This window comes from Ferrovibrio sp. (assembly GCF_046297595.1).
Lineage (GTDB): Bacteria > Pseudomonadota > Alphaproteobacteria > Ferrovibrionales > Ferrovibrionaceae > Ferrovibrio.
This window is the reverse complement of record NZ_JBKBHT010000004.1, coordinates 1-57,671: the sequence shown is the minus strand read 5'-3', so window position 1 is coordinate 57,671 and position 57,671 is coordinate 1. Positions and strand designations below refer to the sequence as shown.

Here is a 57,671-nt window from a genome sequence, read left to right as displayed (position 1 = left end):
CTCCATTTCGACTATGCCTAGATTTGAACCAGTCAAATAAATGCTCGGCAACGACAACTCCCTGCCGATCGACTACTCGTTGCGCCTCATCAATGAGAATCCCGATAGTGCCGCAGGCTTGGATGTATTTGTCTACCCGGTCCGTGAGGCAGTATTCATCGCCGCGGCGCCACTGTCCGTCACCATATGCCCGCAGTATTTCCCGACAGATCGTCTTAACAGTCGGTCTTTCCGGGAGCTCTATTTGGATCAAAGGCACGTAGTCTGCTTTGACCTCGATACCCGGGCTACTTTCAAACACCCTGCCATCACGCACGAGGGCAAATTCTGATGCGAGTTTCCTTCTCAACGTTGTCTTTCCGACACCTGGCGGTCCGCTTACATGGAGGCAAGCAGCCTCATCGGAATCGATGCCGTTGAGCAGAACTGCCGATACCTCTCGATATACTCGCTCAAAGTGAGGATGATTAATGAATATGCCGGCCACTTCTTGATAGGAATTGAGGTGGTCATCCTCGGAGGAGGGCAACGGCGTTGAATACTGCGGTTCAACCATCATCGCCTCCGCGTCAGCGAAAGATCCGCTGACATTTTCGGAATGTTACGGACCGCCCTTGGCTTATCTATTTTCTCCACATTGCTTGCTGCCTCCGAGGGCTTTACAGAAGCTGTCCACGCAATTTCACCAGGATTAGTGGGCTCGCTGAAGGGATTCAGACTTTTCCCTGCGAACGGCCCGGTTAGAGCGCCCAGGTTCCCGTCAGCATCTAGGTTGTCAAATAAATTCTGGGTACCTATGCCTACCGCGCGTGCAATTAGATTGTTCGACCGTATACTCAATGCCATAGGCAATGATTCAGATATGAGGGCTTGGATATCTGCTTCGGCCCTCAGCAGAGACTCTGCGTTATCTGATCCGTATGTCTCGCGTGCACGTTTGAGATTTATCTTCTGACGATGAAGACTTAGGCCTTGTGCATAGCGACGCATACTTAATATTGCTTCCGCCTTGATCCATGCTTTTTCGCGGGGCTCCCAAATATGAATATGCCGTAGGTCGCTAGGATCTACTTTAACTCGGACGCGAACCCTATCGCCGTGCCTGTATCGAAATATATGGAGATCATCGGAATAGTATCTGATCTTCTGGAAGACCACCCCTCGATGATCGAGCATCCCTTCTCGAACTATGCCGAAAAGCAGATCGAAATCGGTTGATCGTGAAAGCAGTGCCGGTGGATACTCGTGCGTTCCCTGCTGCCAGAGCTCCGCCGTCGTTTTCTTACGGAAGCCATGACGCTCTTGGCAATAAAGGTCGATAAGCCATTTATGAAAAATGTATAGAAAATGCCGCAAGCCAAGGCAGCCATTCTCAGTCGGATTATAATCAGCTGGATCAATCTCCCTTCCCAGTACGAAGCCGGGCATCTTTTGTAGAAGAGCTTGATTCAGCGTCCTGAACATTCTTTCGACAACAGGCTTGAACCAGGGCGTTCGAACTCGCGCGAAACGATAGTATGTACTTAGGTCTCTAGTAATTTCCTGTATCGATCTGCCGTGCTGGCTCAAAGCATTGTCGAACGTGACCATTCTCGGAATGCCCATGCCGAGATACTTGTTCTCAATATTAGGATACTCTTTCCCCACGTAGGACTTCGGGAGGCACGCATGCCTCAGAGCACTGGATATCGTTAGATCACTCGGCGGTTCGAACCCTAAGTAGAAGCCGGTTGGGATGCCGGAATACACATCAAGGTACCAGGTAAGCCATCCGCGTCCCAATGGCACTCCATAGTCCTCGTCAAAAAAGAATATTGGAAGGCGCGTTTCGTCGTATTCTACGGACTCAAGGCAATGCTCTTCAGGGTTTCTGCCACGGGCTGCCCGGTACATCATCCTTGCCCGCGCCTTCCCATATTTGAGTGTATCGCGCTGGAATGCGGGGACTTGTTTCCAATAGTTGTAGATCGTTGCCGTTGAGGGTGGGCGCAGTGGGCCTTCGACTCGATCGCGGGAAGCCTCTGCCACTCGCCGATCCACTCGCTTCTTTAAGGCTGAAATGCTTGGGGAGGGCCTGGCGCCAACCTTATGGCGATCCTCTGCCAGGGAAAGCTCTCGTTCGATCTCTTGTCTAAGTATCTGCGCGACGGCTGGGTTTAATGTGTTCGGCCGGCGGTCAGAATATCTAGTGACAAGCCCATCATTTCCGAAATGATTTAACTGCCTAAGCCAGCGAAGAATTGTTCTATGGGATACAACACGATGATTGGACTTCGCACAGGCTTCTTTAATCGCCTCGCACAACTCGTCTGGGCGGGCGGGAGCTAGATATTGTCCAGAATACGGGGGGAATTTCTGCCGCAACTCCTCAATTATCTGAATTCGGCTGTTTACGCGCGTTTGCTCTCGCTCAGGCAGATCTGAAATCGACAAGTGCGCGATTTTTACTGGACGACTCTTCGTTGCATGCTGGTTACCAAAATCGATTGTTTCGTCCAGTGTCAGATGCCCATCGACATACAGGACATTAAGGTCATCTTCCGAGATTCTCTTTGCCAGGCCTGATAGCGTCTCTATTAGGAACCATTCACCCGCCACTGTTCGCTCAACCAAGCGATGGCCGACATCGTGAATTTTGATATGCAGATTAGCGTGGTAATGAAAGGTTCTCATCCCGCCCCCTATGCACTCAGAATTCTGCTACTCCCGCTAATTTCTTCATCCAGCAGAAGGCGGATGCGCCCCATGAAGGTCATTGCCAGAATTTGCCTAAGGGACAAGGTGGGAATAGCCTTTATAGCTTGATCTATGCTGCACACTGCACCTTGTCTCACTAGGTTCGCCAACTGGAGCTCCATCTCTGGATTCGGCATCGGTGTGTGCCGCGCACAATGAAGAGCTATGACATTATCAAGCCTAGGCTGGCGGTTAATGTGACGTTCGGACACAACCTCAAAGCTCCAACCAAGCGCCGATACAGCCGCGCCGATCACCGGCCACCGCGCTTCGTTTTCAGGCGAGGCCGCGTCGCCTTCCCATTTTGTCTCAATTAATTCAATTGCAGCCCCTCGCTGGACCATGAAATCCGGCTTATGTATGCGGGCACGGCTGCCGGCCACACGATACCTTAGTGTTAGCGGCTGCTCGATGAACGCGGTTACACTTGAATCTACCTCGCACAGCATCATGAATCTGAACTCTAGATCCGATGTTGCTCGCATTGTCCGCCCGGTTTTCCGACTATGAAAGCGAGCATGTCGACCCCGAAAAGCGCTTCTTGGCGACCTCGGGATAGTTCTTTCTTTGCAAGCTGCAAGTTGTTCCAGAGGGAGCTCTGGGTGCCTATCCAGAATCTCTGCAGGTTCGCCCCCTCTATCACCTGCACCCCAAAACCGTCTTACAGGTTCCAGGCAGATCGGCGGAGCAGGCTGTGGCGGGCCTTCCTTGAGAAGGCCCACAAGGAACGCCTGCAAGTCGACATTCGATTCCGTTGAAGTGCCCATATCTTCGTCTTCCAATAGACTCGATATGGATCGGATTCTAATTCATGGCTCGCCGGCACGCGAAAACATTCGTGCGATAAAGTTTTTCACATTATTTTATTAACGCTGCCTAGGGCGTTTGCGATCGGCACTACTCGACAGTGCCCGCATTCCGCGATGCGTCTAGCTGAGGTGCCGTGCTGGCCCATAGGTCATCGGGACAAATGAAGGTGGCCACGAAGGCCTATACGTATGGAGAAAGACCACAATGTTGAGCCGGATATTAGATTTCTTTGAGAATAACGTATTTATCAGACTCGTTGTTCGATTCGGTCAAACTGTAGGTTGGGTTAGTGCAGCGATAGCAGCTACTGCTTTCTTTTACACTTACGCCAAAGATCAGAGATCAGCTGATGAAGCTGCCCGCTTTCAAGCTTGGACACTTGTAAACATGCAATCTGGTCGGGAAGGGAATGGAGGGCAAATTGCCGCCTTGGAGCGACTGGTAAAAGATGGCGCCATTATGCGCGGACTTAAGATGGATAGAGCCTACCTGGACAGAATTAATATGCGTGGAGCAATTGCAGATGAGTCCAGCTTCGTTGAAGCCAGCATGCATGGTGCAAATCTTTCGTATGGGCATTTTATGAACGCTAATTTTTCCAAAGCTGAGATGTCAGGGGCGCTGTTGATAGCATTCAATAATCCGGATGTAGGTAATAAGTTGGAGATCAGGCCGGTAAAAATCGAGCAGAAGTCCGAGCCAGTAGACCCACGAGACGAAACACCACTTCCCTTCTCATATCATCGGAAATACTTTGGAGTCAGATTCTCTGGAGCCAACCTTATTGCTGCAAGATTTACCAACGCAGACCTTCGGTCCGCCCGTTTTGATGATGCGGACCTGAGTATGGCCGTCTTAGTTCGCGCAGACCTACGGCATGCGAAGTTTGACGGCGCCAATCTTTCCTATGCCGATATATCTGGTGCGAATTTCGGAAATGGATCTGACATGGCCACTATTACTCAAGACCAGATAGATAGGACGTGCGCAGACCGTCGGCTGCCGCCGGTACTACCCGACGGCCTCCGCCCTCCAAGGAATGAGTGCGCCAGAGATAGATGGGCATTCTAAGTGGCGGATGTCAAATATGCCTCGCGGGAGCCTGAACCTCAAAATCTCCGATGACGTCTACTGACCATAGGGCGCCTGTTTCTAGTGCTAAGCATCATCAAGATAGTTTTGACACGACTGAACGTTGGCTCATCCACGACATAGTCGGCTGGTTTCATGCCCAGCTCCGGACGGGTAGTATTCAGGAACAAGTCCCGATCCGCCTCATGTATTGTGCTCATCACTGCAGCTCGGAGTAAGTTCTGATAGTACCGCCGGACCTGCTCCTTATGAAATAGCTCCGCGTCTTCATTAACCTGTAGGGCCCGCAGCCTATGCACTTCACGTTCTATGCGTGGTAGAGTATCAGCGCTTTCCGCTGCATACTCGGCGGCTGATTTTCCTCCAAATATTTCCTGCTTCTCTCGCACCCAGATAGCACCATTCTTCAGCCACTTCTCGGCATAATTTATCGTTGCCTCAATCCTAGCATTGGTCATGAGCATCTCTTGCTGCGCGGCCTTTTCGCGCGCCGCCTCAATCTGTTCAGACACCACTTTGGCTTCCTGTTCCAAAGGCAGCCCTAGTAGATTCTTTGCTATTGTCCTTCGCTCTTCTACCATCTCGACAACGGCTTCGAGCTTTCGCGCCATCCGCTGGAACAAAGAGGTGTCCTCTAATGCCTGCGCAAAGGACGCATCGAATCTGTCCTGAATAACCATCTTCCACTCTGCAAAACTAAAAAGTGGGTACTCATTCATAACAAATGGCGTGAGCTTACGAATGGCGTCATTTAGATATTCAGCATTTGCCTTTTTCTGCTTTCTCTCTTGCACGGCGTTCTCGACACGGAAAGTAAGTTCGTCGCTGATGACACAAATCATTGGAAATGATCGGGGCATATGAACCAGCTTGTGTTTTTCTAAGAAGCGAACGTATTGCAGAATAATCTCGATTGGTGGGCGGTAGTGGGGTCTTTCCATCTTTAAAATTGCAAGATCTTCGGCATTGGGGGCGACGAGCAGACCGTGTTGTATCGCTCGATTTTCCGCCAACCAAAGGCCGGCTTTGAACAGATTTATGCCGTTGTGGCGAGATGCATACGGTTTGTGCGGCACTATCCGGCCAGCGAGCAGCATGGCTTGCCACAGCCGAGGTGACATGCGAAAGCACTGATCGCCTTCAATGGGATGGCCGATATACTCTTCCAGGTCTGCTTCGATGCAGTTTCGTACATAGGCGCTGTTGCGCCAGTCATTGGCATTTTGTGGAACCCAGCCCTGGAGGCCTTTTAGCACCATCCGACGGTACTTTTCGGCCTCGACTGCCTTCCTGGCTTCTATATCGCCTTGAAGCTTGATCCGAATGCTTTCCTCGTTCCGGTGATACACCCAGCGCCGGGGAGCCTTATGAAGGATGATGTCATCAACTTCGGCCTGATTATCTGAATACGCATAACCGCTGAGGTCGATTTCGAGTGTGGAAATACCACGGCGCTCAATCTTCTGTATTTTCTCGGCGTCACAGGGGTGCGTAACGGAAATTTCCACATACAGCTCGCGATCACCCTTGGTCAGAATGACGTCTGGGACGATGTCAACTAGATGTTCCTCGAGCCGAACGGTATCGAAAACGAAGATTCCCTCCTTGATGACCGTACGGGAATATCCATCCACCTCGACATCTAGCCCCGTCAGCAGCAGACGCTTCTCTCGCTCCAAAAGCTGCTTAGCATATCGGTGCATCGCCGACTCTCGTGCGTACTTGCATTCCCGCTTCAGGTTTGCAGCATGCTTGAAGTGATGCGCTATTCGCTCGGGATGGTAGGCGACCAACTCGCGCTTGCAGGCCGAACATACGCACCCACATGCCCTGCCGTTCGCGACCAGCTTGATATGCGCCATGGTTCCGTCGGGCCGCATCCCATAGGCGAGCCTCACACGGCCGTCGCCTAGACCGGCGTGACTGACCTTCACGACTTCCTGCGGCTCGCCACCGCTCCATTCCCTGAGCTTCACCATCAGACGTCCCACGCCCCTATAAAAGTGAATGCTTGAGCATCAGGGGCATGCGCGTCCATAGGATTTGCGCAACCTAGCCTTTGCATACGGTTGTAATTGCCGATGGCCGCCCACGCTGATTGTGGCACCCACAAGCGAACTTTAGGCGCGGATTATCAGACTATTTTGCTTATTTTCTTGTTTTGTTCTATAATAGTAGAAAACTACAACAAGTTGTTTAGCTCCTCCTGAGAGAGTAGACCCAAATGCTGTCACTCGGCATGCGAATGACGCGGGCGACATGGCCAACGGGTGGTTGGCAGTCGCCGAATAGGCATATGGGGAGGCTTGAAGTGGGATTCCTGACAGAGGAAGAAAACCGCTCGCTGCGGATTCGTAGCATGATCTTGCACGTCGTCGGCGGTGAGGCTGACTTCGAGCCAAAAGAAGCCAGGGACGTGGTGCACGACGAGTTCTTCATTAACCGCATCCGGGACACGGACGTCGCCCCCATCTTTCAGTTCAAGGATGATTCCGGCACCCGTGACCAACTGGTCGCGATGGCAGGAAATCCGGTGACGTTTGAGGCCGGCGCCCAGGCATTGTCCCGCCAGTTCTCTCTGCTCCATGTGACTGCCAGCCGCGATGGGGCATTCTTCATTTTCGAACTCGAATGTGATGTCCCCGGCGTCACCATCTATAGCCTGATTAAATATGACTACCGAGAAGCCATCGAGCAGGATGATGCCGAGGGCAACTTGCGCCGTATTGTCCACGCCTTTACGGACGACAAACGCTCCATCCAAAAGGCCGCGCTGATACGCGTAGTGAACGGTGCTGCTGACCCGATGGTCTCTGCTGCTGACCGCGTTCGCCCGTCACCGGAAATCAGCGACTACTTCGAGCGATTTTTGGGGGTGAAGCGGTCTCGGAGCGACCAGGAGTTGAGCACGGCGGTAAAAGAGCTGTTGCGCAAGACGCTTTCGGAGTTTCAGGACGTACTGCCTGGCCGCGACGTCGCTGGTGCCATTACACGAGCCGTCGGTAATCTGCGCGACAGACATCAGATTACCGAAGAGGCGATCGGGGAGGCCATCATAGCTGCTGCTGGCGCACCAGATGACGAAGACCTCCGCGTGAGAATGCAGAACAGGGTCTTGAAAAAGATGCAGCAGATGAAGCTGGATGGCTTGGCATTCCGGCCCGATCGCAACGTGCTGCGCCGCCCGCCGCAACGCAAGGTCAGGACCGCCGAAGGCGTTCTACTGATTTATCCCGATGAGGGGGCCGAAGGTACCGTCGAGCGCAACAGGCGTCCTGACGGCAGTGAAACAATCACCATTCGAACGGCGCGTATCGAGGAAGACACCGTTGTCCGTGATAGCACTCGCAGAATTGCTTGACCGATTAAAGGCCGAAGAACCGGCCTTTCTGGTCGAGACAGCAGATACAGTTACGGTGTCGAGCCTACAGCTGGCCGACGCACGTGCGGTCCTTGGTGCATCAGATGCGGCAGGCTGCCAAGCACGTGTTTTTGATGGCGCGAACACGCCATGGGAGCGTCATGAGCTCGACGAACACATTGCGCCATTTCGAATTGTCATCAGTAAGCCGCAACCTGCCGCTGGCGGCCTGCAGATCCTAACGAATATTGCGCTCAAGGCATTCTTGAAGACCGGCAACCCCCACACGATCTGGAATGTCGCACGTCTGCGTACAGATATTTTAACACAAGGCCGCCTGTTGCGGCCGTGGGAGTCGGATGTCGTTTTCCAGCCCAGCTTGGCGACAAAAAGCCCAAGGCAACTTGTTCGAGAGTACGGTGCAGAGCGCTCCGTCCCTGAAGATATTCGCCCTTGGCTGATGACCGATATCAAGGGCATCCGCATGAATGACCCGGCGTTCAAGGTCTGGGCCGATGCATCGATTCGCGCGCTGGTGCTGGCATTGCCGGATGAAATTGAGGTCGATACCGGCAGGTTAAAATTCAAAGGACCGCCGCGTCTAGCCCTCACGCCTCCTGATGCGTATGACGACGCTGCTGATGCTATCGGTGCCGAAGCTTTCAAAGAGCTGCAGGAAACTGTAGCATGGATATTCGAAAACGAACGGGAAGCAGAGCAGCGTCACATCTTCCTCTCGAATGAGCTTGCTAGATCCGCCGGGAATACCGACAGCACGCTCAACTGCATCAAAGACCATGTGTTCGCCGCACACGAAGGTGCGCGGGTCGCATATCAGATGTCGGTTTCTGAGGTCAGCCGCGACACGCTCAAGGCGCTTGGCGATTTGCGAAAGTCTGTCACTGACGACATCGTTAAGGTAAATGATACGACCCGCCAGCTCATTACCTCGTTGGCCGGCGCAATTGCCGTAGGCATTGGTTTGATTGTCGCTCGATTCACAACCAGCATGGACGTCAATCTACTGCGATGGGTGATGGCCGTCGTGGTGGTCTATGTTGTTTCGATTTGTTTTTCAGGTGTGCAATTCATTTTGTTGCAGCGGACACTTCGGAAGGAATGGCAGGCTAAGCTTTATCGCTTCCTACCTGCCAAAGAATTCAAGGAGATGGTGACAGCGCCGACCGGCACAGCAGAGAAGACATTCTTTTGGGTATCTGGCGTCAGCTGTCTAGCGGTATTCGGTTTAGCGTATGCAATTTTTACGACGCAAACCCCTAACCCGCCTCCATCGCCTTCACCTGCTCCTGTGCAGCAATCAGGTGCCAGTCCGGCCGCATCGGGTATTCCAGGATCGACAATGCCCGCGGTCCAGGCCACACCGTCAAAGCCCCCCCGAATAAAGCGGCCTATACTTTGTCCTGCACCTGAGACGGCCGCACCATTATTGCGGCCAGAATTTTCGATAGCCGGCACCTACACTCACGCATCTCATAGGCGCCGGCGTGCACTGATTGACCTGAAACGACCCAAATAGACAGGCGCAAAGTCCGCCTACATCCTAAATGCAAAAAAGTATGTGGGATGGAGATCTTGTTGTTGTCTCGTTGATCCGCCGGTACCCTGTCCCTACAGGCTAACGACTTGCTTCTGGTTTTGTACTGGCTGAGTAGACTGGTCGCGATTCAAACAGCCTTCGCATCAAAGCCACCTTGCGGCTCTCCGCATCTAAATTATCGAGACACCTTAAAGTCTACCGCCACACATCAACGCACTTCTTAATCCTCTGCATTTACGCAAAATCGCCAACAATCACTAAAAGCAGTGTCAAAACCTCACGACATAAGACCACTTGATGATGATCAAGTTCGCCGCATCAGCGCCATGCACCGCAGCTTTCTTTACCAACACCTTTATGGTGTTGCTTGCGTATTGACCCTGGCCCGCGAGAAGATGGCATCAATCAGGGTCGAAAATGACGAAGATATTGAAGTTCTATTCCCTGATCGCACCCTCTACATTCAGGTCAAGACACGTACTGCCCTACTGCAAAGGGCGGACGTTTCCTCGGCACTCGAAAGATTCAAGAAAATCTCTGAGAGGCATGACTCTGGAGAACGCGCCTCAACGCCTTTTCTCTTTATTGTTTCGAACACTGAACCAACCTCCAGTTTGGCTGAAGATATAAAGAGCCCAGCCTGGCCCTCCAATGTATCCATACTCACTCCAAATTCGCCTTCTACTGAGGTGCCGCCGGCATGGGCGACAGTCAATGAAGCCGTTAAATGGTGCATCGAAGCAGCCAACAAGATTCCCCTTGCCTCACTGCCCAGCGAAACCCTTGTCTGGAAGCTTGCAGCAAAGATCTTGGAAACCGCAGTCGGCGAAGTAGGGCGAACTATTGATGGGACTCAGCTACCCGCCTTGTTGGAGCAGCTCGTATCGCAGCTACACGATTTTCCCGAGCCACCGGAATCGTATCGCCCGCAAATCGATGAGCCCCCCCTGGTCACTGATTCCCATTTTCGACTTATTCTCGGCTTCTCGGGTTCTGGAAAAACTTCTTGGGCTTCACAGGCTGCGTTACATTGCCCATACCCACTCGCATATATTGACGTCCGCGATATTCCGTCGGCGGCCGTTCCTAACAATATCGCCAGAGAGTTAGCGGCCCGCTTCCTTGGTGGTAAGAAGGCCGGTATTGGAGCGGCCCTATTCGCCGAGTCAACTGGATTGAACGTGCTGAGGGCCTGTGCCGCTGCTTTGATAAATCAGAATGCGAATGTGTGTGTAGTCATCGACAATATTCATCTTCTTGACCCACAGACCGTTCGGTCAATTATCGATGTCGCACCAAACATTCGCTTCCTTTGCCTAGGTCAACCTTGGACCGGGTCAGCCGTGCTTGAAGCAGTTTTAGCAGTGTCTGTCGAACATCTGAAAGGTTGGTCTACAGACGATATCGCAGCTGAATTCAGAGGTATCGGCGCGCCCGCAAGTATCGAGGAGACATTAAGGGTAAAAAAACTCACTGGTGGACTGCCGTTGTATGTCACCAACGCCGCTCACATTGCGGTACGAGATTGCGGAGGGAATGTCACCGCTTTTTGTGATGCAATTTAGAGGAGGCTCCACGCGCAATCCACTGCGCAGGAACTAATTCTCGAACAACTATTTGAGAACCTTTCTCCAGACGAGAAAGCAGTAGCAGGTCTGCTGAGTTTCTCTGAGGTTCCCCTCACTGTGGATGAGATAATTCGAGCCACAACACGTGCCGGTTTAACCCATACTTCTGCTGCTGCTTCCATCCGAAGCATGCGCAGGAAGTCCATCATTATCGTCACTCGAGCCAACCGCATTAGCCTCCATGATGCTCTGCGACCATTGGCGATCGACTGCCGGAATCTTCTCAGAGAGGGCCAAGAGCGCGAATTTCTTGAGCAGCTAACTATTGATCTCACTGCTAGCTTAATGTCGGAAAGGGACGTTGGGCGAATGGGCTTTTTATTAAGTCTGTTCCCCAGATTGGGGCGCCCCGAAGTTCTAGCAGATCTTGCCTCTGATGAGATGTTTCACGAACAAGGTGATCCCAGGACGCTCAGGCAGGAATTGGTGCTTGTTGCAGAAGATGGCTCTCGCCCTGCTCTGGATCGTTTCTGGGCTTATGATGGGCTGACGTATTGGGACAGTCGAGATGGAGGGGTTCCCGAGTTATCACATCTCAAAGTTATGGAAGAATTGCTTATTTCTGGGGATCTTGGAAAACGAGAGAAACTCAATCTTTGCTTTAAACAGATGATTTATTGGTCGTCTCATAAAGAGACAAAAAAGGTTGAAACTGCGTACCATTCAATATCTGGACTTAGCCTTAGCGATTCTGAGAAACGGATTGTTCGATACAATTATGCAGTGGCGTTGTTCCGACTAGGTCGTTTTAAGAAAGTCGTGTCGATCACAAACTTTCTCATTCAGAGTTATTTTTCCACTCTTGGAATTTTGGAACGCGACACTTTTGGAAAGACGCAACGCGGCCTTTTATCCATACTACCAGAAGGCGTCGATAAATCTGATCTGAAACGGCTCGCCGACTGCCTGGCGCTTTGGTGCTCCGCTTCAGTAGCGGCCGGCCAACCTCCATTGCTAAGGCGCATCACTGCCATGAAATTTTATGGTCTGGGTGCGGCCGCCAGGTCAATTGTTATCACGGGTTTGGAAGCTGTAGACGACTTCTTAGTTTTAATGGCTCAGCCGGCTGGCGCTCTAGAAATAATGGAAGACCATGTTTTGCCCACTATGAGGGACAATCATCTCACTGACCTGATACTTCATGTAAGGAGTATTTATGCGATAGTGCTCGCTTGGAACCATCAACTTACTGCGGCGCGACGAGAAGTCGTGTCACTAGAACAGTACGCGGTTTCTGCAGAGGAACAAGCGATGCTGCGTGAACGTGCCGCCGCAATCGAACGAATCGCAGCAGGTACTGAACGCCTTGGCTATAGCGCCCCTCCGCGCGGAGCACTAAAGAAATTAACTGGGGTTGATACCCGCAAGACGACTAAACGGCCGGGCCGAAATGACCCTTGTTGGTGCGGATCTGAAATGAAATACAAAAGGTGCCACGGCACCACGACCTGATAAATCGGAATCAAGTCTAGGGCTCTCAAGCACCAACTGAATCCTTAAAACTTCCGCGTTTAGCGTCTCGCGAATCAGGACGCAACCTTTAAACTTGGCTTACCCGACGAAGGCCGGTTCACATCACCAGCCAAGCGGAACACTAAACGCTCAACTTCATCATGCGGGATATGAAGTTGTTTTCCGATGTCTTCCTTTGTGAGCCGCTTCCGCCAAAGATCAGCAAGTACTTGTTGCCATACGGCAGATTTCTCGCGTTCCACACCAATTTTTTCCGACGTGCGATACCCCAGTTTACCTAACTCAATGCACAGGGATCTGTATTGCCAGTCGCTTAACAAGCCTACCTGGTTGAGGCGAACGGTCAACGCCATCGCTGATACTTTCCACCTCGACTTCGCCTCGATGACTAGATTTGGGCTTATCATTCGGCGCGGAATAGCCGCTCGAATATCATGCGCAGGCATTAGAAAGGCAGAAGCAAACCGGTTTGCTTCAACTTCAGCAGATTTCGTCGGCTTAGGATCACCATGTTTATGCAAAACAAGATGTCCCAACTCATGCCCACAATCGAAAATGCTGTGTTCCGCAGACTTAAAAGTATTGAGAAACACGAATGGTTTTCCGTTTCTCCAGAACGAGAATGCATCAACATTCTTATTCTGCTCTTCCAACGATAAAACACGAACACCTTTTGATTCGAGCAAGCGCAGCACATTCCCAATAGGTCTGTCGCCGAGCCCCCATTCTTGCCGCACAAGGCGGGCCGCATTTTCCGGATCGTCGTTACCACGCAAATCCGGAATAGACGGCGTAGGAAGCTGATATTCGTTCTCAATCCAGTCGTAGATCTCGAGCCCTAGAGAACCGGCCCAGAGGGCAGCATTACGCTCTTTCGCATTCATTTTCTTGAGACTGCGAAAACTGACGATCTCGGCGTCGAGCTCTTCGGGCTCGACTTTAAAAAAGAAGCTAACAGGGTATTCCAGAGCATCTGCGAGACGGTTTGCAGTGTCGTCGTCGGGCTGTTTAGTCTGGCCACTCTCAAGACGAGAGATAGTGATGGCAGTTATTCCACTGCGCTCCGCCAGTTGAATCCCTGTGAGCCCCCGTCGTTCCCGAGCGAGGGTTAAACGCTTCCGATTGAACATGACTACTACTGTCGCCTGATGACTGGGACGTCAAAGTTGTCTGCCGGTGCGTCCAAACCACCAGCAGGAGTGATCGCCACCTTGTCGAGATCCGAGCCATCGGAAACGAAAGCTCGCACGATCATACCAGTGAACGAGCCAGCCTCGATTACGGGCCTCGATACTTCGACTGCACCGCGTTCGTCGACCATTACGTAGAAGACCTGGACCATACCTTTCGGTGGGACCACCAATTTGGGAGCCGCCACGTTAAAGTATTCGAAGAGGTTGCCCGCGCATTCGCGTTCAGCCCCAGCCCCCTTTTCGGTCCGAGGCTGCGGGTCGGTTCCCCGCACACATGCAACATCGACGTTCTGGTAGCCGAGTTTGATGTTCTTCGCAGGGTTAAAGATAGCCTCGATACCGCCGGCGCGAGTAATTTCCCAATTCTTTCCCAAGAACTGGATACGGGTTTCGAGCACGCCATAGTGATATGCGAGCGTCCCGGCAGCGTTCAGTGCCATCAGGGGGCTGGTATCAACCAAATGGATATGGGCTGCATCCCGGATCAGCAAGACACTGTCTACCGAGAGGTCCATAGCCTCGAGGAAGTGGCGGACCTCTTGCGGGTCATCAATGATTAATTCAGCGATATGGTCCGGACGCATCCATCGACCTCGTGATAATTTTCTCAACCACAAATGTGGCTGAAAAAATTAACATAGTCAACAGGGTCGTGGGCTCGGCAGCGAAAAATAATTATTAATCCCAATCAATCGCTTACAGGCAGGAAACTACCCACCCCCGCATTCGCTCCCATGGTTCCTTCCGAATGCTATGGCCGCCCTGCCAGGAAGAACGGAAAACACGGCGATCTGACTTGTACCCTAGCATTCGTAGTCGGAAGACCACAGATCGCGCTGTTAGTCCGAACGAGCATGCGCACACACAGCGCCCACCGTTTAGCGACAAAATAAACTAGAAAGCCTGCCAAAATAAATTGGAAGACTTACAAAGCAATTTAGAAAGTACACCGCTCAGATATCCAGATTGACGACGTTCAGTGCGTTGCTCTGGATGAAGTCGCGGCGGGGTTCCACCACATCCCCCATCAGGGTCTCGAACACGTTGTCGGCATCCTCGGCGTGGTCGACCTTCACCTGCAGCAGGCTGCGCGCTTCCGGATCCAGCGTGGTCTCCCACAGCTGGTCGGGGTTCATCTCGCCCAGGCCCTTGTAGCGCTGCATGGTGATGCCGCGGCGGCCGATGGCCTGCACGCGCTCGAGCAGGTCGAGCGGGCCCTGCACCGGATGCACTTCGTCCTTGCGGCGCAACTCGGCCGGCCGCAGATAGGTGGCCTGCAACTCGGCGGCCATCTCGTTCAGCTTGCGCGCCTCGGCCGAGCGGAACAGCTGGGCATCCAGCAGATAGCCTTCGGTATAGCCGCGCAGGCTGCGCTTCACGCTCATCGCCCCCTCGCCGGCCGGCTCGCAGACCCAGCCGCGCTCCAGTTCGGGTGTCAGGGCGTTCAGGCGTTTCGCCAGCGCCTCGGCCGCCGGGCCTGCCTTGGCCGGATCGGTCACCACTTCGGGCACCAGCATGCCCAGGATGGCGGCCTGTTCGACGATCCAGGGATTGTAGCGCTTGCCGATCGCGGTCAGCAGGGCCTTGGCCATGCGGGCATGGTCGAGCAGCAGCTTGAGGTCTGGGCCGGCGCGCTGGCTGTCGTCATGCAGGCGCAGCACGGCATTCTCGATGCCCTCGTTGATCAGGAAATCCTCCAGCGCCGCCTCGTCCTTCAGGTACCGTTCGGACTGGCCGCGCTTGACCTTATAAAGCGGCGGCTGGGCGATATAGAGATGCCCGGCATCGATCAGCGGCTTCATCTGGCGGAAGAAGAAGGTGAGCAGCAGGGTGCGGATATGCGCGCCGTCCACGTCGGCGTCGGTCATGATGATGATCTTGTGGTAGCGCAGTTTGGCCGGGTCGAAATCGTCATGGCCGATGCCGGTGCCCAGGGCGGTGATCAGCGTGCCGATTTCCTGCGAGGAGAGCATCTTGTCGAAGCGCGCGCGCTCGACATTGAGGATCTTGCCGCGCAGCGGCAGCACGGCCTGGAAGGCGCGGTTGCGGCCCTGCTTGGCCGAACCGCCCGCCGAGTCACCCTCGACGAGGAAGAGTTCGGCCTTGGCCGGATCGCGTTCCTGGCAATCCGCCAGCTTGCCCGGCAGCGAGGAGATATCCAGCGCGCCCTTGCGCCGCGTCAGTTCGCGGGCCTTGCGGGCGGCCTCGCGGGCGGCGGCGGCTTCCACCACCTTGCCGACGATCTGGCGCGCATCGGTCGGATGCTCCTCGAACCAGGAGGCCAGCAATTCGTTGACCAGGCTTTCCACCGCCGGGCGCACTTCCGACGACACGAGCTTGTCCTTGGTCTGCGACGAGAATTTCGGATCCGGCACCTTCACCGACAGCACGCAGGTCAGGCCCTCGCGCGCGTCGTCGCCGGTCAGCGACACCTTCTCCTTCTTGGCGATGCCGCTTTCATTGGCGTAACCGTTGATGCAGCGCGTGAGCGCGCCGCGGAAACCGGCTAGATGCGTGCCGCCATCGCGTTGCGGGATGTTGTTGGTGAAGCACAGCATCGTCTCGTGGTAGCCGTCGTTCCATTCCAGCGCCACTTCGATGCCGATGCCGTCGCGCTCGCCGCGAATGGCGATCGGCGGCTTGTGCAGCGGGGTCTTGTTGCGATCGAGATAGGTCACGAAAGCCTCGACGCCGCCTTCGTAGCGCAGCTCCACGCGCTTTGGCTCCACGCCGCGCATGTCCTCCAGCACGATCTTCACACCGTTATTGAGGAAGGCCAGTTCGCGCAGGCGATGCTCCAGCGTGCCGTAGTCGAATTCGGTCTTGGTGAAGGTTTCCGTCGACGGCAGGAAGGTCACTTCCGTGCCGCGTTTGCCCTCGGCTTCGCCCACCTCGGCCAGCGACGCTTCGGGATCGCCATGGCGGAAGCGCATGGCATAGGCCTTGCCGCCGCGCCAGATCTTCAGGTCGAGCGTGGTGGACAGCGCATTCACCACCGACACACCGACGCCATGTAGGCCGCCCGAGACCTTGTAGGAATTCTGGTCGAACTTACCGCCGGCATGCAGCTGGGTCATGATGACCTGCGCCGCCGAAACGCCTTCTTCCGGATGGATGTCTACCGGGATGCCGCGGCCATTGTCGCGCACCGTGCAGGAGCCATCGGGATTGAGGCCGACATAGACCTCGTCGCAATAGCCGGCCAGGGCCTCGTCGATGGCGTTGTCGACCACCTCGTAGACCATGTGATGCAGGCCGGTGCCGTCATCGGTATCGCCGATATACATGCCCGGGCGCTTGCGCACCGCATCCAGGCCCTTCAGCACCTTAATTGCCGAGGAGTCGTAATTCTCGCCGTTTTCACCGTCGCGCGGCGCCACTGCTTCGCTCATGGTCTCACTGCCTCAACTGAAGGCGGCACGCGGCGTCACCACGCCGTCGGCCACCGTGAAAAACTCCGCCTGGCCGGCCAGACCTGTGAACAGGTCGTCATCGGTGCCGGTCAGCCACACCTGCCCGCCGAGCGCGAGCAATTCCTCATACAGCGCCGCCCGACGCCGGGCATCGAGATGCGCCGAAATCTCGTCCAGCAGCATCAGCGGCGCCATCTGCCGGCGGGCGCGGATCAGCCGCGCATTGGCCAGCGTGATGGCGATCAGCAGCGCCTTCTGCTCGCCGGTGGAGCATAACGCCGCCGGCTGGTCCTTCTCCGCATGCCACACCGCCATGTCGCTGCGATGCGGGCCTTCGGTGGCCGCGCCGGCTTCGCGGTCGATGCCGCGCCGCTCGGCCAGTACGGCCCGGTATTTCTCCTCCGCCGCCAGCGCGGGCATGTCGGCCAGCCAGGCCTCGATCACGCCCTGCGCCGCCAGTCGCGCCCGCGGAAACGGCCCGGTGGCCAGCGCCATGCCGGCCTCGATCCGCCCCAGGGCCTCGCGCCGCGCTGCCGCCACGGCCACGCCATGCTCGGCCATCTGGCTTTCCAGCGCCGCCAGCCAGGCCGGATCGGCCCCGCCCATCTTCAGCAGGCGATTGCGTTCCCGCATCGCCCGCTCGAACGCCGCTACCTGGCGGGCATGCCCGCCATCCAGGCCATAAACCAGCCGGTCCATGAACCGGCGGCGCGTCGACAAGCCCTCGACGAACAGACGGTCCATCTGCGGCGTCAGCCACACCACATCCAGATACTCGGCCAGGCCGTTGGCGCTGGCCGCCGGCTCGCCGTTGATCCGCACGATGCGGCGTTCGGCCAGTTCCTCGTCGCCCACAGCCTCCGCCAGACCGGTGCCGATGGCGACCGGACCGATGGCTGTCGCCAGTTCCGCATGGGCGACCCAGCAACGTCGCGCGGGCTGGCCGGAAACGCGGCTCACTTCCGACAATCTGGCGCGGCGCAGGCCGCGACCGGGACTGAAGAAGGACAGCGCCTCCAGGATATTGGTCTTCCCGGCCCCGTTCGGTCCGGTCAGCACCACCGGCTGGCCGCTCAGGCGCAGATGCAGCTCGGCGTAATTGCGGAAATCGCGCAGGCTGAGCGAAAGAACGGCGGTGCCGCCTGCTGTCGCGCCTTCGTACGACTGTTCCGCAACCAGGGCTGCGCTACGCACCAAACTCAGACTCGCATCGGCATCAGCACATACAGCGCGCCGTCGTCGCTGGGATCGCGGACAACGGTGGGCGCCAGTGCATCGGCCAGCAGGAAGCGGGCATTCTCGCCCTCGATCTGGCTGGCGATATCCAGCAGGTAGCGCGAGTTGTAGCCGATCTCGATCGGCTTCGCGCTATAGGCCGCGGTGAGCTGTTCGGAGGCCGAGCCCTGGTCCGGGCTGGTGGCCGACAGCTCGATGCCATCGGGCTTGAGCGACAGTTTCACGGCACGGCTTTTTTCGGTCGAGATGGTGGCGACGCGGTCGACGGCGGCAGCAAACGCCTTGCTGTCGACTTCCATCACCTTGTCGTTGTCGCGCGGAATGACGCGTTCGTATTCCGGGAAAGCGCCGTCGATCAGCTTGGATACAAGCACCAGATCGCCGAAGGCGAAGCGGATCTTGGTATCGCTCAGTTCGATCTTGGCCTCGGCCGCGCCACCTTCCAGCAGCTTGCGCAGTTCGTTCACCGTCTTGCGCGGCACGATCACGCCGGGCATGCCGGCGGCACCAGCCGGCAGCGGTGCCTCGACGCGAGCGAGGCGGTGGCCATCGGTGGCGACAGCGCGCAGCATCGGCACCCCGGCGCTGCTGGCGGCATGCACATAGATGCCGTTCAGGTAATAACGGGTTTCTTCGGTAGAGATGGCAAAGCGCGTCTTGTCGATCAGGCGACGCAGCTGCTCGGCCGGCAGCATGAAGCTGTGCGGCAGGTCGCCGGCGGCCATCACCGGGAAGTCATCCTTGGGCAGGCAGCTCAGCTTGAAGCTGGAACGGCCGGCGCGCAGATCGAGGCGCTGCTCAGCCGGCGTGTAGGTCAGTTCGACCTCGGCGCCTTCGGGCAGCTTGCGCACGATGTCGTAGAAGGTGTGGGCCGGCACCGTGGTGGCGCCGGGCTGCGCCACCTTGGCCGGCAGCTTCTCGACCACGGCGATGTCGAGGTCGGTGGCGGTGAGCGCCAGGCGGTCGCCTTCGGCTTCCAGCAGCACATTGGACAGGATCGGGATCGTGTTGCGGCGCTCGACCACGCTCTGGACGTGGCTCAGGGCGGTGAGCAGGACGGCACGCTCGATGGTGAGTTTCATGGCTGGAAAACCGGTGATGTTTTTGTTGTTTCCGGCAGGGTTTTGCCGAGTCCGTGGAATATACCAAACCCCCCTTTTGTACGCGAGGGATTTGGCCCGGTTCCGCACCGTTTTTGCATATGCGAAGAGGCCGCCTTGCGGCGGCCTCAAATACAAATTAAATGATTGATTTTACTGGATATTATAAAAATATCAGCTTTCTAGTTTGCGGCGCAGCAAATCGATGTCTTCCGCAAAGGCGGCATCGATCTCGCGCAGCTCCTCGATCTTGCGCACGGCATGCATCACCGTGGTGTGGTCGCGGCCGCCGAATTTGCGCCCGATTTCGGGTAAGGACCGCGAGGTGAGCTGCTTGGCCAGATACATCGCCACCTGCCGCGGACGGGCCACGGCGCGGGCACGACGCGGCGAATGCATGTCGGCGAAGCGGATCGAATAATGCTCGGCGACGCGCTTCTGGATTTCCTCGATCGTCACCTTGCGGTCGTTGGCGCGCAGCAGGTCCTGCAGCACTTCCTGCGCCGAGGTGACGGTGACCGGCTTGCCGACGAGGCTGGCATAGGCCGAGATGCGGTTCAGCGCGCCTTCCAGCTCGCGCACATTCGACGTGATGCGGCGGGCGAGGAATTCCAGCACATCCTGCGGAATGTTGGTCAGGCCGTTCTTCTCGGCCTTGGCCTGCAGGATGGAGAGGCGCAGCTCGAAATCGGTCGGATGGATGTCGGCGACCAGGCCCCAGCCCAGGCGCGAGCGCATGCGTTCCTCGATGCCTTCCAGATCCGACGGCGAGCGGTCGCCCGAGACGATGATCTGGCGGTTCTGGTCGCACAGCGCGTTGAAGGTATGGAAGAACTCTTCCTGGGTGCTTTCCTTGCCGGCGATGAACTGGATGTCGTCGATCATCAGCACGTCGACGGAGCGGAACTGCTCCTTGAAGGCCATCGTGTCCTTGAAACGCAGGGCCCGGATGAACTGGTACATGAACTTCTCGGCCGAGAGGTAGACCACACGGCGCTCGGGGAAGCGCTGGCGGATATGCCAGCCGATGGCATGCATCAGATGGGTCTTGCCCAGGCCCACGCCGCCATACAGGAACAGCGGGTTGTAGGTCACGGTCGGGCTTTCGGCCACGCGCAGGGCCGCGGCGCGGGCCAGCTCGTTGGACTTGCCGGTGATGAAGCTGTCGAAGGTGAAGCGCGGATCGAGCGGCGCGGACAATTCGCGCTCGATATCGTCCATGTCGCGCACCTGGAGGGTCGGCAGGGTGGACGGGGTGCGCGTCACCGTCGGCCGGGCCAGCGGCGCCGACTTCGGCTGCTCGCCGATGGAGATACCGGCAGCCGCCATCGACTTGCCCTGCGATGCCTGGATGGCACCGGTCGGACGCACATGGATCACCACGCGGCGCACGGCGGCATTTTCCAGCCGCCAGATTTCGCGCAGGCGTTCGCTGTAATGATTGGCGACCCAGTCGCGCATGAAACGGGTCGGCACGGCGAGATGGATGTCGCCGTCCTCGGCCAGGCCCTCATCGGCCAGGGCCAGGGGCTTGAGCCAGGAATTGAAGGCGGCATCGCCAAAAGACACCCGCAGGCGGGCGCGAACGCGCTGCCACTGCACGTCGAGCGGCTCGCCATTCGGCAGGCCACCGCAAGCATCCAGCGTCGGATCTTCAGGCATGGAGACAGAGTGCGGCTGTGGGTGGGACGACTTGACCATGGCGGGCCTCAGCTCTGGATCCAGCCGAGACCAGCAGCCTTCCAGCCGCCCAATCGTCCGCGATGTTTCTCGGCATCGAGGTCGCCCTCGAAACCGCCGGCAACATTGTAACAAGGTGCGAAACCCGCCGCCGTCATGGCTTTCGCCGCTGCCCGCGAGCGAGCGCCAGAGCGGCAGAGGAAGAACAGCGCCTGCCCGGGCCGGACGCCCTGGGCACGCAATTCATCAGCAAAACGCGGGTTGACGCTCATTTCAGGATACACTTGCCAGGATACAAAAAGAGGACGCTTGCCAAGTTTGCCGAGATCCGGCGCACCGACGAAGCTCCATTCCGGTTGGGTTCGGACGTCGATCAATAGTGAGTCAGGATCGTTCGCAAGCTGGTTCCAGGCTTCGGTAGTCGTGACATCACCTGCATAGTCCTCGTCCCCCGCCATCACCGAAGCCAACATCCCCAACCTCGCGCCACGTTTATTGTTTAAAAATCTATCTTGTCCGTCACGCGCGCCGCCGCTTGTCCGAAGGTCGTCCGCCCAGTTCGCGGAGCGCTTTCTTGCGCTTCACGGGGCATCTTCAATCCCCTTCGTCGCGCGGCAGCAAGGGCATTAAAGGGAAATCGCCGTGGCCACGCAAGCAGACAGATGAAGACTCCCCGAAAAAAATTTTTCCTTGTTGCAGAATTGGAACTTGTAGCGGCGCATTGTCGCCGTGGGCGTATAGCGCACGGACTAATCGCCTCGATGAAAACGTTCGCGAACGAGGCAGACAGGCGATGAAGCTCTTCGCAGTCGCATAAAAAAACATCGCCCGCTGTCACCAGACGGGCGATGTTTTTGAACCGATACCTGTCAGCCCCGCGCGGACATCGCGCGGCGACAGATCAAGCCATAGCTTTGACGCGGGCGTTCAGACGCGACAGCTTGCGTGAAGCGGTGCGCGACTTCACCGCACCCTTGGTCACGCCCTTGTCGAGGGCCGGCTGCGCTTCCTTCAGCGCAGCAGCAGCCGCGGTCTTGTCGCCGGTGGCAATCGCCGTTTCGAGCTTCTTTACGGCGGTACGGACCTTGCTGCGCCGCGCGCGGTTGACGGCCGTGCGCTTCTTGGTCTGGCGGGCGCGCTTCTCCGCGGACTTGTGCTGAGCCATAGCTTGTGATTTCCGATAGTTGCTATTGCCTTGCGGCGTAAATCGAGGCGGGGGTTATAGCCCCGCCCCAGTCAGGCGTCAACCCCGCAGAAAGTCTCGTTTCAGGGTGAATTTTTAGCCTGATTCCGGCCCCTGATCCCACCCCTCGCGCGGCCACCCTGCCTACACCATATGCTCCTGCTCGGCTTGCCGAACGGCAATGCCGCCGGGCATAGTGCCGCCATGCCTGATATCGCCTTGATCGCCCACGCCGTCTATCTGGCCGGTGGCATCGCCTGCCTCGTCATGGTCAGTCGCAGCCCTCTGCCGGCCGCCCTGTTCTGGGGCACCGGAGCCGTCCTGTACCTGGCTGTGGCCGCTGCTGAATTCGCCTCCGCCATGGGATGGTCGGCTTTCGCCGGGCTGGAAGGCGATCTGCGCTACCTCGCTTCCAGCCTCGGCCTGGTCGGTCTGGCCTTGGGCGCCGTGTTCAGCCTGATCGTCCCGCCGGGCAGCAAACGCATGACGCTGTTCACCGGTATCGGCCTCGCCATCCTGATTGCCGTAGCGGCAGACCGCCTGCCGATAGGAATGCTGCCCCTGCCGATGATCGTGCTGGGGATCCTGCTGCTGGCGGCCCTGATCGGTCTGCGCTACCGGCCGGTTCCCGGCCGCTGGCTGCTGCTGGCGACCCTGGCCATGGCCCTGGCCGAACTGGCGCGTTACCGCTACCTCGGCTTCCTGCCGGTTCCGCCGGCGGCATTGGCGAAAATCTTCCTCGGGTTTGCCCTGACCGGCTTCGGCATCACGGCCTTCCGAGCGCGCTGATCGCGGCAACCTTCCGGCTTGCCGGAATATATTTTAAATATAAAATATCTCCGCGAAGATCTCTGGCGGCCCCATACCGGCTGCGCCGCCAATCAGACGGGGGAGAACCCATGCGCGTCACGATCGTCGGCGGCGGACCGGCTGGCCTTTACCTCGCCCTGCTCATGAAAAAGGCGGACAACCGCCACGAGATAACGATCTACGAACGCAACCAGCCGGACGATACGTTCGGTTTCGGCGTCGTCTTTTCCGACGAGACGCTGAACCAGTTCCTGGCCGAGGATGCCGGTACCTACGAGGCGATCCGCCAGAACTTCGCCTACTGGACCGAAATCGATGTGGTGGCCGGCGGCGAGACCATCCGTTCCGGCGGACATGGTTTCTGCGGCCTGTCGCGCAAACGCCTGCTGCAGATCCTGCAGGCCCGCTGTGCCGCCGAAGGCATCCGGCTGGAATTCGGTACGGAACTGAAGGATTTCGAAACCCTGCGCCGGGACTGCGACCTGCTGATCGGCGCCGATGGCATCAACAGCCAGGTGCGCGAAACCTGGAAAGACCGCTTCCGCCCTGCCATGGACTGGCGGCGCAACAAATTCGTCTGGCTTGGCACGAGCCTGCCACTCGATACCTTCACCTTCATTTTCGAAGCCAACCAGCATGGCCTGTTCCAGGTGCATGCCTATCGCTTCGAGGAAGGCCTCTCGACCTTCATCGTGGAGACGACGGAAGAAACCTGGCGGCGCGCCGGCCTCGACAATGCCAGCGAAGCCGACACCATCGCTTATTGCGAAGCCCTGTTTGCGAAGCACCTGAAAGGCCACCGGCTGCTCAGCAACCGCTCGATCTGGCGCACCTTCCCCACCATCAAATGCGAGCGCTGGGTCCATGACAATGTCGTGATCATCGGCGATGCCGTTCATACGGCGCATTTCTCGATCGGTTCGGGCACCAAGCTGGCGATGGAAGATGCGATTGCGCTGAACCGCGCCCTGCATGCCGGCCATCCGGATCTGCCCACCGCATTGAAGGCCTTCGAGGATGCGCGCCTCACCGAAGTCTCGATCCTGCAGCATGCCGCCCAGGTCTCGCTGGAATGGTTCGAACACACGGAGCGCTATCGCGGCTTCGAGCCGATCCAGCTGGCGCTCAGCCTGCTGTCGCGCTCCAAGCGCGTGACCTATGACAACCTGCGTCTGCGCGATCCCGGCTTCATCGCCCAGATCGACCGCTGGTTCGCCGAAAAGGCCGCGCGCGAGGCGGGCACTTCCCTGCCCGCCGGCGCCAATCCGCCGCCGCCGATGTTCACCCCCTTCCGTCTGCGCGGCCTGACGCTGGAGAACCGCGTGGTGGTCTCGCCGATGTGTCAATACTCGGCCGAAAATGGCATTCCCAACGACTGGACGCTGGTGCATCTGGGCAGCCGCGCCATCGGCGGCGCCGGCCTGATCCTGACCGAGATGACCGACATCGCGCCCGAGGCCCGCATCACGCCGGGCTGCACCGGATTGTGGAATGCGGAACAGGCAAAGGCCTGGCGACGCATCACCGATTTTGTCCACGGGCACAGCCGGGGCAAAATCGGCATCCAGCTGGCCCATGCCGGCCGCAAGGGCGCCACCTGCCTGCCCTGGGCCGGCGGCTATGACCGGCCTCTGCCGCCTGATCAGGCTTGGCCGATCCTGTCGGCCTCGGCCATCCCCTATCTGCCCGATGGGCCTGCGCCGAAAGCCATGACCCGCGCCGACATGGACCATGTGCGCGACGATTTCGTGCAGTCGACGAAACTTGCCATCGATGCCGGCTTCGATCTGGTCGAACTGCATATGGCCCATGGCTATCTGCTGTCGAACTTCATCTCGCCGCTCAGCAACACCCGCACGGATGAGTATGGCGGCAGCCTGGAAAACCGCATGCGCTTTCCGCTGGAGGTGTTTGACGCCATGCGCGCCGTCTGGCCGCAGGACCGGCCGATGTCGGTGCGCATCTCGGCCGTCGACTGGGTACCCGAACGCGGCCTGAGCGTCGAGGATTCCGTTGCGATTGCGAAGATGCTGAAAGCCCATGGCTGCGACCTGGTCGATGTATCGGCCGGACAGACCTCGACCGAGGCCAGGCCGCAATATGGCCGCATGTTCCAGACGCCGTTTTCCGATGCGATCCGCCAGGAAGCTGGCATCGCCACCATCGCGGTTGGCGCCATCACCTCGGCCGACCAGGTCAACACCATCGTCGCCTCCGGCCGCGCCGATCTCTGCGCCCTGGCCCGGCCGCATCTGGCCGATCCGTATTTCACCCTGCATGCTGCAGCCGACTACGATTGGCGCGGCACGGCATGGCCGGTGCAGTACGAAGCCGGCCGGGACCAATGGTACCAATTGCGCAGCCGCGAACGCGAAGAGGCACGGGCCGCCGATGCCTTCGCCAAGCAGCGTGCACGACGGGATGAAATCTAGACGTGAAATGGGCGACGAAGTCTGAGCGCAAACTCTGTCGCATGCGGATGACCCTGGTGTAGGCTTTTGCCACCACAACAGAGTCCAGGACTATTCCGATGCGCGATCTGCAACTGCCCGGCCGTTCCGTCGTGATGGGCCGCCACGGCGCCGCCGCCACCTCGCATACGCTGGCGACGCAGACCGCGATGGAAATCCTGCGCCGCGGCGGCAACGCGACCGATGCCGCGATCGCCGCCTGCGCCGTGCAATGCGTGGTCGAGCCGGGCTCGACCGGCATCGGCGGCGACAATTTCGTTCTCTATGCGCCGGCCGGTACCGACCTGCGCGCCGGCGGCAGGGTTTATGGGCTGAATGGCTCCGGCCGGGCGCCCAAGGGCCTGAGCGCCGACCATCTGCTGAAGCAGGGCATCAAGCAGATCGACCTCACCTCGGTACATGCCGTCACCATTCCCGGCGCCGTCGACGCCTGGAGCAAGCTGAATGCCCGCTTCGGCAGCATGCCGCTGGCCGAGCTGCTGCAGCCCGCCATCCGCCATGCCGAGGAAGGCTTTCCGGTCACCGAACGCGTCGCCACCGACTGGGGCCGCAACGAGGCCAAGCTGAAGGCAGATGCCAACACGGCGCGCATGTGGCTGAAGGACGGCCGCCCGCCGAAGGCCGGCGAGGTGTTCCGCCAGCCCGAACATGCCAAGGTCTTCCGGGAAATCGCTGCCCGGGGCCGCGACGGCTTCTATACCGGCTGGGTCGCCGAGGACATGGTGGAGTATCTGCGCGGCCTGGGCGGCACCCATGCGCTGGAGGATTTCGCCACCCAGGAAGCCTTCTGGGTCGATCCGATCAGCACGAGTTATCGCGACGTCGAACTGCTGGAGATTCCGCCCAACGGCGTCGGCATCACCACCCTGCTGATGCTCAATATCCTGAGCGGCTTCGATCTGAGCAAATACGATCCGGTCGGCATCGAACGTTTCCACATCGAGGCAGAAGCCACGCGGCTGGCTTTCCAGGCACGCGATGCCTACGTGGCCGATCCGGCCTTCGCCGAGGTGCCGGTGGAAAAGATTCTGTCCGCAAGCTTCGCCGACGAGCTGCGCGGCCGCATCGACCTGAAGAAGGCCATGCCGGTACTGGGCGCTGCCGGCGGCACCACCTATCGCGACACCGTCTACATCAGTGTGGTGGACGACAAGGGTAATGCCTGCTCCTTCATCAACTCGCTGTTCTGGCCATACGGCACGGGCCTGAGCAGCCCGAAGACCGGCGTGCTGCTGCAGAATCGCGGTGCCGGTTTCCGCGTCGATCCGGCGCATCCGAACTGCGTGGCTCCGCATAAACGGCCGCTGCATACCATCATCCCCGCCATGGCGATGAAGGATGGCAAGCCCTGGCTGTGCTTCGGCGTGATGGGCGGCGGCTTCCAGCCGGTCGGCCAGTCGCATGTACTGACCAACATCCTCGATTTCGGCATGAATGTGCAGGAAGCCATCGACTGCGCCCGCGGCTTCTATCAGATGAACCGCTTCGAAGCGGAGCGCGGCATCCGCGAGGACGTGCTCAAAGGCCTCGCCGCGCTGGGCCACGAAATCAAGATGGCCGAAATGCCCCATGGCGGCGGCCAGGTCATCATGATCGACCGCGTCAATGGCGTGCTGCAGGCTGGCTCGGACCCGCGCAAGGACGGCTGCGCACTCGCCTACTGAGCCGCAGCCGCCTCGGTCCGCGAGGGAAAAACAGCCGCGCCGGGTTCCCGTGCCACGCCGGTCGCGTTCACCATGAACGAGACCATGTGGTAAAAGCCCGCCAGCGAGATGATCTCCACCATCTGCCCCGCATCGAAATAAGCGCTGGCCTCGCTCCACAGGGCATCGTCGATACTGGCATTGTGCACCAGCGCCCCCACCAGCCGGATCAGCATGGCTTCATCGCCCTGCCAGTCGCTGGCCTGACCATGCACCGTGGCGGCGATTTCGGCCGGCGTGAAACCGGCCTTGGCGGCAAAAAAGGAGACATGCACACCCCATTCGTATTCCGCCTTCAGCAGGGCCGTGGTGCGCAGGATTACCAGCTCGCGCTGCCGCAGGGTGATCGAACCCCTGTCGAGTAGCCCACCCTCCTTCCAGCGTGTCAGCACGCGCGGGTTATGGGCTACCGTGCGGAACAGGGCGATGTCGGCCGGCATCTGGGCCAGGGCGGCGGCGACTTCGGGGGAATAGGGCGGCGCCAGGGGATTGAGGCGGGGCATGGCGGAAGGCTCTCCAGTATGCTACGAATTCAGTAGCAACATAATGCTACGAAATTCGTAGCGCAAGCCCCCGCAAGAGGTCCGCATGTCCCCTTCGTCCCGCCAGCCTGTCCGCGGTTCCACCACCGGCCGGCCGATCATGGCCGTGCTGGACCTGCTGGGCCGGCGCTGGAGCCTGCGCGTGCTGTGGGAATTGCGGGACAGCCCCCTGACCTTCCGCGCCCTGCAGGCCGCCTGCGGCGACATCTCGCCCAGCGTGCTGCAGCAGCGGCTGAAAGATCTGCGCGAGGGGGGATTGCTGGATCACGAAGGCGAGGGTTATGCCCTGACTGCTCCGGCGCGGGCGCTGATGCCCACGCTGCTGGCGCTGAATGACTGGGCCGAGGGCTGGGCGAAAGCCCGCGCCTAGAGCAGGACCAGCAGGCCCAGGAGCACGAAGCCGAGCAGGATCACCGTCTCGGCCAGGATCAGCACCAGCGGCTTCCAGCCCAGGGCAAAGAGTTCGGCGAACGAGGTCTTCACGCCCAGCGCCGAGATCGCCACCAGCAGGCACCAGCGCGATACTTCCGAAACGCCGTTTACCACCAGCGCCGGCAGGTTCACCACGCTGCCCAGAACGACCAGCGCCACGAAGCCGATCAGGAAATGCGGCAGCAGGGGCTGACTCTGTGTCGCCTGGCCTTCGCCTGCGCGACGGAAAGCCCAGCCGACCATCACCACGACCGGCAGCAGGCAGGCCACGCGCACCAGCTTGACGAAAGTCGCCACATCGCCGGCCTGGGGCGACACGGTCAGACCGGCGCCCAGCACCTGGGCCACATCGTGGATGGTGGCGCCGAACAACACACCGGCGGCGGTTTCATCCAGCCCCAAGGTCTTGGCCAGCAGCGGATAGACGATCATCGCCAGCGTGGAGAGCGCCGTCACGCCGATCACGGTCAGCAGGGTCAGGCGTTCGGATTGCGGCGAACGCGGCAGGGCGGCGGAAATCGCCATCGCCGCCGAAGCGCCGCAGATGCCGACGGCACCGCCGGACAACACGCCCTCCGCTGCAGATCGCCCGGCCAGCCGCGCCAGCAGGAGGCCGCTGCCAAGCGCCACTGCCACGCCGCAAATCGCCAGCAATACGGGAACCGGGCCAAGATCGGCGATCCGATCGAATGTGATGCGGATGCCCAGCAGGGCCACGCCGATGCGCAACACGCTGCGCGCGGCCAGGTCGATACCGGGGCGCACGCGGGCATCGGCACTGAGGAAATTGAAGGCCATGCCCAGCAGCAGGGCCAGCAGGAAGGGCGGGCCGCCGTAATGGTCGGCGATGAACCCAACCGCCAGCGCGACGGTGATCGCCACCGTCAGGCCAGGCAAGGGACGACGCAATCGCTCCATGCGGAAAGGCCGGTCAGAAGCCGCGCTGCAGACGGTTCTTCTCCAGCTGGTCGCGCGGCATTTCCAGGCCGATCAGGATTTCGATATCGCTGGTGCGTCGGTCGGCCAGCGGAATCCGCTGTTCCAGTTCCTCGGCCACCACCACGCGACGACGGCCCTCGCGGAAGGGCACGCGGGCGACAAAGCGCTCACGCGAGAGCACGTTCTGCTGCTTGTCGACGATGGCGACAAAATACGGCACCTGCGCCTCCGGAGTAGTGGCGGCCGGCCCCAGGGTGGCAGCCACCTGCAGCACGAAGGTCACCACCACCGCGCTCTGCTTGTCTTCGTATTTGCACTCGCCGTTATAGTCGAGCAGCTGGGTCTCGAAGGTCACATCGGTCAGGTCGCGGCCGGGACCGTCGCGGAACTGGGTCGCCTTCTGTGCATCGCCAAGGATGCCGACCCGCGGGCAGGGCGGCAGGTTGGGCCGCTTGGTGCTGCAACCCGCCAGCAACCCGGCCGAGATCAGCACGGCCAGCACGGATAACGTCGTCAGGCGGGAAAAACGCAGGGTCATGATTCAGCGCTCACCGGTCGGGATGCACGCTCGGGACAGTGGCCAACCGGTTATGGCAGCCTTTCCTTCGCGCGACGAGTGTACTAGCTTGCCCGGCAGTTTCAGGGCCCCTTCTGTATAGAAGAGGGTCCCGCCCCAGACAAGCGACTGGCCCGCGCAACCTGGCCGCAACCCGTTGATCTGCAAAGGCTGATTTAAGGCCCGATCGTGATGAACCCTGCCCCCCGCCCCCCGATCACCCTTGTGCTGGCCGCACCGCGCGGCTTCTGCGCCGGCGTGGATCGGGCGATCCAGATCGTGGAGCGGGCGCTGGAACGTTTCGGGGCACCGGTCTATGTGCGCCACGAAATCGTGCATAACCGCTTCGTGGTCGACAGCCTGGCTGCCAAGGGCGCCGTCTTCGTCGACGAGCTGGACGAGGTGCCGCCGGGTGCCCATGTGGTGTTTTCGGCCCATGGCGTGCCGAAATCGGTGCCGGCCGACGCCGAGGCCCGCGCCCTCTCCTATCTCGATGCCACCTGCCCGCTGGTCAGCAAGGTGCATCGCGAGGCCGAACGCCATCACCGCGAAGGCCGCCGCATCGTGCTGATCGGCCATGCCGGCCATCCCGAAGTGATCGGTACCATGGGGCAGCTGCCGGCCGGTGCCGTGCTGCTGATCGAGACGGTGGCCGATGTCGGGCATCTATCCGTCACGTCCGACGAGCCGCTGGCCTATATCACCCAGACCACGCTTTCGGTGGATGATACGGCCGAGATCATCGCGGCCCTGCGCCGACGCTTCCCGCAGATCGAAGGGCCGAAAAAGGAAGACATCTGCTACGCCACCACCAACCGCCAGGCCGCGGTGAAGGCGATTGCCAGCGATTGCGAGGCGGTGCTGGTGATCGGCGCGCCGAATTCCTCCAACTCGTTGCGTCTGGTGGAAGTGGCCAAACGTGCCGGCTGCAAACAGGCCCTGCTGGTGCAGCGGGCCGCCGATATCGACTGGACCGCACTGGAGGGCATCCGCAGCGTCGGCATCACCGCAGGCGCCAGCGCCCCGGAAGTGCTGGTCGAGGAAGTGATCGATGCCTTCCGCCAGCGCTTTGATGTCAGCATGCGCGAAATCGAAACCGCCACCGAATCCGTGCAGTTCAAGCTGCCCGCCGCCCTCGAAATCCCTGCCGCCTGATCCCGCTCCATGGCTGTCTACACCGAAATCGACGACGACCAGCTGGCCGGCCTGCTGGCCCGCTACGACCTCGGAGCGCCGGTTTCCTGCAAAGGCATCGCGGAAGGCGTCGAGAATTCCAATTATTTGCTGGTCACCGAGAAGGATACCTACATCCTCACGCTCTACGAGCGCCGGGTGAAACGCGACGACCTGCCCTATTTCCTCGACCTGATGAACCATCTGGCCGCCAAGGGCCTGGCCTGCCCGACCGCGATCCATGATCGCGACGGCAATACGCTGAACGAGGTGGCCGGCCGTCCCTGCGCCATCATCAGCTTCCTGAAAGGTGTCTGGCCGCGCAAACCCAATGCCCGCCATTGCCAGGAACTGGGCGCCGCCACGGCAAAACTGCATCTGGCCGGCCGCGACTTCCCCATGCAGCGCGTCAACGCCCTGAGCGTGGACGGCTGGGCCAGGCTGGTGGCCGACTGCCAGGCCAATGCCGACAGCGTGCAGCCCGGACTGGCACAGGAAATCCTGCGTGAATTCGATGGCCTGAAAGCGGCCTGGCCCGATGCGCCGGATCGCGCCGGCGACCGGCCGCTGCCCCATGGCGTGATCCATGCCGATCTGTTTCCCGACAATGTCTTTTTCCTGGCCGAGCGCTTCAGCGGCTTCATCGATTTCTATTTCGCCTGCAACGACTATTTCGCTTACGAAATCGCGATCTGCCTGAATGCCTGGTGCTTCGAGGCCGATGGCGCCTTCAACGTCACCAAGGCAAAGGCCTTCCTGAACGGCTACGAAAGCGTGCGGCCGCTGACCGATGGCGAGGTACACAGCCTGCCGCTGTTTGCGCGCGGTGCGGCGCTGCGTTTCCTGCTGACGCGTTTATACGACTGGCTCAACCAGGTGCCGGGCGCGCTGGTCAAGCCGAAAGACCCGCTGGAATACTGGAAGAAGCTGAAATTTCACCGTCAGGTTCTGGGCGCTTCGGCCTATGGCATCGAGCGCTGAGGCCATGGCCGAGGAAAACGTCGAAATCTTCACCGATGGCGCCTGCCTGGGCAATCCCGGCCCCGGCGGCTGGGCCGCCTTGCTGCGGTTCAACGGCACCGAAAAGGAACTGAGCGGCGGAGAACCGGCCACCACCAACAACCGTATGGAGATGATGGCGGCGATCATGGGGCTGGAGGCGCTGAAACGCCCCTGCCATGTCGCGGTTTATGCCGACAGCCGCTATGTGATCGACGGCGTCACCAAATGGCTGCGCAGCTGGAAGGCGCGCGGCTGGAAAACTGCCGACCGCAAGCCGGTGAAGAATGTCGACCTGTGGCAACGCATGGAAACCGCCATGGCGCCGCACCAGGTGGACTGGCACTGGGTGCGCGGCCATGACGGCCATGTCGAGAACGAGCGCGTTGACGTCCTGGCGCGCGCGGCGGCCACGGAAATCGCCGGCAGCGCTGCCGGAAAATAAAAAAGCCGGCCCGCAAGGGCCGGCTTTTGGTTTGCAATCCGGTTCTCAGATCTGGCCGAGCAGGGTGTTGGCATCCGACACTTCGAAAGCGCCGGGCTTTTCTAGGTTGAGCTGCTTCACCACGCCGTCGTCGACCAGCATGGAATAGCGCTGCGAGCGCAGGCCGAGGCCGCGCGCGGACAGATCGAACTCCATGCCGATCGCCTTGGTCAGTTCGCCCGAACCATCGGCCAGCATCACCACCTTGTCGCCCGTATTCTGCGCCTTGCCCCAGGCACCCATCACGAAGGCGTCGTTGACCGACAGGCAGGCAATGGTCTCGACGCCCTTCTTCTTCAGGTCGTCGTATTTCTCGATGAAGCCCGGCAGGTGCTTGGCCGAGCAGGTCGGGGTGAAGGCGCCCGGCAGGGCGAACAGCGCAACCTTCTTGCCCTTGAAGAATTCGCTCGCCTTGACGGCCTGCGGACCCTGGTCCGACATCACATACAGCGTTGCTTCGGGAATGCGGTCGCCAACCTTGATGGTCATGGTTTCCTCGTTATCGTCTGTTGTTTAGGGGGGTATTGTTTAACGGAATGCCCAGCGCCGCAGGAACGGCCGGAATAAAATGGTCCGGTGCGACGCCGGAAACAAGCCCCATCCGGTGACAAGGCCATAACAATGCCCTGTCGACAACACTGCCAGTTCAGGGCTTGAGCACCATCTCGGCGGCCAGCGCCTGGTCCACCAGGGTCAGCCGCAGGGGCTGGCTCACGCTCTCGGTCGGCGCCGTTGCCAGCCTGAATTTTGCTTCGCGGCGATCGGGGCTGAACGACACGTCCGGGCGACCGAACCAATGCTCGGTTCCGGCTTCGACGAACAGGTCCGGATTATGGAATGGCGCGGCGCTCTGCAGCGTGACGACCAGGGCATCGGGCAGTCGCTTTATCGCTATCAGTTGCAGGCCGGCCGCCTGGGCTGGCTGCGGCACCCGTGCGCGCCATTTCGCCAGCTGGGCGAGATCGGCGGATGTCGGCCGTATGCCGGCACGATGCTGCATCCGGTCGGTACGCAGGATGCAGATATCCTTGCACACGCCATATTCCAGGGTCAGATGCACATCAATGGTCTCGCCGGCCACCGCGGGCTTCAGCCGGATCGGCAGCACCACTTCATCCGTATAGCCATAAAGATCGGCCTGCCCGATGGCGATGCGTCGCGGCGCGGGCCAGGCAATGTCGGCGGCGGCCAGGTTCTCCGAACCGCTCCAGTCGAACTGGGCCGGCACGCCGCCCTCGCCGGGCGTGCGCCAGTAGAATTTCCAGCCCGGACCGAGTTTCACCTGCAGGCCGATCTCGTTCTCGCTGCCCTGAATCAGGGCGGTACGAACCGCCGCATGGGGCAACTGGATGCCCTGGGCGAAACTTGCTCCCGCGCCTGACAGGGCCAAAACCGCCGTAAACAGGAGGATTGCCGCGAGTCGGGCATGCAGGGTCGTGATCATCCCATGAATCTGCGCACTGGCCTGCCAATTGCAAGGGGCAGAATCGCCCCATATATGGACAACGGAAATGACTGGAGTAACATTCCAGTGAAACCGGAGCAGAGGCATGACCACGAGCGAAAGCCGGGCGATATCCGGATACCTTGAGCGGCAGCTGCTGATCGCGATGCCGAGCATGGGCGATCCGCGTTTTGCCCGCACCGTGATCTACATGTGCTCGCACAATGCCGAAGGCGCCATGGGCCTGGTGATCAACAAGCCTTATCCCGGCCTCACCTTCCCGAACCTGCTCACCCAACTCGGCATCGAATCGACCGCCGAGAACGACATCATCGTGCGCCAGGGCGGCCCGGTGGAGACCGGGCGCGGCTTCGTGCTGCATTCCACCGACTACATGCGCCAGGGCAGCGTGAAGATCGACGAGGATATCGGCATCGGCCTGACCGCCACGCTGGACGTGCTGCGCGCCATCGCCACCGGCACCGGGCCGCAGCACAGCCTGTTCGCGCTGGGTTATGCCGGCTGGGGCGCGGGGCAGCTCGATGCCGAAATCCACGACAATGCATGGCTGGCTGCGCCGGCCGATTTCGAGCTGATCTTCAACCCCGAACTCGACAACCTGTGGGATCGCGCGGTGCGCAAGATCGGCATCGACGTGGCCAAGCTGGCCAGCGTCTCCGGCCACGCCTGACGTTTCTCCTTACAGCCTGAAATAAGCCACCAGTTCGTTGAGCTGATCGGCCTGGCTGGCCATGGCCTGCGCCGAGGCCGTGGTCTGCTCGACCAGGGCGCCGTTGCGCTGGGTCATTTCATCCATGTTCGCCACCGCCGTGTTCACTTCCTCCAGGCCGGTCGCCTGCTCGCGGCTGGCCGAAGCGATTTCGGAGATGATGTCGGCTACCTTCTTCACCGAGGTGACGATTTCGCTGAGCACGCCGCCGGCACGGTTGACCAGTTCGGCGCCGCGCCGCACTTCGGTGTTGGACGCCTGGATCAGGTCCTTGATCTCCTTGCTGGCATTGGCCGAACGTTGCGCCAGGGCACGGACTTCCTGAGCGACAACGGCAAAACCCTTGCCGGCCTCGCCGGCGCGGGCGGCTTCCACGCTGGCATTGAGCGCCAGCAGGTTGGTCTGGAAGGCGATCTCGTCGATCAGCGACACGATGTCGACGATCTTCTGCGAGCTGGATTCGATCCCGCCCATCGCCGTCACGGCATCCTGCACCACGGCACCGCCGGTATTCGCCGTATTGCGTGCCGCCGTCGCCAACTGGCTGGCCGCCTGGGCGTTATCGGCATTCTGCTTCACCGTCGCGGTGATCTCATGCATCGAGGCCGCGGTCTCTTCCAGGCTGGCGGCCTGCTGTTCGGTGCGACCGGCCAGATCGGTCGATCCGGATGAAATCTCGCCTGCGGCATCCCGCACCGTGCGCGCGGTATCGGCAATGCGGCGCACCACCTCGCCCAGCTGTTCGGCGGTTTTGTTGGCATTCTCCTGCAGCTCCGCGAACACACCCTGATACGATCCCTCCACCCGGCGGCTCAGATCGCCATGGGCCATTCCGTCCAGCACTCGGTTGACCGCACTGATCGTGCCGGCAAAGGAATCGAGCAGGGTGTTGACGCCCTCGCCCAGCTTGCGCATCACGCCTTTCAGTGGCTCTGCGTCGATCCGCTGGTTCAGGTCGCCGGCCGCAGCGGCGGCCACGATCAAGCCGACCGAGCGGTCGATCATTTCTTCCTGGGCCTGACGTTCGCGTTCGAATACGGCACGTCCCTGCTCGACCTCCTGCTGCAGGCGTTCGTTCTCCTGGCCGTTTTCCTTGAAGATCTGCACGGCGCGCGCCATGTCGCCGATTTCGTCCGGCCGGTTGCGGTCCGGCACCTCGGTGGTCCAGTCGCGATTGGCCAGCCGCCCCATCACCTCGGTCAGGTCGACCATGTTGGCGATCACCTTGCGGCCGACATACAGCCAGGCCACGGCCACAGCGGCGATGATGCTCAGCACCGCCAGCACGCTCAAAACCACGATGCCGATACGTACGGTGGAGAACGCGCTTTGCGCTGCCTCCGTTGCGCCATCGTTGGCGGCAGCGACGAAGCGCCGGGTCTCCTCACCCAGCACCGCGGCGGCGGCACGGGCCTCGGCCAGGGCCCGGGCCGTGCCGGCGCTGGTTTCCAGATCCTGCTGGCGCAGGCTGAACATCCCATCGTCCCCGCGCCCCAGGGCGATCATCGCCTCCACCGGCTGTTTGATCGATTCATCGTTATAGGCATCCAGAACCTTCTTCAGGGACTGGTTCATGCGCGTCACCGCGCCTTCGAAACGGTCGCGCAGGCCATTCAGGGCCGGCAGGGACGGGGCATTGCCGGCGGATTCCAGCAGGCTGGCGGCCTGGCTGATCCCGGCGGCCAGTTCCGACAGGCCATCGACCATGGCGAATTCGAATTCGGCCAGCGCCTTCATGTCGCCGGCCGTGTCTTCGATGCTGCGACCGCCCTTGCCCACATTCTCCAGCGTGGTGACAATATTGAAAGCCGTGTCGTCCGACAGTTTCGACGTGGCGGCGACGAAGGCATCGCCGGTGGCGGCGATCTTCCGCCCCAGTTCGGCCCGTGTCGCCTCGGTCTGAAGACGGCGGGCCGTGTTCACGCTGATGATGGTGATCTGCTGGTTCAGTTTCTCTACGGCGCCTTCCAGCTTCGCCACCTCGGCGGCGCTGCTGCTGCGGCGCATGGAGTCAAGCCCGGCCTGGATGGTCTCGCCCAGCTCCCGGGTCTGGTTCGCGCGTTCGATCCGTTCCGCTTCACTGTTGGCATTGGCCAGAACCGGCGCGGCTGCGGCCAACTGCGCACTTTGCGCCGAGAGCTCAAGCGAAATGATCACCGCCGGCAGGCTCTCGTCGGTCACCTTCTCCAGCGCCGCGTTGATCTGCGAGAAGAACAATTCCGCGATGATGGTCGAAACAATGGTCAGCGCGGCAATCGCGCCGAAGGCCAGGTAGATCTTGCGACGGATGCCAAAACGATGGGTATTTCGCGTCACCGAGGGTTGGCGGTTGTCCGGGCTGGCAGCCGAAGTCATATCGATGCTTGTCATGACGGCAGATCCTTCTGATCGCGTTTATTTCAGCGCGGTGGCAGCGCGGAAGCGACCATCTCGGTCGATGATGGTGAGAAAGACCTGGTCTGAGCCTTGGTTGTCGTTCGCTCCAAAAACCAGCTTGATGCCCCCGAGGTCGTATTCGCCCTGCTGCAGGGCCTTCAGCAAAGCGGCACGTGTCGGCTCGCCCTCGATGCGCTCCAGCGCCATCACGGTCATGCGGCCGACAAGGTAACCTTCCAGCGATATGAAGCCCGAGAAGGCGTTGGGCACATGCTCGCGCAACGCTTTCTGATAATGCTCCACGGCCGGAATCGAGGTGTCGCGCGGAAATGGCACCACCTGGGTCACGACCACACCGGCCCCGTCGGGGCCAAGATTGCCCGCCAGCGCATCCGAACCGACAAACGAGATGTTCACGTAAACAGCGTTCAGGTTGATCTTTTTGGCCACCCGGATGAACTCACCCGCCGGTGCATATGGCCCGATGATGATCACCGCCTGCGGCTGCACCTTGCGCAATTCGATCAGGCCCCGCTTCACCGCCGTGGTGTTGCGTTCGAAAGTGGCAAAACCTGCCAGCTCCATGTTGCGTTTTTTCAGCGCCCGCTCCACACCGGCCAGGCCGGCGCGGCCGAAGGCATCGTTCTGATACAGAATGGCGATGCGGGTATGGCCGAGATCCTTGGTCAGCCGCTCGACCATCTCCTCGGTCTCCTGGAAATACGAGGCCCGCAGGTTCACCACATTCGGCTTGTAGGGATTGCGCAGGAATTCGACACCGGTATAGGGCCCGATGAAAGGCACGTTATCGGCCGTGGCCAGAGGCAGCGCGGCGGCAGCCGTCGGCGTACCCACCGGCCCGATCAGAGCGAAAACCTTGTCTTCGGCAAGCAACGCCCTGGTGGCGGCCGCCGACTTGGCCGGTTCATAGCCATCGTCGCGCACCACCAGTTCCAGCTTGCGTCCCTTCACCCCGCCCGCGGCATTGGCTTCGGCGAAGGCCGCCATGAGACCATCGCGCATGCCGGTGCCCAGTGCCGAGGCCGGCCCCTCGATGGCGGCGGCCTGCCCGAACACGATCTTGTCCGGAAACACTCCGGGATCGGCGGCATGAGCCGTTCCGATTCCGATCAGAAGCAATACCAAAGCAGCAGACGTAATGCCGGCGTCGCGGCAGATTGTTTTAGCCGTCATCGTTTTCATCCCCCTGGGCCGGGTTTTCCCAGCCTCCCTGTGGGACGAGCTTAGACGAAAGTCACAATCAAAATAAAGTTGTATGCGAAACTATATGGTTAACCGGAAGGCGAGTCGGTCACGAGCCGCGCATAAAGCTGATGGTCCCGCCATGCCCCATCGATCTTGAGATATTCGCGCAGGATGCCTTCGCTGCGGAATCCGGCGCGGCCGAGCAATTGTCGGCTGGGTGCATTCTCCGGCAGGCAGGCCGCCTCAAGCCGATGCAGCTTCAGCGCGGTGAAACAATGCTGCACCATGATGGTCAACGCCTCGGTCATGTAGCCTTGCCCGGCATGCGGCTTGCCGATCCAGTAGCCAAGCTCGCCGCATTGCGAGGCACCGCGCCGGATATTCGACAAGGTGATTCCGCCGAGTAAGCCATCGCTGCGACGCAGGAAGATGAAATAGGCCTCGCCATATTCCTGTCGGCGCAGTCGCTCGAACCAGGCCAGCCGGCGACGATAACCGTCGCGGCTTAAGGAATCTTCCGCCCAGGTCGGTTCCCAGGGCTGCAGGTGTTCGCGACTTACCGCGCGCAGCGTGGCCCAGGATTCGTAGTCGTTGATTTCAGGCGCCCGCAGATACAGCTGATCGCCGTTGAGGACCGGCGTGGCTCCGGGAAGGAAGCGCCCGAACAGCATGCCGCCTTCCCTTCCCCCTATCGCCTCAGCCGAACCGCGCTGCAAAGCGCTGATAGGGCTCCAGTCGTTCGACCGGGCCCAGCGCCGCCACCGTGGGCGGCGCCGTGCGCATCACCCGTTCCGCCACCTTGCGCAGGGCCGCCGCGTCGACGCGGTCGACGGCGGCCAGCACCTCGTCGATATCCAGCGGCCGGCCGAACAGCAGCATCTGGCGGCCCAGCTGCTCGATACGGGCGCCCGAGCTTTCCAGCGACATCACCAGGCCGACCTTCAGCTGGGCGCGGGCGCGCTGCAATTCGGCATCGTCGACCCGGCCGCAGAGCTTGCCCAGTTCCTCGGCCAGCACCGGCGTCAGCTCGGCCAGTTTCTCGGCGCCCGTGCCGGCATAGATGGTGAGCAGGCCGCCATCGCGATAGGAACTCGGATAGGCATAAACCGAATAGGCCAGGCCGCGCTTCTCGCGCACTTCCTGGAACAGGCGCGACGACATGCCGCCGCCCAGCACCGTGGCATAGACCTGCATGGCATAATAATCGGGATCGTCGAAGGACAGGCCCGGCAACGCGATGGCGACATGAGCCTGTTCCAGATCGCGCACCGCGCGTTTCTCGCCGCCGCCGCCGTAGCGGGCATCCTGCTGCTTCGCCCGGGGCGTCTGACGCAGGCGGGCGAACAGCCGTTCGGCTTCCGCCACCAGCATGTCATGATCCACCGCTCCGGCCGCGACCAGCACCAGACTGGGGCCATGATAGAAACGGTCGAGGAAACCCTGCAGGTCGCCGCGCTGCATGGCCGAAACGCGTTCCACCGTGCCGAGGATGGACCGGCCCAGCGGCTGACCCGGGAAGGCGGTTTCCTGCAGGTGGTCGAAGATGATGTCGTCGGGCGTGTCTTCCGACTGGCCGATCTCCTGGATGATGACCTCGCGCTCGCGCTCCATCTCCTCGGCGTCGAAGACGGAATGCTGCAGGATGTCGGCCAGGATATCGAGCGCCAGCCCCGTATCGCCAGCCATCACGCGGGCGTAATAGGCGGTCTGTTCGCGCGAGGTGAAGGCATTCAGGTGGCCGCCGACCGCCTCGATCTCCTCGGCGATGGCCAGCGCCGTGCGACGCTCGGTGCCCTTGAAAGCCATATGCTCGAGCATATGGGCTACGCCGTTGATCTCGGGCGTTTCGTCGCGCGCGCCGGCATCGACCCAGATGCCGACCGATACGGTCTTGACCTGCGGCATGGCCTCGGAGACCACCCGCATGCCGTTGGAAAGCGTGCTGATACGTACAGTCATGCCTTCACTCTACGGCTTTCGATGAAGGCACGCACCCCTGCCACGTCGTTGGCCAGCACGGTCTGGCGCTCCGGGCGCTCAAACAGGTTGGCCAGGCGCGGCGGCAGGGCCGGATGCCGGCCGGTGGCTTCTTCCACGGCAGCCGGGAATTTGGCCGCATCGGCGGTGGCCAGCGTCACCAGCGGCATGTCCGCCGGCAGGGCGGCCTTCGCCCGCTGCTCGGCCGCCACCACCAGGCCAACGGCGGTATGCGGATCCACCAGCTGGCCGTTGCCGGCGGCGAAGGCGGTTTTCAGCATGGCCTTGGTGGCCGTTTCGTCGGCGCGGCCGGCGGCGAAAAGCTGCTTCGTCTCGGCCAGGGCATTGGTGGAAACGGTGAACCCGCCGGCGCCATCAAGATCGCTCATCAGCTTGCGCACCTGGACCGCATCGCGGCCATGCATGTCGAATAGCAGGCGTTCGAAATTGCTCGCCACCTGGATGTCCATGCTGGGGCTGATGGTGGGATTGACGCCGCCCTTGCGGTATTCGCCGCTCTCGAAAAAACGCGCCAGGATGTCGTTGCGGTTGGTGGCGACGACCAGCTTGGCAATCGGCAGCCCCATCTTCGCTGCGCAATAACCGGCGAAGATGTCGCCGAAATTCCCGCTCGGCACGCAGAAAGCCGGGGCGCGATCGGGCCCGCCGAGGCTCAAAGATGCCGTCACGTAATAGACGATCTGGGCCATCACGCGCGCCCAGTTGATCGAGTTCACTGCCGTCAAGCCCGCCGTATTGCGAAAACCGGCATCGTTGAACAGGGCCTTCACCATCGCCTGGGCATCGTCGAAGGTGCCTTCCAGCGCGATGGCATGCACGTTGGCATCCGGCACGGTCGTCATCTGCCGGCGCTGCACGTCCGAGACGCGACCATGGGGGAACAGGATGAAGATGTCGAGATTGGCGCGGCCGCGGCAGCCCTCGATGGCGGCCGAACCGGTATCGCCCGAGGTGGCGCCCACGATGGTCGCGCGCTTGCCCGAACGCGACAGCGCCCAGTCGAACAGCCGGCCGAGCAATTGCAGGGCCACGTCCTTGAAGGCCAGTGTCGGGCCATGGAACAGTTCCAGCAGCCAGTCATTGGCATCGATCTGGCGCAACGGCACCACGGCCTTGTGGCCGAAGGTGCCATAGGCCTCATCGATCATGCGCTTGAGATCGGCATCGGGGATGCAGCCGCCGACGAAAGGCCTGATCACCCGGAAGGCGACCTCGGCATAAGGCAGGCCGCGCATGGCGCGCCAGTCGGCGGCCGAGAACTGCGGCCATTCCGCCGGCACATAGAGGCCGCCATCGGTCGCCAGGCCGGCCAGCAGCACACCTTCGAAATCGAGTTCCGGCGCCTGGCCGCGGGTGGAAACATAGCGCATGGCGTGACTCAGTTCAGATAGCGGGCTTTAAGATGCGCCTTGAAGGCGGCGGTGCTTAAGGGCTTGCCGGTCGCCTCGCGCAGCAATTCGCCGGTGGTGAGCAGCGACCCCTTGCCATGCACGTTGGCGCGCAGCCAGCGCAGCAGCGGCTTGAAATCGCCCTTGGCGATGCCGGGCAGGATATCGCCATCCTGCTCCTTGGCAGCGGCAAAAAGCTGCGCGGCGGAAAGCGCGCCGAGGGTGTAGGTCGGGAAATAGCCGATGGAGCCGACCGCCCAGTGGATGTCCTGCATGCAGCCCTGGGCATAATCCGGCACGTCGACGCCCAGCAAAGTCTGCATGCCGTCGTTCCAGGCATCGGGCAGATCGTCGATGGACAGATGATCGTGCAGCATCGCCTGCTCCAGGCGATAGCGCAGGATCACATGGGCCGGATAGGTCACCTCGTCGGCATCGACGCGGATCAGGTCCGGCTTCACCCGGGCATAGATGCCAAGCAGGTTCTCATCCGACCAGGCCGGACCGCTACCGTTGAAGGCCTTGCGTAGGATCGGTGCGGCATAGCGCAGGAATTCCGCGCCGCGGCAGACCTGCATCTCGACCAGCAGGCTCTGGCTTTCATGCAGCACCATGCCGCGCGCCTCGCCCACCGGCTGGTCGCGCCAGGCCTTGGGCAGGCCGAGTTCGTAGAGCGCGTGGCCGGTCTCGTGTAGCACGCCCATCAGCGCCTTGGTGAAATCGTCGTCGGAATAGCGCGTGGTGATGCGCACGTCGTCGGGCACGCCGCCGGTGAAGGGATGCAGGCTGACATCCAGCCGGCCATGGTTGAAATCGAACCCCAGCGCCTTCATGAACCGCAGGCCGACCTGGCGCTGCGCCTCGGTCGGGAACGGGCCGGGCAGCGGCAGCGGCGCCGGCCGCTTGGCCTGCTTGGCCAGCGCTTTGTCGATGAAGCCGGGCAGGAAGTTGCCCAGATCGGCGAACAGCTTGTCGATGGTCGCCGACCGGCCGCCGGGCTCGTATTCGTCCAGCAGCGCGTCATAGGCATCCAGCCCGAAAGCGGTCGACTTGGCGGCGGCCACCTCGCGGGTCAGTTCCAGCACAGGCCTGAAGGCCTTGGCGAAGGATTTGAAATCGTCGTCGCGACGGGCCTTGCGCCACACCATCTCGCAGGCCATGCCGGCTTTTGAGCGCGCCTCGACCAGCTTCGGCGTCAGCGCCGTGGCATGGCGCCATTGCCGGCCCATCTCGCGCAGGTTGGCGCGCTGCCAGTCGCTTAGAGCTTTCTTCTGCGCCTCGACCTCGCCCAGCATCTCGCCCAGCCGCGGATCGGTCAGCCACTCATGGCGCACCACGCTGAGCACGGCCATCTGTTCGGCACGCGCCTTGGCGCCGCCCTCGGGCATCATGGTGGACTGGTCCCAGCCCAGCATGGCCAGCGCGCCGTTCACCGCGCCGATGCGGCGGAATCGCTGTTCCAGAGCCTTGTAGCTTTTCATGTCTCAGGCCTTCGGCTGGCCGGATTTTGCGGCCGCTTCGCGGTCCCGGCGCCGATGCCATAGCACATAAATCACCGCCAGGACTATGACGCCGCTATACCAGGTGACCGCATAGGCCAGGTGATTGTTGGTGAAATTCAGCCGTGTATGGCCGCTGCGCGGCCAGCCGCCGGGCACCGTCACCGAGGCATCGGCATCGACGAAGAGTTCCGGCGCGTCGCTGATGCCGGCGGCCTTCAGCATGCCGGCGGCGTCGCCGTAATACCACAGATTACGCTGCAGGTCGTTGTCGGGCGTGAACCAGCCCTTGCCCCAGGGCACGTGGGTGATGCCCGAGATCGTCACCTCGCCGCTCACCTGGCCGGCGGCCCGGCGGGCGGGATCCTTTTCGTCGGCCGGCACCCAGCCGCGGCTGACCAGCACCCAGCCGGGCGCGTCGCTGCGCTTGAGCGGCGTGATGATGTGGTAGCCGAAATTGCCTCGCTCGGAATGGGCCAGCAGGTGGAACTCCCGGCTGTGGTCGAACGTCCCGCGCACCGTGACCGGACGATAACTCCAGTCGGCCGGATCGAGCGGCCCGCCATTTACTGTGGGGCCGGGCAGCGGAACCGGGGCCGCTTTCAGCCCGGTTTCGACGCTTTCGATCAGGTCCAGCTTCCAGAACAGCCGCTGCACCTGCCAGGTGCCCAGCACGAGCAGCAGGATAAGGGCGGGAATGGTGAACAGGGTCGGCCAGAAAGCCGGCCGAAAACCTAGAATTTTCAATGGATTACTCGCGCAGTAATTCGATGTCGGACGAAGCCTTGTGGCGGAATTGTAGCGCGATGAGCGTGGCTTTGAAGGGCCGCAGCATAAGAATGGAGCCGCCCAGGATCAGCGGCGCCCATAAAACCATGTGCAGCCAGAGCGGCGGGCCGAAGCGCAACTCGACCCACAGCGCCAGGCCGACGACGATGAAACCGAGGATGAGGATGACGAAGACCGCCGGCCCGTCGCCGGCATCGATCTTGGCATAATCCAGATCGCAGGACGGGCAGCGCGGCTTGACCGTCAGCAGCCCGTTAAACAGCGGGGCTTCGCCGCAGCGGGGACACCTGCAGCGAAGCCCCGTCGAGAACGGCGACAGCGGCGGATAAAAAGCGGCCGCCATCGTCTGATGCCTCAGTGGCCCGGGCCCGCACCCCACCAGTAGATGGCGGCGAACAGGAACAGCCAGACCACGTCCACGAAATGCCAGTACCAGGCGGCCGCCTCGAAGCCGAAATGATGGTTCGACTTGAAATGGCCCTTGGTGGCGCGGATCAGGCAGACCAGCAGGAAGATGGTGCCGATGATCACGTGGAAACCGTGGAAACCGGTCGCCATGTAGAAGGTCGAGGCGTAGATGCCATCGGTGAACCCAAAAGCGGCATGGCTGTATTCGTAGGCCTGCAGAGCGGTGAATAGCGCGCCGAGGATGACGGTGATCGTCAGGCCCTGGATCAGGCCCTTGCGGTCGTCATGCAGCAGGGCGTGGTGCGCCCAGGTGACCGTGGTGCCCGACAGCAGCAGGATCAGCGTGTTGATGAACGGCAGGTGCCAGGGATCGAAGGTCTCGATCGTGGCCGGCGGCCAGACGCTGCCGATCGCCTCGGTCGGGAACAGCGACGCGTTGAAATAGGCCCAGAACCAGGCCACGAAGAACATCACCTCGGAGGCGATGAACATCACCATGCCGTAACGCAGGTGCAGCTGCACCACCGGAGTATGGTGGCCGTCATGCTCGGCTTCGCGGATCACGTCGCCCCACCAGGCGATCATGGTGTAGAGCACGACCAGCAGGCCGGGCACGGCCCACAGATAGCTGTAGCCATGGAAACCGGCGACGCAGCCCAGCGCCAGGGCGAAAGCACCCATCGAACCGACGAAGGGCCACGGGCTGGGGTCGACGAGATGGTAATCGTGATTGCGGGCGCTATCTGCGGCCATGGTGTTACCCCCTAGTTACGCAAGTTGATCTCAATTGACCGGGCGGACCGGGCCGCCGCGATCGGAAACACGCTTTTCTTCCGGCATGCGGAAGAAGGTGTAGCTCAAGGTGATGGTGGTGACGTCGCGGGTCTTCGGATCCTTGAGGATGTCCGGATCGACGAAGAACGAGACCGGCATGTCGACGCTCTGGCCCGGCTCCAGCCGCTGTTCGGTGAAGCAGAAGCAGGCGATCTTGTTGAAATACTGCCCCGCCTTCTCCGGCGTGACGTTGAAACTGGCCTGGCCGCTGACCGGCTCGGCGGTCGGGTTGGAGGCCCGGTAGAAGATCAGCATCTCCTCGCCCGGCTTCACCCGCACCTCGCGCTGCACCGGCTGGAAGCGCCAGGGCAGGCCCGGTGCGATATCGGAGTTGAAGCGCACGGTGATCAGGGCCTCGCCGGCTTCGGTGGCGCCCGGCGCGCTGGCGGCACGCAGCGGCGTGCCGGCGAAACCGGTGACGCGGCAGAACAGGTCGTAAAGCGGGGCAGACGCGAAGGTCAGCCCGACCATGCCCGCCACCACGGCGGCGCAACTCAGCGCGATGCGACGGTTCTTGCGGGCGGCTTCGCTCATCCGGCGCGCCCCGTCATCTTGGCGATGGTGATGAAATAGAACAGTACGACCAGGGCGCCCAGCACCACGGCCAAAGCGATGTTGCGCGCGCGGCGGCGCTTGTGTTCGTCATGCAGGGGCATCGCGCTCATGCTCCCCAGCCGAGCCCGCGTTCGGCCAGCAGCAGGGCAAACAGCAGGAAGAGATAGAGGATCGAATAGGCGAACATATGCTTGGCGGCGCGGTCGCCGGTCCCGCGCCAGATGCGCCAGGCCAGGCCGAGGAAAATCGCGCCCAGGGCGGCGGTCACGCCGCCATACAGCGACCCGGCGAGGCCAAGCACCCAGGGGCTGAGCGTAATCGGCACCAGCAGCAGGCTGTAGATCAGGATCTGGCGGCGGGTCTCGCGGTCACCGGCCACGACGGGCAGCATCGGCACTCCGGCGCGGGCATAATCGTCCGAACGATACAGCGCCAGGGCCCAGAAATGCGGCGGCGTCCACATGAAGATGATGGCGAACAACAGGATGGGCAGCAGCGACAGGTCGCCGGTGACGGCGGCCCAGCCGATCATCGGCGGGAAGGCGCCGGCCGCGCCGCCGATCACGATATTCTGCGGCGTGCGGCGCTTCAGCCACATCGTATAGATGAAGACGTAGAAACCGATGGTCAGCGCCAGGATCGCGGCCGCTACCCAGTTCACTGCCAGCCCCATCACCAGCACCGAGGCGAAGGAGAGGACAGTACCGAACCCCAGCGCCTGGTCGCGCGTGATGCGGCCCTGCGGGATAGGCCGCCCCTGGGTGCGCGCCATCACGGCATCGATATCGGCGTCGTACCACATGTTGATGGCGCCCGAGGCGCCGGCCCCGATGGCGATGCACAGCAACGCCGTGATCGCCAGCGTCGGATGCAGCGCGCCCGGCGCCAGCACCATGCCGACGAGGCCAGTGAACACCACGAGCGACATCACACGCGGCTTGAGCAGCGCGAGATAATCGGCCGGATGGGCATTATGGGCGGCATCGAGGCCGGCTGTGCCGGCCTCGTGTCGCTCAACGCTGTAGCTGGCGTCAGACAAACTGCAACTCCCGGGGCGTGGAGTCTTCCGGTCTTACTTGATGACCGGAAGTTTTTCGTACTGGTGGAACGGCGGCGGCGAGGACAGGGTCCATTCCAGCGTCGTCGCGCCCTCGCCCCACGGATTGTCGGCGACCTTCTTCTTGCGGATGAAGGCGTAGATCACCGAGCCGACGAAGAACAGCGTCGAGGCGAAGGCGATGTAGGCGCCGATCGAGGCGACGAAGTTCCAGCCGGCAAAGGCATCCGGATAGTCCGGGATGCGGCGCGGCATGCCCTGCAGGCCGAGGAAGTGCATCGGGAAGAACAGCAGGTTCACGCCGATGAAGGTGGTCCAGAAGTGAATCTGGCCCGCCGTCTCGCTCAGCTCGTAGCCCGACATCTTGCCGAACCAGTAGTAGAAGCCGGCGAAGATGGCGAACACCGCACCAAGGCTCAGCACGTAGTGGAAATGCGCCACCACGTAATAGGTATCGTGCAGGTAGGTGTCGACGCCGGCATTGGCCAGCACCACGCCGGTCACGCCGCCGACGGTGAACAGGAAGATGAACCCGACGGCGAACAGCATCGGCACGGTGAAGCGGATCGAACCGCCCCACATCGTGGCGATCCACGAGAATATCTTCACGCCCGTGGGCACCGCGATCACCATGGTGGCGGCGGTGAAGTAGGCGCGGGTGTCGACATCCAGGCCCACCGTATACATGTGGTGCGCCCACACGACGAAGCCAACCACGCCGATCGCGACCATGGCATAGGCCATGCCGAGATAGCCGAACACCGGCTTCTTCGAGAAGGTCGAGATGATCTGGCTGATGATGCCGAAGCCCGGCAGGATCAGGATGTACACCTCGGGATGGCCGAAGAACCAGAACAGGTGCTGGAACAGGATCGGGTCGCCGCCGCCTTCCGGCTTGAAGAAGGAGGTGCCGAAATAGCGGTCGGTCAGCAGCATGGTGATGCCGCCGGCCAGAACCGGCAGCGACAGCAGCAGCAGGAAGGCCGTGATCAGCACCGACCACACGAACAGCGGCATCTTGTGCAGGGTCATGCCCGGCGCGCGCATGTTGAAGATGGTGGTGATGAAGTTGATGGCGCCGAGGATCGACGAGGCACCGGCGATGTGCAGGCTCAGGATGGCCAGGCCGACGGCCGGACCGGGATGGCCGACATCGGAGCTGAGCGGCGGATAGATCGTCCAGCCGCCGCCAACGCCATTACCGCCGGCCGGACCCTCGACCATGGTCGAGAGCAGCAGCAGGCCGAAAGCCGGGATCAGCAGCCAGAACGAGATGTTGTTCATGCGCGGGAAGGCCATGTCCGGCGCGCCGATCATCAGCGGCACGAACCAGTTGCCGAAGCCGCCGATCATGGCGGGCATGACCATGAAGAAGATCATGATCAGACCGTGGCCGGTCACCAGCACGTTGAACAGGTGATGGTTGTCGCCGAGGATGCCGTTGCCCGGGTTCATCAGTTCGGCGCGCATCAGCACCGACATCAGGCCGCCGATCAGGCCGGCGATGATGGCGAAGATCAGGTACAGCGTACCGATGTCCTTGTGGTTGGTCGAATAGACCCACCGGCGGAAACCGGTCGGGGTATGATGATCGTCGTGATGATCGTGGGCTGCGTGGGCGTGAGCCTGGGACATGGCGCTCCCCTATCCTCTAATCGGTGTATTACTGTGCGACGCGCGCGTCGGCGAGACGCGGCGACGGGCCATCGACGGTGGCGAATTTCTGCTTCGCCTCGTCGGCCCACTTGGCATAGGCCTCCTTGGAAACCACCTGCACCTTGATCGGCATGTAGCCGTGATAGGCGCCGCAGATTTCCGAGCACTGGCCGTAATAAGTGCCCTCGCGCTCGGCGCGGAACCAGGTTTCGTTGGTGCGGCCCGGCACGGCGTCCTTCTTCACGCCGAAGGCCGGCATGGCCCAGGCATGGATCACGTCGGCCGCCGTCACCAGCAGGCGCACGTTGGTGTTGACCGGAACCACGACCGGGTTGTCGGTCTCAAGCAGGCGCATCTGGCCGGGCTTGAGATCGGCTTCCTGCACCATCGTGGCGTCGAAGGTGAAGTTGCCGTTATCCGGATATTCGTAAGACCAGTACCACTGCTTGCCGATCGCCTTGATGGTCAGTTCGGCTTCTTTGGTCTTGTCCGAGAAATACAGCAGCTTGAAAGACGGCACCGCGATCACGATCAGGATCAGGATCGGCACCACGGTCCAGGCCACCTCGATCAGGGTGTTGTGCGAGGTCTTCGACGGCACCGGATTGGCCGAGGCGCGGAAGCGCAGGATCACATAGACCAGCAGCGCCAGCACAAAAACCGTGATCAGTGTGATGATCCACAGCAGCAGATCATGAAAATCCTGCATGTCCCGGGCGACCGGGCTGACCGCCGGCTGCATGCCGAGATGCCAGGGGGACGGCAGGCCCGGCGTCTGCGCGACAGCCGGCGTGTTCAGGAACAGGACGGCGCCCAGCGCCCCCACAGCGGCCGAAACCGAAACACGGCGCACGGCCCGGCAGGCCTCGGCAAACGTATTCCACCCCATCTTTGATACCCTCGCTTGTAACTAGAGACAGAGTCTCACTCTTCGTCGCGGGAACATACACCGAGCGCTTGCCGGCCGACCAAGCCCGGCGCCCTCGTGCGACGATTTGTCGCTGCGCCCTGGCGCGCACCCGTTCCGCCCCTTACCCCTTGATTTGGCTTGCGCTTGCGCCACCGCGGCCAGCCCCCTAAGCTGCCTTCTCGTAAGGTTTGCAGGCATGCTCGATCCCAATCAGCGTAAACTGACCCAGGACATCCTCGACTGGCTGGATCGACCAGCCTTTACGGTTGAGTACGGCCCAGGCGACAGCTACCGATACGTGTCCTGCAACACTGCCTATGCCGCCCTGACGGAAATGAGCGCCGATGCCCTGACGGGTCAGGCCCTGTCCGCCGGCTTTGCCCTGGGCGAGGCCGAAAAGGTCCGCGCCCTGCTCGACAGCACCCGCAAGGAGGGCCGGCGCCAGATCGGCAACACCCTGATCCGCTGGGCCAACGGCTGGCTTTGCCAGGGCCTGACGGTGGCGCCGCTGAACGACGGAGCCGGGCGTGTGGCCGGCCTGATGGTGATCGCCGAAGCCTCGACCCCGGAAAAGATGCACCAGGTCGCCCTGCAGGTGGCCGAATACAAGCTGCGCGATTTCGCCGAACTGGCCTCGGACTGGTTCTGGGAAACCGATGCCGATCACCGCTTCACCTGGATTTCCGATTCCTCCTCCGCCCATACCAGCAGCCTGCGCGCCACCATGCTGGGCCGCTGCCGCTGGGAGGTGGCGATCCAGGGCGACAGTGAAACCGACATGCTGTTCTGGCAGGAGCACCGCCGCCAGCTCGACAATCACGAGCCCTTTCGCGGCTTCCGCTACTGCTCGCTGCTCACCGGCAACGAGATATGGATCGAGATCAACGGCAAGCCGGTCTTCGATGCCAACGGCCGCTTCATGGGCTATCGCGGCTCGGGCCGCGACATAACCGAGCAGTATCGCCAGCAGCGCCGCATCGAATCCGCCCTGCGCCAGGCCGAGGAAGCCAGCCGCGCCAAGAGCCAGTTCCTGGCCAATATGAGCCATGAGCTGCGCACGCCGCTGAATGCCATCATCGGCTTCTCGGAAATCATCCGCGACCAGATGTTCGGCTCGGTCGGTGTGCCGCGCTATGTCGATTACGCGCGCGACATCAATGCCTCGGGCACCCACCTGCTCGCCCTGATCGGCGACATTCTGGACATGTCGCGCATCGAGGCCGGCTATTATGCGCTGGACGAAAAGGCCGTCGATCTTTCGACCGTGATCCAGTCCGCGCTGACCATGGTCAAGCCGCAGGCGGAACGCGGCGGAATCACCCTGCGCAACCTGTCATCTGAAAACCTGCCGCAGCTCCGCGCCGACGAACGCGTGGTCAAGCAGGTGCTGATCAACCTGCTGGGCAACGCGGTGAAATTCACACCCGGCGGCGGCACCATCGACGTGGTGTTCCGGCAACTGCCCGACGGCACCCCCTCGCTCACGGTGATCGATACCGGCATCGGCATTCCACACGAGCGGCTGGAACATATCTTCGAGCCGTTCCAGCTCGCCAAGGCGGAAGTGGCGCGCCAGCACGGCGGCACAGGCCTTGGCCTTTCCATCAGCAAGCGGCTGATGGAACTGCATGGCGGCTCGCTCGCCCTGAGCAGCACGGTCGGTGCCGGCACGCAGGCGCAGATGACCTTCCCAAGCTGGCGACTGCTCTCAGATGTGGACGAGGAATGGACACCGCCGGTGCCACCGCCGGCCGCGCCGAAGCCGGCTCAGATTGCGCCGGCCAAGCCGGTCGCGCAGAAGCCCGCCATCGCCCCCGACAGCGGCCTGGGCGAAACCCTGCGCGCCCTGATCGACACCATGAACGAGGGCGTGCTGTGCATCGACGGCAACGGCGCGATTTCCAGTGTCAGCGACATCTGTGGCGCCATCTTCGGCTACCCGCCCGACGAACTGGTCGGACAGAATGTAAAGATCCTGATGCCGGAACCGTTCCGCTCTGGCCATGATTCCTATGTCCGTAACTACCTCGCCACCGGGCGCGCCAAGATTCTCGGCCTGGGCCGCGACACGCTCGGCCGCAAGAAATCGGGCGAAATCTTCCCGATCCATCTGAGCGTGGGCGAATATGCCGATGAGAACGGCCCTGGTTTCGTCGGCATCGTGCGCGACATCTCCGACCGCCGCGATGTCGAGCTGCGCGCCGAATTTGCCAGCCGCAACGATCCGCTCACCGGCATCCTGAATCGTGCCAGCTTCATTGCAGAAACCGAACGCATGCTGGGCGCCCAGCACCGCCTCGACGGCGGCCTGTGGGTGCTGTTCAACCTCGACATGGACAGCTTCCGCGACATCAACGAGGGCTTCGGCTACCACATCGGCGACATGGTTCTGAAGCAGACGGCGGACCGCCTGGCCGAGGTGCTGCCGCGCGAGGCCCTGATCGGCCGCATCGCCGCCGACCAGTTCTCGGCGCTCGCCGCCGTCAACGACCTCAACAATGCGCTCAACCTGGCCCAGGCGGTGCATGCCCAGCTGACCCGGCCGCTGGCCGTGGATGGCCGCGTCGTGCCGCTGAAGGTCAGCATGGGCGCCGCCATCATCGACGATCCGGCCGAGAAGATCAGCGACGCGCTGGCCAAGGCCGAACTGGCGATGAAGCTGGTCCGCTCGGCGGGTGGCGATTCCACGCGCTTCTACAGCCCCGAGATGACCCGGGCGGCCGAACGGCGCCTGCAACTGACCATGCATCTCGATGCCGCCGTCGAGAACAACGAATTCCACATGGTGTACCAGCCGGTGGTCGAAACCTCGACCGGCGCGATCTGCGCCATCGAGGCGCTGCTGCGCTGGAAGCATCCCGATCTGGGCGCCATCTCGCCGTCCGAATTCATTCCGCTGGCCGAGGAAACCGGCAGCATCATCGCGATCACGCGCTGGGTCTTCGCCACGGTGGCCGAGCAGCTGCGCAGCTGGCGCCGCGAGGGCATCGAACCGCGCCGCGTTTTCGTCAACGTCTCGGGCCAGCAGTTCATCCGCGACGACCTGCCCGGCCATTTCCGCAAGATGGCCCAGGAAGAGCCGGAACTGATCCCCTTCCTCGGCATTGAGATCACCGAGCAGGCGGCGATCCAGAACATGGAAGCCACCGTGCAGGCGATCCGCGAACTGGCCGAGATCGGCATCGATGCCGCGCTGGACGATTTCGGCACCGGCTATTCCTCGCTCAGCTATATCCAGCGGCTGCCGATCCGCAAGATCAAGCTGGACCGCGCCTTCATCGCCGACCTGCCCGGCAACGAACGCGACATCGCCCTGGTCCGTGCCATGATCGGTATGGCCACCGGTCTCGACCTGCCGGTGGTGGCCGAGGGCGTGGAGACCACGGCGCAACGCGACTTCCTGCGCGGCGTGGGCTGTAGCGAAATGCAGGGTTATCTGATCAGCAGGCCGGTGCCGGCCGACGAGATGTCGGGCCTGCTGCGCCAGAGCGAACGCCGGCGGCGGTAAATGGCTCCATCCGGGGGCTGTATTTCCCCCATGCCCGCGCCATATAATTTCGACGCCGACCCGTGTCGGTCCGATTTTTCGTTGAGTTTTCATTATCTTGCATGAGGCCGCCATGTCCGGCACGTCCGCCGCCCAGGAATTGTTCTTCACCCGCGCCGGGCTCGACCGCGCGCGTCTCGATGCGCTGGTCGGCGATGCCCTGCACGGTGCCGATGACGGCGAGCTGTTCCTGGAATACAGCCAGTCGGAAAGCTTCAGCTTCGACGATGGCCGGCTCAAGGCCGCCAGCTTCGACACCAGCCAAGGCTTCGGTCTGCGCGCCGTGTCGGGCGAGCAGACCGGTTATGCCCATGCCTCGGACCTGAGCGAAGAGGCCATCCGCCGCGCCGCCACCACCGTGCGGGCCGTGCGCGCCGGCCATGGCGGCGTGATGAGCGATCCGCCCCAGCCGACCAACCGCCATCTCTATGGCGACGACAATCCGCTGAACGAGATTCCTTTCGAGCAGAAGGTGGCGCTGCTACAGGCCATCGACGCCTATGCCCGCGCCAAGGATCCGCGCGTGAAACAGGTTTCCGCCTCGCTGGCCGGCTCGTGGCAGGCGGTGGCGATCCTGCGCGCCGATGGCACGATGGTGGAGGATATCCGCCCGCTGGTGCGCCTGAATGTTTCCGTGGTTGCCGCCCAGGGCGACCGCATGGAAAGCGGCAGCCGTGGCGCCGGCGGTCGCGTCGGTTATGCCCGCTTCTTCGATCCTGCCCATTGGCAGGCGGAAGTGGACGATGCCCTGCGCCAGGCTTTGGTGAACCTGGAATCCGTGCCGGCACCAGCCGGCGAAATGACCGTGGTGCTCGGCCCCGGCTGGCCCGGCATCCTGCTGCACGAGGCCATCGGCCATGGCCTGGAAGGTGACTTCAACCGCAAGAAAACTTCCGTCTTCGCCGGCCTGATGGGCGAGCGCGTAGCGGCGCCGGGCGTCACCATCGTCGACGACGGCACCATCGAAAGCCGGCGCGGCTCGCTTAGCGTCGATGACGAAGGCACGCCGACCGAAAACACCGTGCTGATCGAGGACGGTATCTTGAAGGGCTACATGCAGGACCGCATGAATGCCCGCCTGATGGGCATGAAGGCGACCGGCAACGGCCGGCGCGAATCCTTCGCGCATAGCCCGCTGCCGCGCATGACCAACACCTACATGCTGGCCGGCGACCGCGATCCGGGCGAAATCCTGGCAGGCGTGAAAAAGGGGGTCTATGCCGTGAATTTCGGCGGCGGCCAGGTCGACATCACCTCGGGCAAATTCGTGTTCTCCTGCACCGAGGCCTACATGATCGAGAACGGCAAGGTCGGTGCCCCGATCAAGGGCGCCACCCTGATCGGTGCCGGCGCGGAAGTGCTGAAGCAGGTCAAGGCGGTCGGCAACGACCTGAAGCTGGATGCCGGTGTCGGCACCTGCGGCAAGTCTGGCCAGGGCGTGCCGGTCGGCGTCGGCCAGCCCACCCTGCTGATCGATGGATTGACGGTGGGCGGCACCGCAAAAGCCGCGTAAGCTGTCGCAACGGTATCTGAAGGGGAACCCCATGCCCGTCATTGCCAACAAGATCGTCAGCCACGACCCGGTCTGGGCCTCGATCCGCGAGGAAGCCCTGCGCGCCGCGGCGGAAGAACCGCTGCTGGCCAGCCTGGCCCATTCCGCCGTGCTGAACCACCAGCGGCTGGAAAACGCGCTGAGCTACATCCTGGCGCAGAAACTGGCCAGTGACGCCCTTCCGGCGCTGGGCATGCGTGAGGTAATCGAGGAGGCCTTCTCCGCCGATCCCGATATCGGCAATGCCGTGCGCGCCGACCTGGTGGCGGTGAACGAGCGCGACCCGGCCTGCAGAGGCTTCCTCAAGCCCCTGCTGTTCTTCAAGGGCTTCCAGGCCATCCAGGCCCATCGTGTGGCGCATTGGCTGTGGCACCAGAAGCGCGAGACCATGGCCTTCCTGCTGCAAAACCGCGCCTCCGAGGTGTTCGGGGTCGACATCCACCCAGCCACCCGCTTCGGTCGCGGCATCATGATCGATCATGGCACCGGCGTGGTGATCGGCGAGACCGCCGTGATCGAAGACGATGTCTCGCTGCTGCAGAACGTGACCCTCGGCGGCACCGGCAAGGAAACCGGCGACCGTCACCCCAAGATTCGCCGTGGCGTGCTGATCGGCGCCGGCGCCAACATCCTGGGCAATATCGAAATCGGTGAAGGCGCCAAGATCGGCGCCGGCAGCGTGGTGCTGATCCCGGTGCCGCCGCATTGCACGGCGGCCGGCGTGCCGGCCAAGCTGCTGGGCGATTGCGGCTGCGAACAGCCGGCACGCGAGATGGATCACGCCCTGCCGCCGCAGGCCGACTGACCTTCACGGCCGTGCGCCGCTTCATTGTCGTCATCGCAACCCTGGCCGGCCTCGTGTCCGGCCAGGCCGCGGCGCAATCGCTGGTCGGCGCCCGCGAATGGCTGCTGCCCGGCAGCCTGTCGCTGGAAAACCTGAGCCAAAGGCCTGACGAGCGGCTGGAAGACGGCCGCAATTTCTATGTCGCCTTCGGTCGGCTGGCTTTCCGCGCGCCGGATATCCTGGGCGGCACGGCGCGCAAGGCGGGCCTGTCATGCCAAGCCTGCCACGCCAGCGGCTTCGCCACCCATGCCTTCTTCATCCCCGGCCTGTCCGACCGGCCCGGCCGCATCGACGTAAGCAACGCCTTCTGGCACCTGCGCGGCGAGGATGGCATCGACAACCCGCTGGAGATTCCATCCCTGCGTGGCGTGAAGACGAAGGACCGTTTCGGCCACGACGCCCGCACGGCATCTTTGCGCGACTTCACCCGCCGGGTGATCGTGATGGAATTCGCCGGCGACGAACCCGATGCCCTACTGCTGGATGCCCTGGTGGCGTATCAGGAAAAACTGCAGCCGGCCGACGAAACGCCGCAACCGGTCACATTGCGGCAGGACCTGGCCGACATCCTCGGCCATCTCGATACCCTGCGCGTGCCGCTGGCCGAGGAGAATGCCGCGCTGGCCGGCCGCATCGCCACGATGATCCGCGGCCAGCTCGGCTTCATCCACGAACGGTTTGCCGACGAAGACATGCGCGGCAGCCGCGCTGCGCTGGAGGAATGGTCGCGTCGACTTGTGGGCATCGCGGACCTGGCGGAAGCCGGCCAATGGCCGCAGGCACGGCAGCATCTCGCTGCGCTACGCGCTGCCATCGCCGCACCGCCGCCGGCTTTTGCCGCCGACCTCCCGCGTTCGCTTTACGACAGAACGCGGCTTGCCGCCTGGCTCAGTAAGCCAGCTCGGTGAAGGCCGGATCGACCGATTTGTTCCAGCGGCCGTTATAAAGCTTCAGCAACGCTTCCGCCGGCGTCTCGCCGGATTCGGCGATGCGCGTCAGCGGTTCGAGGAAATGCGTTTCGTCCTCGCCGGCCGGCGATATGCGCTTGCGCGCTTTCAGCCCGGCCATGGCGATCTTCATCATCTCTACCGCGTAGCTTTGCAGGCGCCGGCCGCGCAGTTCGGTATGCAGGCCGAATTTGGGCACATCGAGCCGCAACTGCTCGCGCTCTGCGATGGTCCAGTCGCGGCACAGGTCCCAGGCGGCATCCAGCGCTTCCTGCTCGTACAGCAGGCCGACCCACAAGGCCGGCAGGGCACATAGCCGCGACCACGGACCGCCATCGGCGCCGCGCATTTCCAGATACCGCTTCAGCCGCACCTCGGGGAACAGCGTGGTGATATGGTCGGCCCAGTCGCGCAGGGTGGGCTTTTCGCCCGGCAGGGCCGGCAGCTTGCCGGCCATGAAATCGCGGAAGCTCTGGCCCGAGGCATCGATGTATTTGCCGTCGCGGTAGACGAAATACATCGGCACATCGAGCGCGTGGTCGACATAGCGCTCGAAGCCCATGCCATCCTCGAACACGAAACCCAGCATGCCGGTGCGGTCGGGATCGGTATCGGTCCAGATCTGGCTGCGATAGCTCAGGAAGCCGTTCGGCTTGCCCTCGGTGAAGGGCGAGTTGGCGAACAGCGCGGTGGCCAGCGGCTGCAGGGCCAGGCCGACGCGGAACTTCTTCACCATGTCGGCTTCGTCGGCGAAATCCAGGTTCACCTGCACGGTGCAGGTGCGGAACATCATGTCGAGGCCCAGATTGCCCTTCTTGGGCATATAGGCGCTCATGATGCCGTAGCGGCCCTTGGGCATCACCGGAATGTCCTGGCGGCGCCATTTCGGATTGAAGCCCAGCCCCATCATCGCCACGCCGATTTCGCTGTCGATCTCGCGCAGCTGCTTCAGATGGGTCGAGACCTCGATACAGGTCTGGTGGATGGTCTCAAGCGGCGCGCCCGACAATTCGAACTGTCCGCCCGGTTCCAGCGTGATCGACTGGTTGTCCATGGTGAGCGCGATGATCTTGTCGCCCTCCGTCACCGGCTGCCAGCCGAAACGCTGCAACTCGACCAGCAGGCGTTTGATGCTCGCGTCGCCTTCATAGGGCAGCGGGCGGAAGTCGGCGGTGCTGTAGGCGAATTTCTCGTGCTCGGTGCCGATGCGCCAATCGGCTTTCGGCTTGCTGCCCTGGGCCAGATACTCGACAAGCTGCGCCTTGGAAGTGATCGGCGTTTCGGGAGCCTGGGCCGGTCCGGACATGAGAACCTCGAAATGATTATTGTTATCGTTACTGGGGTTGGGCGGCGGCCGAA

Annotated in this window: 49 protein-coding genes (1 of these 49 running past the window's edge); 17 read left to right on the top strand and 32 right to left on the bottom strand. The window is 61.6% G+C overall.

What is annotated here, in order from left to right:
• The 3 genes in view from ACK4FJ_RS12220 to ACK4FJ_RS12210 are tightly spaced (at most 8 nt apart) and all read right to left on the bottom strand, a layout consistent with a single transcriptional unit that may run on beyond the window.
• Positions 1-559, bottom strand: partial view of an AAA family ATPase gene (locus tag ACK4FJ_RS12220; protein ID WP_409766841.1) — the 5' portion only. 542 nt of this gene lie to the left of the window's left edge; only the first 559 of its 1,101 coding nucleotides appear in the window; its start codon is at positions 557-559; its stop codon lies beyond the left edge, outside the window.
• On the bottom strand, positions 556-2,673 hold the full coding sequence (locus ACK4FJ_RS12215; RefSeq protein WP_409766839.1) for a Mu transposase C-terminal domain-containing protein: 2,118 nt from the start codon (positions 2,671-2,673) through the stop codon (positions 556-558). Before ACK4FJ_RS12215 ends, ACK4FJ_RS12220 begins: the two co-directional genes overlap by 4 nt.
• Before the next feature lie 8 nt (positions 2,674-2,681).
• Positions 2,682-3,188, bottom strand: coding sequence for a Tn7 transposase TnsA N-terminal domain-containing protein (locus ACK4FJ_RS12210; protein ID WP_409766837.1), 507 nt, complete (start codon positions 3,186-3,188; stop codon positions 2,682-2,684).
• 562 nt (positions 3,189-3,750) lie between these two features.
• Here ACK4FJ_RS12210 and ACK4FJ_RS12205 point away from each other — a divergent pair.
• Entirely contained in the window at positions 3,751-4,617 is an 867-nt protein-coding gene (locus tag ACK4FJ_RS12205; RefSeq protein ID WP_409766835.1) for a pentapeptide repeat-containing protein, read from the top strand.
• Between the two features lie 38 nt (positions 4,618-4,655).
• On the opposite strand, the gene ACK4FJ_RS12200 is transcribed toward ACK4FJ_RS12205, so the two are convergent.
• On the bottom strand, positions 4,656-6,617 hold the full coding sequence (locus tag ACK4FJ_RS12200) for a hypothetical protein (RefSeq protein ID WP_409766833.1): 1,962 nt from the start codon (positions 6,615-6,617) through the stop codon (positions 4,656-4,658).
• A gap of 332 nt (positions 6,618-6,949) precedes the next feature.
• Between ACK4FJ_RS12200 and ACK4FJ_RS12195 the strand changes: the two genes are divergently transcribed.
• The 4 genes from ACK4FJ_RS12195 (at position 6,950) to ACK4FJ_RS12180 (ending at position 12,637) form a co-directional block, all read left to right on the top strand.
• A complete protein-coding gene (locus tag ACK4FJ_RS12195; RefSeq protein ID WP_409766831.1) occupies positions 6,950-7,999 on the top strand; it encodes a hypothetical protein in 1,050 nt (349 codons plus the stop codon).
• Positions 7,968-9,536: a hypothetical protein gene (locus ACK4FJ_RS12190; protein ID WP_409766829.1), complete on the top strand. Its 1,569-nt coding sequence runs from the start codon at positions 7,968-7,970 to the stop codon at positions 9,534-9,536. The genes ACK4FJ_RS12195 and ACK4FJ_RS12190 overlap by 32 nt, the downstream gene beginning before the upstream one ends.
• Before the next feature lie 287 nt (positions 9,537-9,823).
• Positions 9,824-11,122 (top strand): hypothetical protein, encoded by a 1,299-nt coding sequence (locus tag ACK4FJ_RS12185; protein ID WP_409766827.1) that lies wholly within the window; start codon positions 9,824-9,826, stop codon positions 11,120-11,122.
• Between the two features lie 192 nt (positions 11,123-11,314).
• Positions 11,315-12,637 (top strand): YecA family protein, encoded by a 1,323-nt coding sequence (locus tag ACK4FJ_RS12180; protein ID WP_409766825.1) that lies wholly within the window; start codon positions 11,315-11,317, stop codon positions 12,635-12,637.
• A 74-nt stretch (positions 12,638-12,711) separates the two neighbouring features.
• Here ACK4FJ_RS12180 and ACK4FJ_RS12175 read toward each other — a convergent pair whose 3' ends face one another.
• The 8 genes from ACK4FJ_RS12175 to rpsT form a co-directional block, all read right to left on the bottom strand.
• Positions 12,712-13,788 (bottom strand): helix-turn-helix domain-containing protein, encoded by a 1,077-nt coding sequence (locus tag ACK4FJ_RS12175; RefSeq protein WP_409766823.1) that lies wholly within the window; start codon positions 13,786-13,788, stop codon positions 12,712-12,714.
• 5 nt (positions 13,789-13,793) lie between these two features.
• Positions 13,794-14,435, bottom strand: a complete 642-nt coding sequence (locus ACK4FJ_RS12170; RefSeq protein WP_409766821.1) for a hypothetical protein — start codon at positions 14,433-14,435, stop codon at positions 13,794-13,796.
• Positions 14,436-14,804: 369 nt separating this feature from the next.
• Entirely contained in the window at positions 14,805-17,243 is a 2,439-nt protein-coding gene (gene gyrB / locus ACK4FJ_RS12165) for a DNA topoisomerase (ATP-hydrolyzing) subunit B (RefSeq protein WP_409766819.1), read from the bottom strand.
• Between the two features lie 12 nt (positions 17,244-17,255).
• Positions 17,256-18,458, bottom strand: coding sequence for a DNA replication/repair protein RecF (recF, locus tag ACK4FJ_RS12160; RefSeq protein WP_409766816.1), 1,203 nt, complete (start codon positions 18,456-18,458; stop codon positions 17,256-17,258).
• A 5-nt stretch (positions 18,459-18,463) separates the two neighbouring features.
• Positions 18,464-19,582, bottom strand: a complete 1,119-nt coding sequence (gene dnaN / locus ACK4FJ_RS12155) for a DNA polymerase III subunit beta (protein WP_409740146.1) — start codon at positions 19,580-19,582, stop codon at positions 18,464-18,466.
• Between the two features lie 192 nt (positions 19,583-19,774).
• Entirely contained in the window at positions 19,775-21,262 is a 1,488-nt protein-coding gene (gene dnaA / locus ACK4FJ_RS12150) for a chromosomal replication initiator protein DnaA (RefSeq protein ID WP_409766814.1), read from the bottom strand.
• Between the two features lie 47 nt (positions 21,263-21,309).
• Entirely contained in the window at positions 21,310-21,753 is a 444-nt protein-coding gene (locus tag ACK4FJ_RS12145; protein ID WP_409766812.1) for a rhodanese-like domain-containing protein, read from the bottom strand.
• A 428-nt stretch (positions 21,754-22,181) separates the two neighbouring features.
• Positions 22,182-22,445, bottom strand: coding sequence for a 30S ribosomal protein S20 (rpsT, locus tag ACK4FJ_RS12140; RefSeq protein WP_409766810.1), 264 nt, complete (start codon positions 22,443-22,445; stop codon positions 22,182-22,184).
• 171 nt (positions 22,446-22,616) lie between these two features.
• On the opposite strand from rpsT, the gene ACK4FJ_RS12135 reads away from it, so the two are divergent.
• From ACK4FJ_RS12135 to ggt, 3 genes are all read left to right on the top strand, one after another.
• Positions 22,617-23,252: a hypothetical protein gene (locus ACK4FJ_RS12135; protein WP_409766808.1), complete on the top strand. Its 636-nt coding sequence runs from the start codon at positions 22,617-22,619 to the stop codon at positions 23,250-23,252.
• A gap of 110 nt (positions 23,253-23,362) precedes the next feature.
• On the top strand, positions 23,363-25,705 hold the full coding sequence (locus tag ACK4FJ_RS12130; RefSeq protein ID WP_409766806.1) for a bifunctional salicylyl-CoA 5-hydroxylase/oxidoreductase: 2,343 nt from the start codon (positions 23,363-23,365) through the stop codon (positions 25,703-25,705).
• Between the two features lie 98 nt (positions 25,706-25,803).
• Positions 25,804-27,408: a gamma-glutamyltransferase gene (gene ggt / locus ACK4FJ_RS12125; protein ID WP_409766804.1), complete on the top strand. Its 1,605-nt coding sequence runs from the start codon at positions 25,804-25,806 to the stop codon at positions 27,406-27,408.
• On the opposite strand, the gene ACK4FJ_RS12120 is transcribed toward ggt, so the two are convergent.
• Complete coding sequence (locus ACK4FJ_RS12120; RefSeq protein WP_409766802.1) at positions 27,402-27,950, bottom strand: carboxymuconolactone decarboxylase family protein; 549 nt, start codon at positions 27,948-27,950, stop codon at positions 27,402-27,404. The genes ggt and ACK4FJ_RS12120 overlap by 7 nt on opposite strands.
• A gap of 85 nt (positions 27,951-28,035) precedes the next feature.
• Here ACK4FJ_RS12120 and ACK4FJ_RS12115 point away from each other — a divergent pair, with 85 nt between their 5' ends.
• Positions 28,036-28,359: a winged helix-turn-helix transcriptional regulator gene (locus ACK4FJ_RS12115; RefSeq protein ID WP_409766800.1), complete on the top strand. Its 324-nt coding sequence runs from the start codon at positions 28,036-28,038 to the stop codon at positions 28,357-28,359.
• Here the strand turns inward: ACK4FJ_RS12115 and ACK4FJ_RS12110 are convergent.
• Together ACK4FJ_RS12110 and ACK4FJ_RS12105 are read right to left on the bottom strand one after the other, a co-directional pair.
• Positions 28,356-29,339, bottom strand: coding sequence for a YeiH family protein (locus ACK4FJ_RS12110; protein ID WP_409766798.1), 984 nt, complete (start codon positions 29,337-29,339; stop codon positions 28,356-28,358). The two genes, ACK4FJ_RS12115 and ACK4FJ_RS12110, sit on opposite strands and share 4 nt — an antisense overlap.
• A 13-nt stretch (positions 29,340-29,352) precedes the next feature.
• Complete coding sequence (locus ACK4FJ_RS12105) at positions 29,353-29,898, bottom strand: hypothetical protein (RefSeq protein ID WP_409766796.1); 546 nt, start codon at positions 29,896-29,898, stop codon at positions 29,353-29,355.
• Between the two features lie 210 nt (positions 29,899-30,108).
• Here ACK4FJ_RS12105 and ispH point away from each other — a divergent pair, with 210 nt between their 5' ends.
• Genes ispH through rnhA form a run of 3 tightly spaced genes read left to right on the top strand, consistent with a single transcriptional unit; the run spans position 30,109 to position 32,533 of the window.
• Positions 30,109-31,071, top strand: coding sequence for a 4-hydroxy-3-methylbut-2-enyl diphosphate reductase (ispH, locus tag ACK4FJ_RS12100; protein ID WP_409766794.1), 963 nt, complete (start codon positions 30,109-30,111; stop codon positions 31,069-31,071).
• A gap of 9 nt (positions 31,072-31,080) precedes the next feature.
• Positions 31,081-32,070: a homoserine kinase gene (locus ACK4FJ_RS12095; RefSeq protein WP_409766792.1), complete on the top strand. Its 990-nt coding sequence runs from the start codon at positions 31,081-31,083 to the stop codon at positions 32,068-32,070.
• Positions 32,054-32,533, top strand: coding sequence for a ribonuclease HI (rnhA, locus tag ACK4FJ_RS12090; protein ID WP_409766790.1), 480 nt, complete (start codon positions 32,054-32,056; stop codon positions 32,531-32,533). Before ACK4FJ_RS12095 ends, rnhA begins: the two co-directional genes overlap by 17 nt.
• Before the next feature lie 45 nt (positions 32,534-32,578).
• Here rnhA and ACK4FJ_RS12085 read toward each other — a convergent pair whose 3' ends face one another.
• Together ACK4FJ_RS12085 and ACK4FJ_RS12080 are read right to left on the bottom strand one after the other, a co-directional pair.
• Positions 32,579-33,061, bottom strand: a complete 483-nt coding sequence (locus ACK4FJ_RS12085; RefSeq protein ID WP_409766788.1) for a peroxiredoxin — start codon at positions 33,059-33,061, stop codon at positions 32,579-32,581.
• 157 nt (positions 33,062-33,218) lie between these two features.
• A complete protein-coding gene (locus ACK4FJ_RS12080) occupies positions 33,219-34,016 on the bottom strand; it encodes a protein-disulfide reductase DsbD domain-containing protein (RefSeq protein WP_409766786.1) in 798 nt (265 codons plus the stop codon).
• Between the two features lie 106 nt (positions 34,017-34,122).
• Between ACK4FJ_RS12080 and ACK4FJ_RS12075 the strand changes: the two genes are divergently transcribed.
• Complete coding sequence (locus ACK4FJ_RS12075) at positions 34,123-34,707, top strand: YqgE/AlgH family protein (RefSeq protein WP_409766784.1); 585 nt, start codon at positions 34,123-34,125, stop codon at positions 34,705-34,707.
• A 9-nt stretch (positions 34,708-34,716) separates the two neighbouring features.
• Here the strand turns inward: ACK4FJ_RS12075 and ACK4FJ_RS12070 are convergent, their stop codons facing one another.
• The 14 genes from ACK4FJ_RS12070 to coxB form a co-directional block, all read right to left on the bottom strand.
• Positions 34,717-37,116 carry a methyl-accepting chemotaxis protein gene (locus tag ACK4FJ_RS12070; protein WP_409766782.1) on the bottom strand — a complete coding sequence of 800 codons (2,400 nt, stop codon included), beginning with the start codon at positions 37,114-37,116 and terminating at the stop codon, positions 34,717-34,719.
• Positions 37,117-37,140: 24 nt separating this feature from the next.
• Positions 37,141-38,316, bottom strand: a complete 1,176-nt coding sequence (locus tag ACK4FJ_RS12065) for an ABC transporter substrate-binding protein (protein ID WP_409766780.1) — start codon at positions 38,314-38,316, stop codon at positions 37,141-37,143.
• 98 nt (positions 38,317-38,414) lie between these two features.
• Complete coding sequence (locus ACK4FJ_RS12060; protein ID WP_409766778.1) at positions 38,415-38,999, bottom strand: GNAT family N-acetyltransferase; 585 nt, start codon at positions 38,997-38,999, stop codon at positions 38,415-38,417.
• Between the two features lie 25 nt (positions 39,000-39,024).
• Positions 39,025-40,287, bottom strand: a complete 1,263-nt coding sequence (locus ACK4FJ_RS12055) for a M16 family metallopeptidase (protein ID WP_409766776.1) — start codon at positions 40,285-40,287, stop codon at positions 39,025-39,027.
• Positions 40,284-41,696 carry a threonine synthase gene (gene thrC / locus ACK4FJ_RS12050; RefSeq protein WP_409766774.1) on the bottom strand — a complete coding sequence of 471 codons (1,413 nt, stop codon included), beginning with the start codon at positions 41,694-41,696 and terminating at the stop codon, positions 40,284-40,286. The genes ACK4FJ_RS12055 and thrC overlap by 4 nt, the downstream gene beginning before the upstream one ends.
• Before the next feature lie 8 nt (positions 41,697-41,704).
• A complete protein-coding gene (locus ACK4FJ_RS12045; protein ID WP_409766772.1) occupies positions 41,705-43,195 on the bottom strand; it encodes a carboxypeptidase M32 in 1,491 nt (496 codons plus the stop codon).
• Positions 43,196-43,198: 3 nt separating this feature from the next.
• Positions 43,199-43,960 (bottom strand): SURF1 family protein, encoded by a 762-nt coding sequence (locus ACK4FJ_RS12040; RefSeq protein WP_409766769.1) that lies wholly within the window; start codon positions 43,958-43,960, stop codon positions 43,199-43,201.
• Positions 43,961-43,964: 4 nt separating this feature from the next.
• On the bottom strand, positions 43,965-44,345 hold the full coding sequence (locus ACK4FJ_RS12035; RefSeq protein ID WP_409766767.1) for a DUF983 domain-containing protein: 381 nt from the start codon (positions 44,343-44,345) through the stop codon (positions 43,965-43,967).
• A gap of 11 nt (positions 44,346-44,356) precedes the next feature.
• Positions 44,357-45,163 carry a cytochrome c oxidase subunit 3 gene (locus ACK4FJ_RS12030; RefSeq protein WP_409766765.1) on the bottom strand — a complete coding sequence of 269 codons (807 nt, stop codon included), beginning with the start codon at positions 45,161-45,163 and terminating at the stop codon, positions 44,357-44,359.
• A 30-nt stretch (positions 45,164-45,193) separates the two neighbouring features.
• The gene (locus ACK4FJ_RS12025) at positions 45,194-45,778 is read right to left on the bottom strand and encodes a cytochrome c oxidase assembly protein (protein ID WP_409766763.1); all 585 of its coding nucleotides are present in this window, start codon (positions 45,776-45,778) and stop codon (positions 45,194-45,196) included.
• A complete protein-coding gene (locus ACK4FJ_RS12020; RefSeq protein ID WP_409766761.1) occupies positions 45,775-45,909 on the bottom strand; it encodes a hypothetical protein in 135 nt (44 codons plus the stop codon). Before ACK4FJ_RS12020 ends, ACK4FJ_RS12025 begins: the two co-directional genes overlap by 4 nt.
• A complete protein-coding gene (locus ACK4FJ_RS12015; protein WP_409766759.1) occupies positions 45,906-46,838 on the bottom strand; it encodes a heme o synthase in 933 nt (310 codons plus the stop codon). Before ACK4FJ_RS12015 ends, ACK4FJ_RS12020 begins: the two co-directional genes overlap by 4 nt.
• 33 nt (positions 46,839-46,871) lie before the next feature.
• Positions 46,872-48,491, bottom strand: coding sequence for a cytochrome c oxidase subunit I (gene ctaD / locus ACK4FJ_RS12010; protein ID WP_409766756.1), 1,620 nt, complete (start codon positions 48,489-48,491; stop codon positions 46,872-46,874).
• A 28-nt stretch (positions 48,492-48,519) separates the two neighbouring features.
• A complete protein-coding gene (gene coxB, locus ACK4FJ_RS12005; RefSeq protein WP_409766754.1) occupies positions 48,520-49,401 on the bottom strand; it encodes a cytochrome c oxidase subunit II in 882 nt (293 codons plus the stop codon).
• A 217-nt stretch (positions 49,402-49,618) separates the two neighbouring features.
• Here coxB and ACK4FJ_RS12000 point away from each other — a divergent pair, with 217 nt between their 5' ends.
• The 4 genes from ACK4FJ_RS12000 (at position 49,619) to ACK4FJ_RS11985 (ending at position 56,273) form a co-directional block, all read left to right on the top strand.
• Positions 49,619-52,930 carry an EAL domain-containing protein gene (locus ACK4FJ_RS12000; RefSeq protein WP_409766752.1) on the top strand — a complete coding sequence of 1,104 codons (3,312 nt, stop codon included), beginning with the start codon at positions 49,619-49,621 and terminating at the stop codon, positions 52,928-52,930.
• Positions 52,931-53,042: 112 nt separating this feature from the next.
• Complete coding sequence (gene tldD, locus ACK4FJ_RS11995) at positions 53,043-54,482, top strand: metalloprotease TldD (RefSeq protein ID WP_409766750.1); 1,440 nt, start codon at positions 53,043-53,045, stop codon at positions 54,480-54,482.
• Between the two features lie 31 nt (positions 54,483-54,513).
• Positions 54,514-55,326 carry a serine O-acetyltransferase gene (gene cysE / locus ACK4FJ_RS11990; protein ID WP_409766748.1) on the top strand — a complete coding sequence of 271 codons (813 nt, stop codon included), beginning with the start codon at positions 54,514-54,516 and terminating at the stop codon, positions 55,324-55,326.
• An 11-nt stretch (positions 55,327-55,337) separates the two neighbouring features.
• Positions 55,338-56,273 carry a hypothetical protein gene (locus tag ACK4FJ_RS11985; protein ID WP_409766746.1) on the top strand — a complete coding sequence of 312 codons (936 nt, stop codon included), beginning with the start codon at positions 55,338-55,340 and terminating at the stop codon, positions 56,271-56,273.
• Here ACK4FJ_RS11985 and ACK4FJ_RS11980 read toward each other — a convergent pair.
• Positions 56,254-57,618 (bottom strand): glutamate--cysteine ligase, encoded by a 1,365-nt coding sequence (locus ACK4FJ_RS11980; RefSeq protein ID WP_409766744.1) that lies wholly within the window; start codon positions 57,616-57,618, stop codon positions 56,254-56,256. The genes ACK4FJ_RS11985 and ACK4FJ_RS11980 overlap by 20 nt on opposite strands.
• Positions 57,619-57,671: the final 53 nt, after the last annotated feature.

Excerpts from the sequence above, each read along its gene's own strand:
- ACK4FJ_RS12215 (WP_409766839.1), bottom strand. The coding sequence starts at position 2,673 with ATGAGAACCTTTCATTACCACGCTAATCTGCATATCAAAATTCACGAT.
- ACK4FJ_RS12210 (WP_409766837.1), bottom strand. The coding sequence starts at position 3,188 with ATGATGCTGTGCGAGGTAGATTCAAGTGTAACCGCGTTCATCGAGCAG.
- ACK4FJ_RS12205 (WP_409766835.1), top strand. The coding sequence starts at position 3,751 with ATGTTGAGCCGGATATTAGATTTCTTTGAGAATAACGTATTTATCAGA.
- ACK4FJ_RS12200 (WP_409766833.1), bottom strand. The coding sequence starts at position 6,617 with ATGGTGAAGCTCAGGGAATGGAGCGGTGGCGAGCCGCAGGAAGTCGTG.
- ACK4FJ_RS12180 (WP_409766825.1), top strand. The coding sequence starts at position 11,315 with ATGCGCAGGAAGTCCATCATTATCGTCACTCGAGCCAACCGCATTAGC.
- ACK4FJ_RS12175 (WP_409766823.1), bottom strand. The coding sequence starts at position 13,788 with ATGTTCAATCGGAAGCGTTTAACCCTCGCTCGGGAACGACGGGGGCTC.
- ACK4FJ_RS12170 (WP_409766821.1), bottom strand. The coding sequence starts at position 14,435 with ATGCGTCCGGACCATATCGCTGAATTAATCATTGATGACCCGCAAGAG.
- gyrB (WP_409766819.1), bottom strand. The coding sequence starts at position 17,243 with ATGAGCGAAGCAGTGGCGCCGCGCGACGGTGAAAACGGCGAGAATTAC.
- dnaN (WP_409740146.1), bottom strand. The coding sequence starts at position 19,582 with ATGAAACTCACCATCGAGCGTGCCGTCCTGCTCACCGCCCTGAGCCAC.
- dnaA (WP_409766814.1), bottom strand. The coding sequence starts at position 21,262 with ATGCCTGAAGATCCGACGCTGGATGCTTGCGGTGGCCTGCCGAATGGC.
- ACK4FJ_RS12145 (WP_409766812.1), bottom strand. The coding sequence starts at position 21,753 with ATGTTGGCTTCGGTGATGGCGGGGGACGAGGACTATGCAGGTGATGTC.
- rpsT (WP_409766810.1), bottom strand. The coding sequence starts at position 22,445 with ATGGCTCAGCACAAGTCCGCGGAGAAGCGCGCCCGCCAGACCAAGAAG.
- ACK4FJ_RS12135 (WP_409766808.1), top strand. The coding sequence starts at position 22,617 with ATGCTCCTGCTCGGCTTGCCGAACGGCAATGCCGCCGGGCATAGTGCC.
- ACK4FJ_RS12130 (WP_409766806.1), top strand. The coding sequence starts at position 23,363 with ATGCGCGTCACGATCGTCGGCGGCGGACCGGCTGGCCTTTACCTCGCC.
- ggt (WP_409766804.1), top strand. The coding sequence starts at position 25,804 with ATGCGCGATCTGCAACTGCCCGGCCGTTCCGTCGTGATGGGCCGCCAC.
- ACK4FJ_RS12120 (WP_409766802.1), bottom strand. The coding sequence starts at position 27,950 with ATGCCCCGCCTCAATCCCCTGGCGCCGCCCTATTCCCCCGAAGTCGCC.
- ACK4FJ_RS12115 (WP_409766800.1), top strand. The coding sequence starts at position 28,036 with ATGTCCCCTTCGTCCCGCCAGCCTGTCCGCGGTTCCACCACCGGCCGG.
- ACK4FJ_RS12110 (WP_409766798.1), bottom strand. The coding sequence starts at position 29,339 with ATGGAGCGATTGCGTCGTCCCTTGCCTGGCCTGACGGTGGCGATCACC.
- ACK4FJ_RS12105 (WP_409766796.1), bottom strand. The coding sequence starts at position 29,898 with ATGACCCTGCGTTTTTCCCGCCTGACGACGTTATCCGTGCTGGCCGTG.
- ispH (WP_409766794.1), top strand. The coding sequence starts at position 30,109 with ATGAACCCTGCCCCCCGCCCCCCGATCACCCTTGTGCTGGCCGCACCG.
- ACK4FJ_RS12095 (WP_409766792.1), top strand. The coding sequence starts at position 31,081 with ATGGCTGTCTACACCGAAATCGACGACGACCAGCTGGCCGGCCTGCTG.
- rnhA (WP_409766790.1), top strand. The coding sequence starts at position 32,054 with ATGGCATCGAGCGCTGAGGCCATGGCCGAGGAAAACGTCGAAATCTTC.
- ACK4FJ_RS12085 (WP_409766788.1), bottom strand. The coding sequence starts at position 33,061 with ATGACCATCAAGGTTGGCGACCGCATTCCCGAAGCAACGCTGTATGTG.
- ACK4FJ_RS12080 (WP_409766786.1), bottom strand. The coding sequence starts at position 34,016 with ATGATCACGACCCTGCATGCCCGACTCGCGGCAATCCTCCTGTTTACG.
- ACK4FJ_RS12075 (WP_409766784.1), top strand. The coding sequence starts at position 34,123 with ATGACCACGAGCGAAAGCCGGGCGATATCCGGATACCTTGAGCGGCAG.
- ACK4FJ_RS12070 (WP_409766782.1), bottom strand. The coding sequence starts at position 37,116 with ATGACAAGCATCGATATGACTTCGGCTGCCAGCCCGGACAACCGCCAA.
- ACK4FJ_RS12065 (WP_409766780.1), bottom strand. The coding sequence starts at position 38,316 with ATGACGGCTAAAACAATCTGCCGCGACGCCGGCATTACGTCTGCTGCT.
- ACK4FJ_RS12060 (WP_409766778.1), bottom strand. The coding sequence starts at position 38,999 with ATGCTGTTCGGGCGCTTCCTTCCCGGAGCCACGCCGGTCCTCAACGGC.
- ACK4FJ_RS12055 (WP_409766776.1), bottom strand. The coding sequence starts at position 40,287 with ATGACTGTACGTATCAGCACGCTTTCCAACGGCATGCGGGTGGTCTCC.
- thrC (WP_409766774.1), bottom strand. The coding sequence starts at position 41,696 with ATGCGCTATGTTTCCACCCGCGGCCAGGCGCCGGAACTCGATTTCGAA.
- ACK4FJ_RS12045 (WP_409766772.1), bottom strand. The coding sequence starts at position 43,195 with ATGAAAAGCTACAAGGCTCTGGAACAGCGATTCCGCCGCATCGGCGCG.
- ACK4FJ_RS12035 (WP_409766767.1), bottom strand. The coding sequence starts at position 44,345 with ATGGCGGCCGCTTTTTATCCGCCGCTGTCGCCGTTCTCGACGGGGCTT.
- ACK4FJ_RS12030 (WP_409766765.1), bottom strand. The coding sequence starts at position 45,163 with ATGGCCGCAGATAGCGCCCGCAATCACGATTACCATCTCGTCGACCCC.
- ACK4FJ_RS12025 (WP_409766763.1), bottom strand. The coding sequence starts at position 45,778 with ATGAGCGAAGCCGCCCGCAAGAACCGTCGCATCGCGCTGAGTTGCGCC.
- ACK4FJ_RS12020 (WP_409766761.1), bottom strand. The coding sequence starts at position 45,909 with ATGAGCGCGATGCCCCTGCATGACGAACACAAGCGCCGCCGCGCGCGC.
- ctaD (WP_409766756.1), bottom strand. The coding sequence starts at position 48,491 with ATGTCCCAGGCTCACGCCCACGCAGCCCACGATCATCACGACGATCAT.
- coxB (WP_409766754.1), bottom strand. The coding sequence starts at position 49,401 with ATGGGGTGGAATACGTTTGCCGAGGCCTGCCGGGCCGTGCGCCGTGTT.
- ACK4FJ_RS12000 (WP_409766752.1), top strand. The coding sequence starts at position 49,619 with ATGCTCGATCCCAATCAGCGTAAACTGACCCAGGACATCCTCGACTGG.
- tldD (WP_409766750.1), top strand. The coding sequence starts at position 53,043 with ATGTCCGGCACGTCCGCCGCCCAGGAATTGTTCTTCACCCGCGCCGGG.
- cysE (WP_409766748.1), top strand. The coding sequence starts at position 54,514 with ATGCCCGTCATTGCCAACAAGATCGTCAGCCACGACCCGGTCTGGGCC.
- ACK4FJ_RS11980 (WP_409766744.1), bottom strand. The coding sequence starts at position 57,618 with ATGTCCGGACCGGCCCAGGCTCCCGAAACGCCGATCACTTCCAAGGCG.